At 40.9% G+C, this 57,671-nt stretch carries 37 protein-coding genes and 1 tRNA gene (2 of these 38 running past the window's edge); 20 read left to right on the top strand and 18 right to left on the bottom strand.

Going from position 1 to position 57,671, the window contains the following annotated elements:
* Together ACWICE_RS17660 and ACWICE_RS17655 are read left to right on the top strand one after the other, a co-directional pair.
* On the top strand, positions 1–1,093 hold the 3' portion of the coding sequence (locus tag ACWICE_RS17660) for a 3-keto-disaccharide hydrolase (protein WP_454298905.1). The gene continues 296 nt to the left of window position 1, outside the view; 1,093 of the gene's 1,389 nt are visible here — the last part of the coding sequence; the start codon falls outside the window, past its left edge; the stop codon is at positions 1,091–1,093.
* A gap of 19 nt (positions 1,094–1,112) precedes the next feature.
* Positions 1,113–2,528 (top strand): Gfo/Idh/MocA family oxidoreductase, encoded by a 1,416-nt coding sequence (locus ACWICE_RS17655; protein WP_454291262.1) that lies wholly within the window; start codon positions 1,113–1,115, stop codon positions 2,526–2,528.
* A gap of 417 nt (positions 2,529–2,945) precedes the next feature.
* Here ACWICE_RS17655 and ACWICE_RS17650 read toward each other — a convergent pair.
* Together ACWICE_RS17650 and mgtE are read right to left on the bottom strand one after the other, a co-directional pair.
* Positions 2,946–3,019 (bottom strand) — tRNA-Asn (locus ACWICE_RS17650).
* 107 nt (positions 3,020–3,126) lie between these two features.
* Positions 3,127–4,503: a magnesium transporter gene (gene mgtE / locus ACWICE_RS17645; protein ID WP_185214112.1), complete on the bottom strand. Its 1,377-nt coding sequence runs from the start codon at positions 4,501–4,503 to the stop codon at positions 3,127–3,129.
* A gap of 783 nt (positions 4,504–5,286) precedes the next feature.
* Between mgtE and ACWICE_RS17640 the strand changes: the two genes are divergently transcribed.
* Entirely contained in the window at positions 5,287–7,950 is a 2,664-nt protein-coding gene (locus ACWICE_RS17640) for a hypothetical protein (protein WP_454298904.1), read from the top strand.
* Between the two features lie 50 nt (positions 7,951–8,000).
* On the opposite strand, the gene ACWICE_RS17635 is transcribed toward ACWICE_RS17640, so the two are convergent.
* Both ACWICE_RS17635 and sppA read right to left on the bottom strand, forming a co-directional pair.
* A complete protein-coding gene (locus tag ACWICE_RS17635; protein ID WP_454298903.1) occupies positions 8,001–9,191 on the bottom strand; it encodes a phosphoglycerate kinase in 1,191 nt (396 codons plus the stop codon).
* A 216-nt stretch (positions 9,192–9,407) separates the two neighbouring features.
* Positions 9,408–11,177 carry a signal peptide peptidase SppA gene (gene sppA / locus ACWICE_RS17630; RefSeq protein ID WP_454298902.1) on the bottom strand — a complete coding sequence of 590 codons (1,770 nt, stop codon included), beginning with the start codon at positions 11,175–11,177 and terminating at the stop codon, positions 9,408–9,410.
* 75 nt (positions 11,178–11,252) lie between these two features.
* Here sppA and folK point away from each other — a divergent pair, with 75 nt between their 5' ends.
* Both folK and ACWICE_RS17620 read left to right on the top strand, forming a co-directional pair.
* Positions 11,253–11,732, top strand: coding sequence for a 2-amino-4-hydroxy-6-hydroxymethyldihydropteridine diphosphokinase (folK, locus tag ACWICE_RS17625; protein ID WP_185214116.1), 480 nt, complete (start codon positions 11,253–11,255; stop codon positions 11,730–11,732).
* Between the two features lies 1 nt (position 11,733).
* On the top strand, positions 11,734–12,090 hold the full coding sequence (locus tag ACWICE_RS17620) for an Hpt domain-containing protein (protein WP_313261169.1): 357 nt from the start codon (positions 11,734–11,736) through the stop codon (positions 12,088–12,090).
* Here ACWICE_RS17620 and pssA read toward each other — a convergent pair.
* Entirely contained in the window at positions 12,077–12,763 is a 687-nt protein-coding gene (gene pssA / locus ACWICE_RS17615) for a CDP-diacylglycerol--serine O-phosphatidyltransferase (protein WP_237219515.1), read from the bottom strand. The two genes, ACWICE_RS17620 and pssA, sit on opposite strands and share 14 nt — an antisense overlap.
* 56 nt (positions 12,764–12,819) lie before the next feature.
* A complete protein-coding gene (gene rho / locus ACWICE_RS17610) occupies positions 12,820–14,316 on the bottom strand; it encodes a transcription termination factor Rho (protein ID WP_185217615.1) in 1,497 nt (498 codons plus the stop codon).
* A 325-nt stretch (positions 14,317–14,641) separates the two neighbouring features.
* On the opposite strand from rho, the gene ACWICE_RS17605 reads away from it, so the two are divergent.
* Together ACWICE_RS17605 and ACWICE_RS17600 are read left to right on the top strand one after the other, a co-directional pair.
* Positions 14,642–16,357 (top strand): MFS transporter, encoded by a 1,716-nt coding sequence (locus ACWICE_RS17605; RefSeq protein WP_185214120.1) that lies wholly within the window; start codon positions 14,642–14,644, stop codon positions 16,355–16,357.
* Positions 16,358–16,601: 244 nt separating this feature from the next.
* Complete coding sequence (locus ACWICE_RS17600) at positions 16,602–17,462, top strand: N-acetylglucosamine kinase (RefSeq protein ID WP_185214121.1); 861 nt, start codon at positions 16,602–16,604, stop codon at positions 17,460–17,462.
* 68 nt (positions 17,463–17,530) lie between these two features.
* Here the strand turns inward: ACWICE_RS17600 and ACWICE_RS17595 are convergent, their stop codons facing one another.
* Together ACWICE_RS17595 and ACWICE_RS17590 are read right to left on the bottom strand one after the other, a co-directional pair.
* The gene (locus ACWICE_RS17595) at positions 17,531–18,214 is read right to left on the bottom strand and encodes a metal-dependent hydrolase (protein WP_313261168.1); all 684 of its coding nucleotides are present in this window, start codon (positions 18,212–18,214) and stop codon (positions 17,531–17,533) included.
* A gap of 10 nt (positions 18,215–18,224) precedes the next feature.
* On the bottom strand, positions 18,225–18,539 hold the full coding sequence (locus ACWICE_RS17590) for a YbaB/EbfC family nucleoid-associated protein (RefSeq protein ID WP_185214123.1): 315 nt from the start codon (positions 18,537–18,539) through the stop codon (positions 18,225–18,227).
* Between the two features lie 110 nt (positions 18,540–18,649).
* Here ACWICE_RS17590 and ACWICE_RS17585 point away from each other — a divergent pair, with 110 nt between their 5' ends.
* A complete protein-coding gene (locus ACWICE_RS17585) occupies positions 18,650–19,141 on the top strand; it encodes a hypothetical protein (RefSeq protein ID WP_185214124.1) in 492 nt (163 codons plus the stop codon).
* A 69-nt stretch (positions 19,142–19,210) separates the two neighbouring features.
* Here the strand turns inward: ACWICE_RS17585 and ACWICE_RS17580 are convergent, their stop codons facing one another.
* Positions 19,211–20,320: a hypothetical protein gene (locus ACWICE_RS17580; RefSeq protein WP_454298901.1), complete on the bottom strand. Its 1,110-nt coding sequence runs from the start codon at positions 20,318–20,320 to the stop codon at positions 19,211–19,213.
* Between the two features lie 211 nt (positions 20,321–20,531).
* Here ACWICE_RS17580 and ACWICE_RS17575 point away from each other — a divergent pair, with 211 nt between their 5' ends.
* Positions 20,532–21,116: a thymidine kinase gene (locus ACWICE_RS17575; protein ID WP_185214148.1), complete on the top strand. Its 585-nt coding sequence runs from the start codon at positions 20,532–20,534 to the stop codon at positions 21,114–21,116.
* 213 nt (positions 21,117–21,329) lie between these two features.
* Here ACWICE_RS17575 and ACWICE_RS17570 read toward each other — a convergent pair whose 3' ends face one another.
* Together ACWICE_RS17570 and ACWICE_RS17565 are read right to left on the bottom strand one after the other, a co-directional pair.
* The gene (locus tag ACWICE_RS17570; RefSeq protein ID WP_374670585.1) at positions 21,330–21,842 is read right to left on the bottom strand and encodes a glutathione peroxidase; all 513 of its coding nucleotides are present in this window, start codon (positions 21,840–21,842) and stop codon (positions 21,330–21,332) included.
* Between the two features lie 13 nt (positions 21,843–21,855).
* Positions 21,856–22,716, bottom strand: a complete 861-nt coding sequence (locus tag ACWICE_RS17565; RefSeq protein ID WP_185214126.1) for an N-acetylglucosamine kinase — start codon at positions 22,714–22,716, stop codon at positions 21,856–21,858.
* A 243-nt stretch (positions 22,717–22,959) separates the two neighbouring features.
* Here ACWICE_RS17565 and ACWICE_RS17560 point away from each other — a divergent pair, with 243 nt between their 5' ends.
* Entirely contained in the window at positions 22,960–25,623 is a 2,664-nt protein-coding gene (locus ACWICE_RS17560; protein ID WP_454298900.1) for a M14 family metallopeptidase, read from the top strand.
* Between the two features lie 353 nt (positions 25,624–25,976).
* Here the strand turns inward: ACWICE_RS17560 and ACWICE_RS17555 are convergent, their stop codons facing one another.
* The gene (locus ACWICE_RS17555) at positions 25,977–26,984 is read right to left on the bottom strand and encodes a D-alanine--D-alanine ligase (RefSeq protein WP_454298899.1); all 1,008 of its coding nucleotides are present in this window, start codon (positions 26,982–26,984) and stop codon (positions 25,977–25,979) included.
* 141 nt (positions 26,985–27,125) lie between these two features.
* Between ACWICE_RS17555 and ACWICE_RS17550 the strand changes: the two genes are divergently transcribed.
* The 7 genes from ACWICE_RS17550 to ACWICE_RS17520 all read left to right on the top strand — a co-directional run bounded on the left by ACWICE_RS17550 (position 27,126) and on the right by ACWICE_RS17520 (position 35,719).
* Complete coding sequence (locus ACWICE_RS17550) at positions 27,126–27,923, top strand: PASTA domain-containing protein (RefSeq protein ID WP_185214129.1); 798 nt, start codon at positions 27,126–27,128, stop codon at positions 27,921–27,923.
* Between the two features lies 1 nt (position 27,924).
* Positions 27,925–28,968 carry an endolytic transglycosylase MltG gene (gene mltG, locus ACWICE_RS17545; RefSeq protein ID WP_313261164.1) on the top strand — a complete coding sequence of 348 codons (1,044 nt, stop codon included), beginning with the start codon at positions 27,925–27,927 and terminating at the stop codon, positions 28,966–28,968.
* A gap of 1 nt (position 28,969) precedes the next feature.
* On the top strand, positions 28,970–29,380 hold the full coding sequence (locus ACWICE_RS17540) for an acyl-CoA thioesterase (RefSeq protein ID WP_185214131.1): 411 nt from the start codon (positions 28,970–28,972) through the stop codon (positions 29,378–29,380).
* Positions 29,380–30,351 carry a YihY/virulence factor BrkB family protein gene (locus tag ACWICE_RS17535; RefSeq protein ID WP_185214132.1) on the top strand — a complete coding sequence of 324 codons (972 nt, stop codon included), beginning with the start codon at positions 29,380–29,382 and terminating at the stop codon, positions 30,349–30,351. Before ACWICE_RS17540 ends, ACWICE_RS17535 begins: the two co-directional genes overlap by 1 nt.
* Positions 30,352–30,433: 82 nt before the next feature.
* Entirely contained in the window at positions 30,434–32,593 is a 2,160-nt protein-coding gene (locus ACWICE_RS17530) for an ATP-binding response regulator (protein ID WP_454298898.1), read from the top strand.
* A gap of 104 nt (positions 32,594–32,697) precedes the next feature.
* Positions 32,698–34,632, top strand: a complete 1,935-nt coding sequence (gene rpsA / locus ACWICE_RS17525; protein WP_185214134.1) for a 30S ribosomal protein S1 — start codon at positions 32,698–32,700, stop codon at positions 34,630–34,632.
* 256 nt (positions 34,633–34,888) lie between these two features.
* Positions 34,889–35,719, top strand: a complete 831-nt coding sequence (locus ACWICE_RS17520; protein WP_454298897.1) for a sulfurtransferase — start codon at positions 34,889–34,891, stop codon at positions 35,717–35,719.
* Between the two features lie 170 nt (positions 35,720–35,889).
* Here ACWICE_RS17520 and ACWICE_RS17515 read toward each other — a convergent pair whose 3' ends face one another.
* Genes ACWICE_RS17515 through hutH form a run of 5 tightly spaced genes read right to left on the bottom strand, consistent with a single transcriptional unit; the run spans position 35,890 to position 42,631 of the window.
* A complete protein-coding gene (locus ACWICE_RS17515) occupies positions 35,890–36,762 on the bottom strand; it encodes a pirin family protein (protein WP_454298896.1) in 873 nt (290 codons plus the stop codon).
* Positions 36,763–36,798: 36 nt separating this feature from the next.
* A complete protein-coding gene (gene hutG / locus ACWICE_RS17510; RefSeq protein WP_454298895.1) occupies positions 36,799–37,797 on the bottom strand; it encodes a formimidoylglutamase in 999 nt (332 codons plus the stop codon).
* Positions 37,790–39,802, bottom strand: a complete 2,013-nt coding sequence (locus ACWICE_RS17505; protein ID WP_454298894.1) for a urocanate hydratase — start codon at positions 39,800–39,802, stop codon at positions 37,790–37,792. The genes hutG and ACWICE_RS17505 overlap by 8 nt, the downstream gene beginning before the upstream one ends.
* 4 nt (positions 39,803–39,806) lie before the next feature.
* Positions 39,807–41,060 (bottom strand): imidazolonepropionase, encoded by a 1,254-nt coding sequence (gene hutI, locus ACWICE_RS17500; RefSeq protein ID WP_454298893.1) that lies wholly within the window; start codon positions 41,058–41,060, stop codon positions 39,807–39,809.
* Between the two features lie 2 nt (positions 41,061–41,062).
* Entirely contained in the window at positions 41,063–42,631 is a 1,569-nt protein-coding gene (gene hutH / locus ACWICE_RS17495) for a histidine ammonia-lyase (RefSeq protein WP_454298892.1), read from the bottom strand.
* Between the two features lie 78 nt (positions 42,632–42,709).
* Here hutH and ACWICE_RS17490 point away from each other — a divergent pair, with 78 nt between their 5' ends.
* From ACWICE_RS17490 to ACWICE_RS17480, 3 genes are all read left to right on the top strand, one after another.
* Positions 42,710–43,609 carry a LysR family transcriptional regulator gene (locus tag ACWICE_RS17490; protein WP_454298891.1) on the top strand — a complete coding sequence of 300 codons (900 nt, stop codon included), beginning with the start codon at positions 42,710–42,712 and terminating at the stop codon, positions 43,607–43,609.
* Between the two features lie 147 nt (positions 43,610–43,756).
* Positions 43,757–49,552: an alpha-2-macroglobulin family protein gene (locus ACWICE_RS17485; RefSeq protein WP_454298890.1), complete on the top strand. Its 5,796-nt coding sequence runs from the start codon at positions 43,757–43,759 to the stop codon at positions 49,550–49,552.
* Between the two features lie 159 nt (positions 49,553–49,711).
* Positions 49,712–55,420: an alpha-2-macroglobulin family protein gene (locus tag ACWICE_RS17480; protein ID WP_454298889.1), complete on the top strand. Its 5,709-nt coding sequence runs from the start codon at positions 49,712–49,714 to the stop codon at positions 55,418–55,420.
* A 72-nt stretch (positions 55,421–55,492) separates the two neighbouring features.
* On the opposite strand, the gene ACWICE_RS17475 is transcribed toward ACWICE_RS17480, so the two are convergent.
* Positions 55,493–57,671, bottom strand: partial view of a sodium-translocating pyrophosphatase gene (locus ACWICE_RS17475; protein ID WP_454298888.1) — the 3' portion only. Its footprint extends 68 nt past the window's final position; only the last 2,179 of its 2,247 coding nucleotides appear in the window; its start codon lies beyond the right edge, outside the window; the stop codon is at positions 55,493–55,495.

The following is a 57,671-nucleotide window of genomic DNA, read 5'->3' as shown; positions in this document are numbered from 1 at the left end:
AATCCAGACCAGAAGCCATATCGACCCCAATGCCAACAATGGAAAAGGTAGGGTCTATGGCCGTCAGATTGAGATCGACCCTTCCCCACGCTCTTGGGCAGGCGGTGTCTATGATGAAGGAAGAAGAGGATGGATCTATCCATTGGACCTAAATGAACCTTCAAAATCGGCATACAAAAAGGATGAATTCAACCATATCCGTATTGAGGCCATCGGAAATGAACTTCGTTCTTGGGTTAATGGCGTGCCTGCAGCTTATGTTGTGGATACCGTCGATGCATCTGGCTTCATTGGTTTACAGGTCCACAGCATCCCTGCTGAATTGGATGGCAAAAAGGTATATTTCAAAAACATAAAGATCAAGACTGAAAACCTTAATCCTAGCCCATATCCAAAAGGCCAATACATAGTAAACCTTACTCCCAATGCATTAAGTGCGACAGAACAAAAGAACGGCAGCAAATTGCTATTCAACGGCAAGAACTCCGATGGTTGGCGAAGTGTAAAGGGAGAAAGTTTTCCGGAAAAAGGTTGGTCAATCAAGGATGGCATCATCAAAGTACAGAAATCCGATGGCGGCGAATCTACCAATGGTGGCGATATCATTACCAAGGATAAGTTCAGCGTGTTTGACCTGTCCTTTGAATTTAAACTTACACCGGGTGCTAACAGCGGTGTAAAATACTTTGTCACCTTGGCGGAAAAAACATCAGGATCTGCCATTGGATTGGAATATCAGATCTTGGATGACGCGAAACATCCTGATGCAAAATTAGGAAGAGATGGAAACCGCACCATTGCTTCCCTGTATGATCTAATCACTTCCGATAAGGGTAGAGGTGCCACAAGACCTATTGGCGAATGGAACAGAGGCCGTGTATTGGTGGACAAGGACAACAAGGTGACCTACTACCTCAACGGTGTCAAAGTTTTATCCTATGTGCGAGGATCTAAGGAGTTCAAGGACTTGGTGGCAATCAGTAAATACAAAGACTGGGATAAATTTGGAGAAGCTTCGGAAGGACATATCCTGCTTCAGGACCATGGCGACGAAGTATCGTTCCGATCAATAAAAATCAACAAAATAAAATAACCATTAGCTGTCAATAAATATGAATCATTATTTATCACGCAGGAGCTTCATCAGCAAGTCTATAATGGCAGGAGGTGCAGTTTTACTTTCCAACAGTGTACTGGGGAAAGTAAAACTTGCCAGTGCCAATGAAAGAGTTAATCTTGCCTGCGTAGGAATAGGAAATAGAGCGAACGAAATCATCAAGGAACTGTACAAAACCGGACAATGTAACATTGTCGCACTTTGCGATGTGGACATGGGCGCAAAACAAACCCAGGAAATCATCAAGATGTTCCCAAATGCGCCAAGATATCAGGATTTCAGAAAAATGTTTGATGAAATGGGCAATCAGTTTGATGCTGTTGCCATTGGAACGCCTGACTTTGCCCATTTTGCCATTACCATGCAGGCACTGGACCAAGGAAAACACGTCTACGTGGAAAAACCTATGGCAAGAACCTTCAATGAGGTGGAGCTGATGATGCAAAAAGCTAGGAAAAACCCGAAGCTTGCCACTCAAATGGGTAACCAGGGTCACTCTGAAGCCAATTACTTTCAGTTTAAGGCTTGGAAAGATGCCGGGATCATCAAAGATGTTACCCGCATCGATGCCCATATGAATAGCCCAAGAAGATGGCATGGCTGGGATCCAAACATCACAGGATTCCCATACCCAGAAAGAATTCCGGAGACCCTAGATTGGGAAATCTGGCAAATGCAGACTCTTGGCCACCATTACAACAAAGACTTTGTAAATGGTCAATGGCGTTGCTGGTTTGACTTTGGAATGGGTGCTTTAGGAGATTGGGGAGCCCATATCTTAGATACCTCCCATGAATTCCTCGAGCTGGGATTACCGACCGTGGTTGAGGCAAAATCCCTGGAGGGACATAACTCCTATTTCTTTCCCATGTCCTCGACCCTGAACTTCCATTTCCCGAAAAGAAAGAATATGCCTGCAGTGGACATCAACTGGTATGATGGACTTACAAACCTGCCACAGATTCCGGAAGGTTATGGTGTCTCAGGATTGGATCCAAACATTCCACCGCCAAGTACAGGAAAAATTGAACCCGCGAAACTAAATCCTGGAAAAATAATCTATTCCAAAGACTTAATTTTCAAAGGCGGATCACATGCCAGTACCTTGTCCATCATTCCAGAAACCAAAGCCAAGGATATGGCGTCAAAACTTCCTGAAGTTCCCGCTAGTCCTTCAAACCACTTTGCAAATTTCCTGAATGCCTGCAAAGGAACGGAAAAGACCAGGTCATCCTTTGAAATCGCAGGACCGCTCAGCCAAGTCTTCTGTCTTGGAGTCATCACTCAGAAAATGAACAACAGAATTGAGTTCGACCCAAAAACCAAACAGATTACCAACGACAAGTTCGCCAATGAAATGCTTTATGGACCTCCTCCAGCAAGAGGATGGGAAGAGTATTACAAGGTGTAGTATTTACCAAATAGTATTTAGTATAAAGTATTTAGTATTTAGACTTTCCTTTATTGCGGACAAGAGTTTAGAAGAGTTACTTTTTAAGTATTTAGACTTTCCTGTATTGTAGACAAAGGTTTAGAAGAATTACTTTTTGAGTATTTAGACTTTCCTGTATTGTGGACAAAGGTTTAGAAGAATTACTTTTTGAGTATTTAGACTTTCCCGTATTGTGGACAAAGGTCTAGAAGAGTTACTTTTTGAGTATTTAGACTTTCCTTTATTTTGGACAAAAGTCTAGAAGAGTTACTTTTCAAATATTTAGTAATAATATTTAATATTTGGATAGATTAGCCGACCTAGGTCTAAATACTAAATACTTTCTACTAAATACTAAAAAAAAGATCTGCAAAATATTTGCAGATCTTTTTTTAGCTCCTGAAGCTGGGCTCGAACCAGCGACCCTCTGATTAACAGTCAGATGCTCTAACCAACTGAGCTATTCAGGAGTTTAAACCGTCCCTTTCGTTTTCGGTGATGCAATTATCGGAAGTTTCTCCGACAAGTGCAAATATTTTTTGGCGATTTATCGCAAGTTATTCAAAACCAATTAGAATTAATTAAACAGAACATCTCGCAGGATATAGGTCGCGAAGCTAAAGTAGATCACTAAGCCCGTTACATCGACAATAGTCGACACAAAGGGAGCTGATGAACTCGCTGGATCCGCTCCAAACCTACGAAGTATGAATGGCAACATCGCCCCGACCAATGATCCCCAAAGTACCACACCGACCAAAGAACTCCCGATTGCCGCGCCATACAGGTACCATGCATCACCATAGGTATCCTTGAACACTTCCTCGACCCCAATTCTCATGAAACCTAAAACACCTAAGATTATCCCAAGCAGCAAACCCGAAAGGATTTCACGCTTCATAACCATCCACCAATCCCGAAGGGTCACTTCACCCATCGCCATCGCTTGAATGATCAGGGTGGATGCTTGAGAACCGGAGTTCCCCCCGCTAGACATGATTACAGGCATCAACAAGACAAGAACGGTAGTGAACTTGGCCTCGTAGTGCTGAAGGACATTAAAAGTCAACAGCTGGCCTAAAAACAGCACAATAAGCCATCCTGCTCTTTTCTTCACTAGGTGAAAGATCGAAACATCCAAATAAGGTTCATCTAAGGCCTCGGTACCCCCGATACGCTGCATGTCTTCGGTATACTCTTCATTGGCCACCCATAAGATATCATCGATCGTCACAATACCCAACATGATATCCTGTTCATCCACCACCGGAAGGGCCACTCGATTGTTCATACGGAAAATAGTCACGGCCTCTTCTTGCGGGTCATCGGCATGCAAAGAGATCAAGCGGTTGTCGATCAAGTCTGCAATTACCTTATCTGGCTCCGCCAAAAGAATGTCCTTGATCCGAACGTCATCGATCAGCTTCCCATCCGAGTCGATCACATACAAGACATCAATCGTTTCAGAAGCCGAACCGTATCGACGGATGTGATCCAAAACGCGAGGCATGGTCCAATGTTCCTTGACTGTTATGTAGTCCGGAGTCATCAAACGTCCTACCGAATCTTCAGGGTAGCCAAGCAAGGACAGTGCTTCCTTTCTCTCTTCGGGAGTCAACAGAATAATGAGCCTTTTTACAACATCACCTTTCAGTTCCGAAAAGAAGGAAGTACGGTCATCCGGAGGCATCTCGTTTAAGAGCTCTCGGATCTTGGAAGCCGGTAATTTTTTGAGAATTCTTTCTTGGGTGGGGAAGTCTAAAATACGGAACACATTGACCGCTCTTTTAAGACTTAAAGTTTCTAAAAACAGGGGGCCATATTCAGGAAGCTCATCAATCAATTCTTCAACATCCGAAATATTTAGTTCGTTCAAATAATCCGCAAGCTCAGTATGATCTCCACGTTCAATCAATTGCTCAACATGTGCTACAAGCATTGCTAATTCTTCCATACGCCTCCTTTATTTTATTATCCTACATTGGTCCAAAAATCGTTTGTGCAAAAGTCGTTTTTTTTGGCATAATAATATAATTAATTTTTAATCAATAAATCCGACAACCCGGACAACTCAATAAGCATGCAACACCCACACCCGCAACATGCCATAATGTCACTATAAAAATTTACTAGACCAACCCAATAAATCGAGATCAAATCAATGGGTAAATTCCAGTTCATAAAAATTAAGAAAATCCGGGGTTTCAAATTTTTGAAAATAAAACAGGGACGAAAACCAAGTTGGAATCCCAGCACCTGGATCTAGAAATTTTTCAAATCAAAAATCCACCCTCCAGCTAACGTCAATCCTATTTTAAAAAAAGCCTTAAGAAGCGTCAAACATTTGAATTAATTAAAATTTAACCTACATTTACAAAGCAAAAAGTTAACTGAATTATTAATCGCAACTCAGTGATTTAAAGACAAAAATACACGTAAAACAGTGTAAATTATGGAAAAATCAATATGAATATTAAACACTATTATTCAACTACTTATATCTTCTATAAAAACAATAAATTAATATAAACACTTAAATTTTTACTAATATATTTAGTATATGCTAATATCACCATATTCTATCAATTATAAAAAGCTTTTTATCAGTATTTTAACTATTCTTATAATAAGTTTAAATACACATCTTGTAAAATCTCAAATAATTGACAATGAACAAGCCTCTTCTAAGGTTAAGTGGAGACAGATAAATACTGAAAAATTTCAACTCATATTCCCGATGGAGTTCGAAAAATCAGCCTTGCTCCTCTCCCAACAAATCGACAGCATGATTGATTATTCCAGTCGGGATTTAAAGCGCGCTCCAAAGAAAATTTCAATAATTCTTCACGAAAATCATATTGAACAGAACGGCTATGCGCAACTTGCCCCTCGAAAAGTCGAAGCATTTTCAACCCCTGGACCTGCAAGCGACAATACTGAATGGCTTCCAAATCTTATCCAACATGAGTTAAGACATGTAGCACAATTTGACAAGTTGACAGGTAGTATTCAAGGTCCATTTTTCCAACAATTGGCCTTCGCATTGTATGGTCTTCACCTACCGGCTTGGTACTTTGAGGGAGACGCGGTCTCCATAGAAACTCAATTTTCTGCCGGAGGTAGAGGCAGAAGTAGCTTATGGTTCATGCCCCTTCGGACCAATTTGCTCTCCGGAAAAGACTACTCTTTTAGTAAAAATATACTAGGGTCTTTCCGGGATCTGACCCCATCCTACTACCTCACCGGGTACAGCATGAACAGCTACCTGACCAACCATTTTGGCTATGGGGTAAAGGAAGAAATCATGGACAACATGAGAGCCAATTTATGGCGACCTTTTAACTTCAATTTAGCACTGAAAAAGTACAGCAATCTGAACAGCAAAAAACTCTATGACGCCACAATTTCTGAACTCAAAGAGGAATGGGAATCTTCAAAAAATGAAGGAAATTTTAACCTTATTTTTGAGGAAAACAACCGCTACCCCACGCACTATTTCCTTCCTCAAACCAACTCCTCAAAAGCTATTTTTACCCTTGTTCAATCACCCGCTTTCATCCCAGAAATCAGAAAAAGAACTGCAGATAAAGAAGAAACCATAACCAAAATTGGATACCAAATCACTCCATATTTTCATGTGAACGACCAATTTCTGGTATGGGATGAACTCAGAAAGGATGCTAGATTTGGTAAACAGACCTATAATATTATTAGGATTTTGGATCTCAAAACTGGAAAAATTGAGGACCTTTCTAAAAATTCTCGATTTTACAGCCCTATATTGAGCGATAATTCCCAAAAGGTATACACAGTCCAAGTGGACCAAAACAACTTATCTAGCCTCTTCTATATCGACCGAATTTCAAAGAAATCCTCAAAAATCATGGATTTTCCTGCAGGATTTCTTATCCAACAGCCCAGTTTGAATGCAGATGAAACAAAGATTTCAGCGATTGCCATCAGTCCAAAAGGGACAAATATCATTGAGATAGACCTCGAAACCTCCCAATTTAAGGAGCTGTTTCCTTGGTCAAACCAAGAATTCCAACGTCCCATTTACCTGGAAAATGACCTTATTTTTAAAGCTCAATTTCAAAAAATCGACAATCTTTACCGCTATTCCAGCAACGATAAGAAGCTATATATTATCTCAGATTCGCCATTCGGAGCCTTTCATCCAAGCCCCGGAAACAACCATTCCGTACTTTATAACGAGTATCAATTCAACGGATATAAAGCAGCTTTCCTTGACTCCACACAACTGATAGGACAGGAAATCACAGCGAATTTTGAGGTTCCGGCCCAGACAGACCACAGGATAAAAGCTAGTTTTGCAGGACCACAACCCGAGGAAACACAGCCTTATCAAGTAGAAAAATACAATAGCCTTAGTCATTTATTTAACTTTCACAGCCTAAGCATAAGCAGCAATAACTTCGAAAGTTTCGACAATTATAGACCTGGAATCTTCTGGATTGCCAATGATCTACTCAATACTTCTCAGCTAAAATTAGGTTATGAATACGATTTGGACATGGAAAAAAGCGTCTATTCAGCAGAGCTAACCTACCAGAAATACTATCCGAAATTCAGTTTTTCCTATAAAAACAGGGGCCAAATCGGCTATGCTAAGAAGCAAAACACGGAAAATGAGTACACAAGATTTGACTTCAGGGAACATGTTTATAGCTTGGACATGCAGATTCCCTTGAGCATTTACAGAGGAAAAACCACCTATAACTACGGCTTTAACCTAGGTACGTCCTATCAAAAACGATATGATTTAAGCTTAAATACCCTGCGGGGATTTCATGATGAAATTGCCTTCTCTCTCAATTATCAGGCATATTTCAACCGTAATCAAAGAAGAAGTCAAATGGACCTGATCCCTAAATGGGGACAGAATATCAATGTTCTTTACCGTCATGTACCATTCGAAAACACGTTAGAAGGCTCATTATTTGCCATCAGGACCAATTTCTATTTTCCTGGTTTCTTCAGGAACCATGGCTTCCAGGCTAGGCTATCCTACCAGAAAACTGATGGAAGATACAATGATACCTATGATATTCCAATGGTATCTGGCTATGCTCATTTCGATTCGCCGAAAGTAGAAAACACCCTTTTGATGAACTACAGGTTCCCGATCGCTTATCCCGACTGGGCAATTGGGCAATTGGCTTATATCAAACGTTTCCATGGTTATTTCTTTGCCGACTATCAAAATCTCCAGGACAGCAAGGCCGAACCTACCTCATTCGGAATAGGCCTATCAGCAGACTTCAATATGTTCAAATATGTACTTCCAGACTTTGGAGTGGGAGCTAAACTCAGTTATATCAACCAGGCTAGTGCCAAGCAGCGGTTTGTGCCAAGCTTCAGCTTGAGCTACAGCTATTAAACAAGGAAGGGGAACCAAATGGCTCCCCTTCCTTTATTTTATAGATAATATTAGTCTAAAATAGCTTTAACACCAGGAAGTGTCTTACCTTCCATGTATTCTAACAAAGCACCACCACCAGTACTAACATAGCTAACATGTTCTGTCATTCCAAATTTAGATACCGCAGCAGCTGAGTCACCACCACCGATCAATGAGAATGCACCGCGCTCTGTTGCTGCAACAACTGCATTTGCAACCGCACGAGTACCTTTAGCAAAAGTATCCATCTCAAATACACCCATTGGACCATTCCACAACAAGGTATTTGAAGCCATGATCACATCTTTAAAATGCTCAGAGGACTCAGGACCTATATCCAAACCTTGCTTATCAGCAGGAATCTCATCATTAGGACCATCATAAACATTGGCATCATTTGCAAAACGGTCAGCAATCTGAGCATCAGTTGGAAGAACCAAGTTCACCCCTTTTTCATCCGCTTTTTTCACTAATTCATTTGCCAAATCTAATTTATCTAGCTCAACCAAAGATTGACCAATTTCACCACCGCGCGCCTTTACAAAGGTATAAGCCATACCACCACCAATGATCAAATTGTCAACTTTGTCTAATAAGGCCTCGATCAATTCCAATTTATCAGAAACCTTAGCTCCACCCATAATAGCTGTAAATGGACGTTCAGGTTTATTCAATACTTTCTCCGCATTTTCAATTTCCTTCGCCATTAAGTAACCAAAGTACTTGTTGTTAGGGAAAAATTCAGCAATAATAGCCGTAGAAGCATGAGCTCTGTGTGCAGTACCAAATGCATCATTAACATAGACATCACCCAATTCAGCTAATTTCTTAGCAAAACCACGGTCTCCTTTTTCTTCTTCTTTGTAGAATCTTAGGTTCTCTAACAATAAAACCTGACCTGCCTGCAAATTCTTTGCCTTCTCCACAGCATCAGAACCAATACAGTCATCTGCAAATTGTACATCAACACCTAATACCTCAGATAAGTGCTTTACAATATGTTTAAGTGAATATTTGTCGGTAGGTCCTTCTTTTGGTCTTCCTAAGTGGGACATCAAAATAACGGAACCTCCGTCTTTTAAGATCTTTTTAATAGTAGGCAGCGCACCTTGAATACGGTTGTCATCAGTAATGTTGAAGTTCTCATCTAAAGGAACATTGAAATCAACTCTTATTAAAGCTTTCTTCCCGTTGAAATTTAAATCGTCGATAGTTTTCATTTTATTTTTATTTCCGGTTGATTTTAGAGTTTAAAGATATAAAAAACTTTCATTTTTCTTTTCAATCTGTAAATCTCTACAATAATTCTAAATCTATGTAGTAATACCTTATGCATTTCCTATAAAAGCCCATTTCTATTTTTATGAAAAGGCTGAGCGCTGGCAAGAACTGCCATGATTCAAAAAAAGCGCTGATTTCTCAATCAGCGCTTTTTATTAATATATCTCTACCAGATATGGAATCCTAGCCTGCACACCCGATTGCTGACTGATCCTTTTCAGTTCCGTCAAATATTTTACGTAGTCCCCCATCTCATCTTCTAACATCCACATCTTTATTTTATCCCTCGAAGTAGACCATATCGAAGCAAAAGGATCTTTCGCTCTTGGATACTCCGAAACTCTATAATTCTCGATTTTTGCTTTCTTAGCAGCCGCAACAATGGCTTGGTCCAAGGTCGCTAAACGGTCTACCAATTTCAATTTCACAGCTTGTTCACCAGTCCACACTCGGCCTTGACCAATGCTGTCAACATCCGCTACTTGCATTTTCCTTCCATCAGCCACTCGCTTCAGGAATACTTGGTAAATCTTATTAACGCCACCCTGAATGATTCCTTTTTCCTCTTCCGACAATGGTCTGTCCATATCCACATCCATATCAGCAAACTTAGAAGTCTTCACCGCATCGAAATGGATGCCTAATTTATCATTGAATAATTTTTGGAAACTTGGAATCAATCCGAATACACCAATTGAACCTGTTAGGGTTGTTGGATCGGCAAAGATAGAATCCGCAGCAGCCGAGATATAATAACCTCCAGAAGCAGCATAATCACCCATGGATACTACTACAGGTTTCACTTTCTTTGTTAGATCGACCTCTCTCCAGATGGATTCCGAAGCCAAGGCAGAACCTCCCGGAGAATTTACGCGCATCACAATAGCCTTAACCTTATCATCCTGTCTCAATTCCCGTAATTCCCTAGACAATTTATCTCCACCAATCTGTCCTTCTATACCTTCACCATCAATGATCTCTCCATAGGCATATAATACAGCTATACGATCGCCACCTGCTTCGCCAGCACTTGCTTTGTTATTATAATCTAATAAGGAAACTACTGGAATATTTTTTTTCGCATCAATACCCAACTTGTCCTTGATCTTAGAAATCACTTGATCTTTGTACAACAGATCTGTAACAAATCCATATTTCTTGGCATCTTCCGCTTCACGGATTAAATAACCGTTTGCAATGCTTTTTAAGCTATCTGTTGATATCTTTTTAACAACCGAAATATCGTTCAGGAAAGCACCATAAATACTGGTTAGATAAGAATTCACCTGCTCCTTATTCGCCTCGCTCATACTATTGAGGATAAAAGGTTCAACCGCACTTTTATAAGTTCCAACTTTGAGGACTTGCATATCGATTCCTAATTTATCCAATGCCTCTTTATAAAACATGACCGAAGTAGCCAAGCCCCTGAAATCAAGGTTCCCTTGTGGATGCAAATAAACCTCATTAGCCACAGAGTTCAGGTAATAGCCTTTTTGGCTCATCACGTCACTATAGGCTACAATAAACTTATCCGAAGTCTTAAAGTCCAAAAGTGCCTCACGAATGGCTTTCATCGTTGCGAAGCCAGTCCCTACACTTGTCACATTAAGATAGATTCCCTTGATGTTATTGTCTGTTTTTGCTGCTTTTATCTTTGAAACGATATCATTCAATCCAATGGATTTAGACCCCGAATAGCCCGGGATATCCAGACCTTCAAATGGATTTGCTTCTGTTTTTTCTGTGATTGCATGATTTAGGTCGATTAACAGAACAGAGTTGCTAGCTGTTACAGTTTCACTCTTACTGCCCACCGAACTGATCATCATCCCAATGATTCCCATCAGGATAAAAAACATTAATATACTACTGATAATAATACCTGTAATGGTCGCAAGTACGTATTTAAAAAATGATCTCATATAATTTATTTAAGTAGTGTCCGTAAATTTAAGCTATTATTCCGATTATCATAAAACAATTCATATATTAAACTCATGAATAAAGTTTACCTACTTTTAGGGGCAAATATTGGTAATCCCAACAAACAACTAGAAGACGCAAAGGTTGAAATTGAAGACAGAATTGGAAAAATCACACGGCAATCCAAAATTTATGAATCCGAAGCTTGGGGCGTAGAAAACCAACCGGTATTTTTGAACCAGGTGATCTTGTTGGAGACAGATTTCTCCGCAAATAAAGTCTTGAATGAAATCTTGAAGATTGAAATTCTTTTGGGCAGGATCCGTGGACAACGCTGGGGATCAAGGATCATCGATATTGACATTCTATACTATAACGAAGACATTATACATACCGAAGACCTTCAAGTCCCTCATCCATATATTCAAGAAAGAAACTTTACCCTGATACCCCTCGTAGAAATAGCTGCCGACTACTCCCACCCTATTTTTAAGAAATCTAACAAGGAATTGCTGGAAGAATCAACCGATCAACTGAATGTAAAAACAATCTAACATGAACCATTATTCCATTATTAACCCCGCCTCTATCCAAGAGAACATGATGAACAACATCGAGGTCATCAAACAGATGATCCCTTTATATCTTGGTCAGGGAGTAGAAGATTTTAAGGCTTTAGAAGTCGCGATTGAATCTCAGGACCATTCAGACATCAAATCAAAAGCGCATCATATCAAGCCGACCATGCAATACCTAGGTGCTACGGATTTAAGGATGAAGTTCCAGGAGCTTGAGGACAAAGCTGCCGGCGAAGAACCGATGGCAGACATCCTGGATCTATTTGAAAACATCAAAAAGGATTTCCATTTAGCCATGGCTGAATTGGAAGATTATCAAACTAAACTTCACTAATTTCTTTCTCGGAGGCAAAATGTATTTTTGAGAAAACAATATAAAGAACCAAGATAATTGGTAAAGCTAAAAACTTCAAGATTACCAATAACACGACGCTGATAATCAGGAAAAGGTATTTGTATTTATTGACAACCCAACTCAAACTGCTCAGTTTCATAGAGAATAATTTTATTTCCGACACCAATAGCAAACTGGTCAGGATAGCTATGCCCAATAAAAGCCAAGTGTTCTTTAAGGCAGGATAATCTTGGAGGATAAAAGGCAAGGAAACTATAAAAAAGGTATTCATTGGCGTATTCACACCAATGAAATCCGTGCTCTGTCTCGTATCAATATTGAATTTTGCCAATCTTAAAGCCGAAAATACGGTAATGATAAAACCTAGATAAGGAAGGTATTCATTCGAACTGGTATCTTTTAGTAGTGTAAAGATTATGGCTCCCGGTAAAAACCCAAAACTAATCACATCAGCCAAGGAGTCCAATTCCTTTCCAATCAACGATTTGACATGCAATGCTCTAGCTGACATACCATCGAAAAAGTCAAAAATACCCGAAGCTAATACACAGTAAAAAGCCAACATATACTCTTGGTTCAGGACCATGACAGTACCGATGCAACCTGAAAAGAGGTTTAGGGAAGTGATCGTATTTGGAATGTATTTCTTCATAAAAAAAGCCATCTTTTCGCAAAGATGGCTTAAAAATATCAATTTATGATGGCTTTTTAGCCATTCATGCTAATTAAAAATTCTCCGTTGGATTTAGTTCCACGCATTTGGGTCAACAAAAATTCCATTGCTTCTTGCGAGTTCATGTCGGCAAGGTGGTTTCTCAATACCCATAGGCGTTGCAATTCATCACGGTCAACCAATAGGTCATCACGTCTTGTGCTAGATGCAGTAAGATCGATGGCAGGGAAGATACGTTTGTTAGACAATTTACGGTCTAATTGTAGCTCCATATTACCTGTACCCTTGAATTCTTCAAAGATTACCTCATCCATTTTAGAACCTGTTTCAGTCAATGCTGTAGCTAAAATCGTCAATGAACCACCGTTCTCGATATTTCTAGCTGCACCGAAGAAACGTTTTGGTTTATGAAGTGCATTGGCATCCACACCACCGGAAAGGATTTTTCCTGATGCTGGAGCAACAGTGTTATAAGCACGTGCTAACCTGGTAATGGAATCCAATAAGATAACCACATCATGGCCACACTCTACCATACGTTTTGCTTTTTCCAATACGATGTTGGCAATTTTCACGTGACGGTCAGCAGGCTCATCAAAAGTCGATGAAACAACTTCTGCACGTACGCTTCTTGCCATGTCTGTAACCTCCTCTGGACGTTCATCGATCAATAAAATGATCAAGTAAACTTCAGGATGGTTTTTGGCGATCGCATTGGCAACCTCTTTCAATAAATTGGTCTTACCAGTTTTAGGCTGTGCAACGATCAATCCACGTTGTCCTTTACCGATTGGAGTGAAAAGATCCATAATCCTTGTCGAGTAGTTGCTCGGACCTAGATCCAAATTCAATTTCTCATCAGGGAACAATGGTGTCAAATAATCAAAAGGAACACGGTCTCTTACTTCAGCTGGGTCTTGACCATTGATGGCCTCAACTCTCACCAAAGGAAAATATTTCTCGCCTTCTTTCGGAGGACGGATACATCCTCTTACATTATCTCCAGTTTTCAATCCAAATAACTTGATCTGTGATTGAGAAACATAGATATCATCCGGAGATGTCAAATAATTATAGTCTGAAGACCTTAAGAAACCATAACCATCGGCCATAATTTCCAATACACCTTCATTAATAATTACGTTGTCAAAATCTGTTGGAGTGGAAGCTTTAGAAGAAGGTTCAGGAGAAGGAGTAGTTGTGGATTCTGTGGGAGTAGATTCTGCTGCTGGTTTGCTAACAAAATCCATTTTCGTTTCCTCATCATCGGCTGCCACTCTGTTTCTACCTACTGCTACAGGTTCTGCAGCTTTCACTGTACGCACTCTTTTTCTTGTTCGCTCTGCATTGGCTTTATCCGAATCAGCATCAGAAACTTCTACAGTTTGCTCTTGCTGAGACTCTTTGGCTATTTCAGAAATACGATCAATTAACTCTTGTTTTCTAAGCTTTTCAGCATCAACAATGCCTAGAACTTTCGCAATCTCGCGCAATTCAGACACGAGCTTCGTATTCAATTCATTAATATCCATTAATATTAAAATATGATTTTTAAGGATTTTTACTTTTTTTGAAATATATCTCTCAGCTAATACATAAATTTCATATGTCTTATTGGGTAACTAAATCTTTTATAGAGATTTTATACTAGCGTCCCGAAAGATAAATTAAGAACCGCCACAAAGAAAAAAAGAACTATTGTAATTTCAAAAGAAAATCAGCACTTTTTTTTTATTTATAGTTTATTATATAACGTTAAGTAGCAGTAAAATGTTTTAGCAGCTGCCGAAAAACTTTAGAAATCAAAAAAAAGTTCTTTATTTGTACGATTAAATCATAAAGTTAGACATTTTTTTTATGAATAACCAACAAACAAACACCAATTACCCAGCTCTTTACACCTTAATCGTGGTGTTTTTTTTCTGGGGATTTATCGCAGCTGGAAACAGTGTATTTATTCCGTTCTGTAAAAATTACTTTCACTTAGATCAATTTCAATCTCAACTTATTGATTTTGCTTTTTACTCGGCCTACTACATTGGCGCTCTTCTTCTCTTTATTTTCGGAACCATTTCTGGAAAAGACCTCGTAGGAAAATGGGGCTACAAGCGAAGTATAGTCTATGGCCTTTTGTTCTCGGCATTAGGTGCCGCAGCAATGATCGTCGCTGTAGAAGTCAATGTGTACACGGGAATGTTAATAGGTCTATTTATTGTTGCATTAGGTTTCTCCTTGCAGCAAACCGCAGCAAACCCATTTGCAGTGCTATTGGGCGACCCTAAAACTGGGGCATCTCGGGTGAACCTGGGGGGCGGTATCAACTCTTTCGGTACCACTATCGGACCATTGATCGTTGGATTTGCACTATTTGGTACCTTCGAAACCATTTCCGATGCTGAAATCGCTAACCTTCCCCTAAACAAAGTCGTATACCTTTATATAGGTGTGGGTCTTCTTTTCGTATTGGCAGCTGGTTTATTCCATTTCTCTAAGAAAGTTCCGGCAGGTTTCAACCTGGAACAGATGGAACCCGCTAACAAGGCTAGGACAACATTGATCATTATGACCATTTTGTTGCTATGTGCTTTTATCCCTGTATTTACCAGTTACAAATCTGACACTGCCCTTCATATCCTAGACCTAAAGGAACAAGCGGCTAACAACAATAACCAAGAGCTTTTAGCACAGATTAAAGACCTTTCACATGGTTTGGAAATCAAACGTATGCTATGGTTACTGGGTGCTTTGGCCGTAATTGTTTTCGGTCTTCTGTTCTCTTATAATAGTGCCAAGAAAAATCCTGAAGGTTGGGGAGCCATGAAATATCCACAATTGGTTTTGGGTATGTTGGCCTTATTTATCTATGTAGGGATTGAAGTTGCTATCGGTAGTAACCTAGGTGAACTTTTGACTTTGGAAGAATTCGGCAACCTGCAATCTTCGCAGATTACTCCATACGTTTCCATGTACTGGGGCGGTATGATGATCGGCCGATGGGCAGGCGCGATTACAGCGTTCAACTTGACAAAATCTAAGAAAAAATTACTGACTATCATCGTTCCTGTCATAGCTTTCACCATTATTATCGGGGTGAATTCACTTGCTGGATTCGACATGTCCGTTCTATACTATTTCATTATCTGTGTGGCATTACAGATCGCTGCATTCTTCTTGAGTAAAGAAAAACCTGTCCGTACCTTGATCATTTTCGGAACTTTCGGGCTATTGGCCATGATCGTTGGTTTGATGACATCAGGCACGGTAGCAATCTACTCCTTCCTAGCTGGAGGTTTAGCTTGTTCTATCATGTGGGGTTCCATCTTTAGTCTTTCGATCGTAGGATTAGGAAAATACACCGAACAAGGTTCGGCATTCTTGGTGATGATGATTTTAGGTGGTGGTATCATCCCTCCTATCCAAGGAAAGCTTTCGGATATCATTGGTATTCACAACTCTTACATTGTTCCAGCGGTTGGTTTTATCTACATCATCGTCTTTGCGGTACTAGTTCGCAAATTCTTGTCTAAACAAGGAATTGCAATTGACGAAATTGAGGCCGAAGGAGCTCACTAATGCTAAACTAATTGTAAAAAATACACTAAGTATTTTTCGTGTTAAAATAATTTTAAAAACCTTATAACCAAGCAGTTATAAGGTTTTTATTTTTAATCAAGGCCCTAACCTTCCTAAATTATTTCAATATATCAAATAAAAATTCTTATTTTTATTAATAAATACCGTATTTTGGGATTTAAACTTAGAACAATACCATTGTAAAACGAAAAAACAAGTTACTTTAAAACTAAATTTATAAATAATGATAATAATTGCAGATGGAGGGTCTACAAAAACAAACTGGTGTTTGCTAGATGATAACAACAAGAAGATTTACTTCAACACCGAGGGTTATAACCCATATTTTGTAGATAGCGAATACATTATTGCATCCCTTAAAAAAGGACTACCTCAAGATATTCCATTTGAAAAAATCAGCGAGGTAAATTATTATGGTGCTGGTGTACACAATGAAGAGAAGGCAAAAATTGTCGAAGATGCGATCCAGGCAGTGTTCCCAAATTCTAAAGTTGAAGTTGGTCACGACCTATTAGCTGCTGCACGCGCGTTATTAGGTACTAACCCTGGTTTTGCTGCTATCCTTGGAACGGGTACTAACACTTGTATATACGACGGAAAAGACATAACTCACAATATTGATTCAGCTGCCTACATCCTAGGTGACGAAGGATCTGGTAGTTTCATCGGTAAGAAGCTTTTGGTAGATTTTATCAGAGGTCTAATGCCTAAGGATGTTGCTGAGGCATTCTTTAATGCTTACAAACTTACTCCTGATGAAATCATGGACAACGTATACACAAAACCTTTAGCTAACCGTTTCTGCGCTAGCTTCAGTAAATTTGTATACGACAATAACGTAAATATCGAATACACTCGCAAAATCGTTGACGATGCATTCGAAGCTTTCTTCAACAACCTTGTGAGCAAATACCCTGATTACCAATCTTACACTTTCAACTGTATCGGTTCTGTAGGTTACAACTTCAGAAACGTACTGGAAGAAAAAGCTACTCAATATGGAATGAAAGTTGGAAAAATCTTGCGTTCTCCTATTGACGATTTGGTACAGTTCCACATCAACAGATCAAAAAGCGTTGCTTAACCTATAGCAGCCTGAACATAAAAAAGCCCAATTGCTAGCAATTGGGCTTTTCTTTTGATATATCTCTTTTAGAGCTCTACCGACTCACCGATCTTTGGCAAGGCCAAGTACACCTCTGACTCGTTAAACTTCTTCTTTGCTTCCTCATGATTAATCGTAATTGGAGGAAAAGAATCATAATGTATTCCGATCACATTATTGCAGTTCACAAATTCAGCTGCAATCACGGCATCATCCACATCCATGGTATAATGGCCACCAATAGGCAACAAGGCCCAATCAATCTTATGGCGTTCCAATAACTTCATTTCCATGGTCAACGCGGTATCTCCAGCAAAATAAATGGTTTTGTCTTTCAAAAAGAACACATAACCTACCGGAAAACCTGCATAAGCACCATCTGGAGTGCTATTGCTATGTGCGGCATAAACCATCTTCACCTTCCCAAAAGGAAGGTTCAACGTTCCACCCAGATTATATTCGATTACTTTATCATCGGGTACCCCTTGTTTTCTCACCCATGCAGCTGTTTCTACAATGGTTGCAACAGTGGCCCCACTTTGTTGTTGGATACTGAACATGTCGGCCACATGGTCTTGATGGCCATGGCTCAGGAAAATGTAATCAGGATTGATCTTACTGATATCCACAGCCTTCGCCAAAGGATTATAACTGATGAATGGATCCATCAAAACCTTGGTCCCATCAAAATCAAACTCCACACATGACTGTCCGTAATATGTTGCTTTCATTTCTCTTTTATTATTTACCAAATAAGTTGCCTAAACCTCCTAATCCACCTAATAGGTCCTGCGAGGCTGCTTGCATTTCAGTTTGACTGATACTTTCAGCCTGAACCAAAGCCTTATTCAAGGCAACAACCAATAGCTCTTCAATTTCCTCTTTATCTGCATCCTTAAAGAATTCAGGGTCGATCTGAATTTCTTTGATCTCCTTATTCGCCGTGGATATTACACGTACCTTGCCGCCCTCTGCTTCTCCCGATACGGAAATATGATCCAATCTTGCCTTGATCTCCTGTGCCTTTTGCTGTGCTTCAAATAACTTATCAAACATAAATACTCCTTAAATTTTAAACCCCAAATTACAAATTATTTATGAATCTCGACAATTGCTTGGCTCTTTTGAGCAGCTTGTTTACCTTTGTAGGATAATTGTCTATCATAATGATTCAACTAAAACACTATACCGCAATAGCAAACGAATTACAAGAGTCTGAGCCCGAAAAATTCGAGCAACTTGAGGAAGAAATCAATATCATTATCCATAAATTAAAGTTCATCCATATTGAAAACCGACCGATGGTCGAAATTGTGGACCTTTCAAAACCTACCACAGACCCAACTTATATCGAAGAACTGAGCGAAATCGCTGGAGCTCAGAACAACCCCTTGGTAAAAGAGCCTGAAAACACCGAAATCCTGATCTTTATCAACGACAATCCTGCTTTCCTAGGAACACTGCCAGATTTATTGAACGAGCAATACAGCGACTATAAAGCCGTTAAAAACAACAATGTCTTTATTATTCAAAAGCCTGATTTTGGAAAACGCAAGGGAGACTTTTTATTGGATACAGAAATATTCGCTGAAATTATCCAATCAAAATATTTTGTATATGGACATGAAGGAAACCACTGGATCAAATTTGATCTTTAATCCTGAAAAAACTCCATAAAAAAGGTCGCTTCTTGAATTAGAAGCGACCTTTTTTTATTCGAACTGAAATTATATATATTTCTTTCTTAAGATAGCATATAGCTTATCTACAGTCTGTGGTTTTGAAGCCCAGTTATTCTTCAGCGAATAGTTAGACTGCAAAAAGGCATCTGCTTCTGCAAAATTGTCAAATCTGTTCAGGAGTTCAATCGCTTCAGAATAAGCTAAGCTATAGCCATTGAACAGGTCTTTAATAAACAGGAGTTTATCATTTAGACTCACTGCAACCTTAAGGTCTGCAATGCGGTCACTACTTTTATCTTGGGAAGTATTGAACTGATTTGCATTGGTCAATCCAGCCTTTTTTTGTTGCTGGATCAATTCGTTCAATGTCAATGGACGGCTAGGTTTAACTTCCGCCTGTTTTGCCAAATCATTCAAGGAAACGACCTCTTCCGGTTTATCTTCCTCAATCTCGATTTCCTTCTCTTCGATTACGACCTCGTTAACGGTAGGTTCAGCATCAGCTTTCACTTCCTCCCTGTTTTGCTCCTCGACATTCTTTTTATCTTCTTCAGCTTCATCTGCAGATGCTACTGAAGTATAACCTGAAGAGGCGGTATGGACAGGATTGGATGATATATTGAAATTTTTGAAATCAGATACTTCTTCAACGGGTTCAGCTTCTTCCTTCTCTTCTTCCCTAGCCTCAGCCTCTTTTGGATCTTCTACCAATTCCTCTTCCTCATCTTCTATTATTTCCTGGTTTTCCTCGTTCGATTCCTCTGCATAAGTGGTCGATTCCGGTTGCTCTTCATCATATTCCTCGACAAAAGGTTTCCTTTCAGTTTCAGGTTCTACGGCTTCAACTTCTTGGATCTCTTCTTCCACTGGTTGCTCATCAGCCTCATGCTCCTCGTGTTCGATCGCTGGCGTAAAGGTTTTTTCCTCTTCCTGCACTACCCCTGCACTCGCAGAAGCCAATAAATGAGTCGGTTGAGTCTGTAGCGATGCTAAGGCTTCGATATGCGCTGCCAAGTATTTCGCCTGAGCAGCCAACAACAATATATCTGCTTTTTTGCCTGCTAGATTCTTCTTGTCTAGCCCTGCATAATGCTCATTGATTTCTACCAAAAGATCCCCAATTTTCCCTAAAATATCCTGATCTGAATAAGCCATGTTTTATGTGTATAGATTGAAATTAATTCTATTATTAAATGTGATATAAAAAAATAAACAAACTGATTGACACCTCGTTTACGCTTTTATCCTATCTCCTTAAACCAAAAATAAGATTAAATTTCGATATTCGTAAGCTATATTAGCTAAGAATTTCATATTATATGAAACTTCTGAAATCAGGTTTTTAGTATAAAGTTTTATCAAAATGATGTTGTTTTCTGAACATAATTTCCCCAACAGAAGAGGTCCCATTGGTAGTATCGAAGTGATCTGTGGGTCTATGTTTTCTGGCAAAACGGAGGAACTGATCCGTCGGATGAAAAGGGCTCAATTTGCTAAACTTCCAGTAGAAATTTTCAAACCTGAAATCGATGTGCGTTATGGCATAAATGAAGTCGTTTCCCATGATAGCAACTCCATTCCATCCACGCCAGTATCGCATTCTTCAGCCATCCTGCTCTTAAGTGCCGATACCAAGGTAGTAGGAATCGATGAAGCCCAATTCTTTGATGAGGAACTCCCTAACGTCTGTGTAGAATTAGCAAACCGTGGTATCCGAGTGATCGTTGCAGGGCTGGACATGGATTATCTAGGAAAACCCTTCGGACCCATCCCTAGCCTGATGGCCATTGCCGAAGATGTAACCAAAGTCCATGCTGTCTGTGTTAAATGCGGCGCTCCGGCTAACTACTCCTACCGTCTCCAACAAAATGAATCCCGTGTCCTTCTCGGTGAAAAAGAAAGCTATGAACCTAGATGTAGGTCTTGCTATTTTGGATTAGATAGGAATTAGACATAAGACAAAAGACATAAGACAATTGTCCATTGTCCATCCCTAAATAGGGTTGACCGTTTTTATACTTTTCTCATTTTCATCAATTATTCTCCATCTCTGCCATAGGTTGAGCCAAGATAACCCGTCAGAAAGTTCTTTTGTCTGATGTCTAATGTCTTGTGTCTAAATCTTATAAAAACAAAAAAGACGCCTTGGAGCGTCTTTTTGTTTTTATAAGATTTGTGATGTTATCACCTTATCAAGTGGTGTAACTTTCGAACGGTATCGGTGTGCTAGTTTGCCATCTTTTCCGATCAGGAATTTCTCGAAGTTCCAATTGATATCACCTTTGAAGTCTGGATTTTCGGTTTCTGTTAGGTATTTGAACAAGGCAGTTTGCTTATCACCTTTTACATCTACCTTTTCAGAAAGGATGAAGTTCACCCCAAAATTCTTTTCACAGAACTCAGCGATCTTTTTATTGTCTCCGTATTCCTGGTTTCCAAAATTATCAGAAGGGAACCCAATAACCACCAGTTTATCTCCATATTGTTCATGTAGCTCCTGAAGCTCTTTATACTGCTTGGTGAACCCACATTTAGAAGCGGTGTTGACTATCAAAAGTTGTTTTCCTTTGAAATCAGCGAGATCTACTTTCTTTCCATCAATGGATGTGAAAGAAAAGTCATATACGGTAGGCTGTTGGAACAGCATAGTATAAAACATTATCATGGCCATGATCATAATCTATATATTTTTAAAGTTGAACATTCAGCTCTCTGTCCACTACATAATGGAACAGCTCTTCAATTGGGCTACTCAATATCTTGCCCACACGAACACCATGCAAAGAACATACCTCTCTTAAGTGAATATCAAAATAATAGGCAATTCTCCCAACAAAATGACATTCAAATTCCCAAAAGTTCGGGTATGTCATGATATTGGTCCTTACAAATTCGTCAAAACCATTTCTCAGGAGATTATCGATATAGGGATGTTGTCTATTCTGTCCCATAAATTCGGCAAAAGATGCCAAATAGGCATTGGGTCTATCCCTTTGATACACATTCTTGATGATGATATCTTTTGTGATGTGATGCGTCTCCTTAAAGATCCTTGCCAAATCCCTTGGCATGGTCTCATAGAGATAGGCAGTAATCAACTGTTTTCCAAACCAGGCACCAGAACCCTCATCCCCAAGCACATAGCCATTACCATGCAAACTTGCCGACAGTTTCTCCCCATCATAGAAACTGATATCAGAACCAGTTCCAAGATTGGAAATCAATCCTTTTCCAGCTCCAAAGGTTGCATAGGCAGACCCTAACAGGTCGCTTTCAACAGAAATAAAGGAGGATGGAAAAATTTGGGTCAGGGCATTGGATACTAATTCACGGCGGTCAGGAGTAGAACAACCTGCTCCGAAAAAATAGACCTCATGAACTTCTTTTATATATGGGATAATTTCGGGAACCTCAGTCAAAATTGCCGCAATCTCCTTCTCGCTTACGAAGAAAGGATTTAAACCTTTGGTACTGAAACGTAATGGTTTGCTATCTGGAAGATGGAGCATCCAATCTGATCGTGAGGATCCGCTATCTGCAACTAAAATCATATGCTACTAAATGTCATCATCTCAAATATACAAATTCCAAGAGAATAAAAATCGTTTTCTCGATTTAAACAAAAACGAGTATTCGACATTAAAATCCACCTCTTTGACAGGACCAACCGGATAAGATTGCAAAAGCTCTAGACTGTAATATTATTGTGAAGGTCCTGCATTAGATCGATCTTTCTCCAATGAATCTGCAAGCGATTCTTATCTTTAACCTATAAATTATTACCTAATAAAATTATGAAGAACTCAATGAACCTCATCCGGTTACTGATGTTTTCCTTTGCTTTTATTCAGATGGTATTTGCCCAACAAATAACCAGTCCGAAAGAGCACTTTGGATTCCAGATTGGTGATGACTACCAATTGGCAACATTTACTGAAACTGAACAGTATTTCAAAAAATTGGACCAACAATCTGATCGATTGTTATACACGGTCATCGGCAAGACCGAAGAAGGCCGTGACCAATGTATGTTGATCATCAGTTCTCCGGAAAACTTAAAAAATCTGGAAGAATTCAAAAACATCTCGACAAAACTTGCCCATGCTGAACTGTCTGAAGAGGAAGCTCGTGCACTGGCCCAAAAAGGCAAGAGCATCGTTTGGATCGATGGTGGCCTTCACTCCAATGAAGTGGTAGGAACGCACCAGCTTATCCAAACTGCCTACCTGCTGGCTTCATCCAACGACCTTGAAACGAAGAACATCCTGGAGAACAGCATTGTCCTCATGGTGCATGCCAATCCAGATGGGCAAGAGTTGATCTCTAACTGGTACATGCGTGAAAAAACTCCTGAAAAAAGATCGGGCAACTATGTCCCTGTCCTTTACCAGAAATATGCAGGACATGATAATAACCGCGACTTTTTTATGCTGAACCTCAAGGAATCCCAAAACATGGCTAGACAGCTGTTTGTTGAATGGATCCCTCAGATTATGTACAACCACCACCAAACTGCACCAGCAGGTGCCGTGGTAGCAGGCGCACCCTATAGAGATCCGTTCAATTATGTATTTGACCCAATCTTAATGTCTGGAATCGATGCCTTGGGAGCCGCAATGTCTTCTAGGTTGAATGCCGAAGGCAAACCCGGATATACGGCAAAAGACGGTTCGGTATTCTCGACCTGGTATAATGGTGGCCTGAGAACGACCACCTATTTCCACAACATGATGGGACTGTTGACCGAAATGATCGGCAACCCAACTCCATTCGAGATCCCACTTGTTCCAAACCGCTTGATTCCGAATAATGACACCCAAAACCCAGTGATTCCGCAGGTATGGCATTTCCAACAATCAATTGATTATTCCGTATCCTTGAACTACGCAGTCTTGAACTATGCCAGCCGCTATAAGGATGAAGTCCTGTACAACATGTTCAGGATGGGCAAGAACTCCATAGAGCGAGGTTCTAAAGACTTCTGGCCACTTTCACCTAGCAAGGTAGCTGTAATCGATACAGCCTTTCAACAAGCCAAGAGAAAGGACCCTAAAATCGAGAACAACCGCGAAGCAGAAAGAAAATTATTGAGCAGCCTCTTCGAGAACAAATCCCTTCGTGACCCTCGCGGATTTATTATCCCTGCGGATCAGGCTGATTTTGTAAAAGCTACTGATTTCGTGAATGCATTGATCCAAAATGGTATCGATATCCAACAGGCAACAGCGGACTTCACTGTAAACGGCAAGAAATATGCAAAGGATTCCTATATCATCAAGACTGACCAAGCTTTCCGTCCACATATCTTAGATATGTTCGAGCCGCAAGATCACCCTGATGATTTTCAATATCCAGGAGGCCCTCCAATTCCGCCTTATGATGCTGCAGGCTGGACATTGGCTTACCTGATGGATGTAAAATTCGACCGTATCCTTGAGGACTTCAATGGTCCATTCCAAAATTTGACGAACGGAAAGGTCATCCAATTGGCAGAACTTGCAAAACCTAAAGGTAAATACCTAAGACTTCCCGCAACAATCAACGAATCCTTCCGCGTAAGCAATGACTTGCTTAAACAAGGAAAGAATGTGTGGCGAGATGAATCAAATGGGGATATCTATGTTGAAAACAATGCGAACGTGAAATTGATCTTCCCTGCGGTGGCCAGCAATAGCTTACCAAAACAAAACAAGAAGATCAAACCTCTACGAATAGCGCTATGGGATACTTATGGCGGGAGCATGCCTTCCGGATGGTTGAGGTTCCTGATGGAAAAATATCACTATAATTTTGAGGTCATCTATGCACCAGATATCGACAAGGGTAACCTGAATGCAAAATATGATGTCATTATCTTCCCTGGAAATTCTATTCCTAGGTTCAATAGCAATCCAAATGCATCTTCCTACTATGGACGTATGCCAGCAGAGGCTCCAGAAAATATCCCTTCTCCATTTAAAGAAAGATGGGGTCGCTTGACCGAACAGAAATCAATACCTGTATTGAAATCATTCCTGGAAAACGGAGGTAAAATCGTAACGATCGGAAGCAGTTCTGATTTGGCCGAACATTTGGAATTAGGTGTAGAAAACCATTTGGTAGATGCCCAACACAAGGCTTTAAAGAGAACTGAGTTTTATACCCCTGGATCTGTTTTGACAGCAAAAGTTGCAAAAGGATCTGCCAGCACTTGGGGCTATAATGATGAAATAGATATATATTACAGCAACGACAACTTGTATAAGATCAAAAATACCAATATCAAACCATTAATGTGGTTTGATTCGGAGAAGGTCCTAAAGAGTGGGTGGTCATGGGGACAGAAATATTTGAAGGATGGAGTTATTGCATTTGAAGCGCCAGTAGGCAAAGGTAAACTGGTATCTTTTGGAAATGACATTAATTTCCGCGCGCAAACCCATGGAACTTTCAAGCTATTGTTCAACCAGCTGCAGTAAATTAAATAAACATAAATTTTAAGGTCATATCTCCACAGATATGGCCTTTTCTTTTTATTTGTAACATAGGCTGCTGTTCAAAATCCATTTTTTTGCGGGTTTGCAATTGACCTTATTCGAGACATATTCGGAATTTTCGCAAAATGTCTAAACCAGTATACCTTATTTACTCGAATCATTCCCGAATCATTCTCGAATGAGACCCGAATGAGACCAAGAGAAAGTGACAAGAAGAAAAAGAGGAAACGGAAGTAAGCAGGAGGGATTTTTTTAGGCCAGGAATAATATTGGTGGTAAACCATAAAGAAAGGCAAGGAATATTAGTTCATTGCCTTTCTTATGTTAATTATCTTTTAAATATCGTTTTTCGCTGCCTCGATCAATTCGGAATAGAAAGCGGTTTCTGTACGGCCATCTGCGCGGACCTGTTGCGGAATAAAGCTTTGTGCAGTTTGACCAGGAATGGTATTGATCTCAATAAAATAGAATTTATCGGTGTCATTTTGGATAAAGAAATCCACACGGACCATACCTTTACAATTCAATCGGACATAAACTTCACGGATAATGGCATCCGCCCTATCCTTTTGTTCTTGGTTAAGGTCGGCAGGTGTGATCTCTTGGGTCAACCCTGGTGTGTATTTGGCTTCAAAGTCAAAGAATTCCCTGGTCGTGATCACCTCTGTTGCCGGAAGCACCTGAAGCTCTCCTTTGGAGTCCCTAAAGATCCCTTGGGAGAATTCTCTACCTTTAACAAACTCTTCGACCAAAACTTGCATACCGGTTCCTTCTGCATCGTATGCTTCATCTAAGGCCTTAGGAAGTTCTTCCCAGGTATTGACCTTGTTCATTCCGATACTGCTACCTCCAGCATTTGGTTTTACAAATAAGGGAAGAGTTAATTTTTCTTTGACCAGGTCGAATGCCTTTGGTCTGTCGATATCAAATAAAAGAACCGATTTTGCGACGTTCAATTCTGCAATGTCCTGGATAATAGCCTTGGTATAACCCTTGTTCATTGTCAAGGATGAGGTCAAAGCGCCACAAGAAGTATATGGCAATCCAACCATATCTAAATAACCTTGTAACCTTCCATCCTCGCCCGGGCTACCGTGCAAAATGATAAAGGCCACGTCAAAACGTAGCTTTTCGTTATTTATGTTCAAAGTGAAATCTTGACGATCAATTTCGTGTTTTTGGCCGTTCTCATCCGTATAGGCCCAGCTATGCAATGTAATATCAATAAGATACACATCGTATTTTTCTTTATCGATTTGGGAATAAACAAACGCTGAACTTTTATAGGAAATTTCAGCCTCTCCAGTATAACCACCCGTAATTAATGCTACTTTAGTTTTCATATGTAATAATCGAGAAGCAAATATAATTTGAGATACGAGGAAAAACGAATATTTTTGCCTTTATATTAGCAGTATTTGCGGGAATTTGTAAAATTGGAATTAATATTGTTAATAGGATATTCAAAAAAAACACATTAATAGATGTCGAAGTTCTTTTTATACTTGAGAACGAGTGCTTTCAGGAAAAACTTAATTGCAGGGCTCATTTTCATTGTCATTCTTTTTATTTTAGTTTATTTCGGATTAAAGATCTACACTAAGCATGGTGATTCTCAAGAGGTTCCTCTATTGAAAGGCTTGAACATCAGTGAAGCTTTGAACGTATTGGACAAGGCAGGATTAGAGGTGGAAATCGATTCCATCTACCAAATGGATGCGAAACCAGGATTGGTGATCGACCAGGATCCTGACCCTAAGACGCATGTAAAAGGTGGTCGTACGATTTATTTGACCATCATTACCCAGTCTGCACCTGAAATTGCCTTCCCAGAAGTTATTGATAAAACATTTATCGAGGCATCTGCTATCTTAAAGAACCATTCTTTAAAGATTGCGGATACCGTCTATAGGAATGACATCGCTAGAGATGTGGTATTGGATGTAAAATTTGCCGGCCAACCGATCCGACCGGGACGTATGGTTCCTAAAGGATCCAAAATCAGCTTGATCTTAGGTAATGGTCGCGGAGACGATGAGGTTGAAATCCCTGTATTGATTGGATTGAACCTGACTGAGGCCAAATTTGCACTGGCAGGAAAAGGCTTGACCTTGGGTTCTGTTTCTTTTGATGGGAACTCAAATGATACTTTAGGATCAGTGGTCGTAAAACAAAACCCAGATACGAGTGCGAAGATTATTTCCATTGGCAATGCCATCCATGTTACCTTAGGTAAACCGGCAGAACCAACTCCAACACCTACTATTCCACAAAACCCATAACATGGCTGAGAACAGAAATAAAAGAAAAGGATTAGGGATTGTACTTATCATTATCTTATTGATAGTATTGGTCGCTGGATGGGTAGGATATCAGGCGTTTATGGCACCAAGTATTGCCAGCGATAAGGATTACTTCTACGTAAAAACCGATGAACCTTATGCGAGTGTGATCTCCAGGATCGAGTCGGAAGGTATTGTAAAAAACCCAACCTATTTCAAGTATGTGGCGAAAGCTATGGATCTGGAAAGCACCGGCATTAAGGCGGGCCGCTACAAAATATCGAAAGATATGAGCAATCGCCGATTGATCGGGAACTTGCGTGGCGGTTATCAGGATGCTGTAAAGTTCAGGTTTCAGAATATACGATTGAGACAGGATTTTGCTGGATTGCTGGGTAGAGATTTTGAAGCGGATTCCCTGACTTTCATCAACCTGCTGAATGATGAGAAGTTAGCAGAGAGATATGGTTTCAATAAAGAGAATTTCTTCAGCATGTTCATTCCAAATACCTATGAAATCTATTGGAACACCAAGCCTGAGGAGATCATCGATCGTTTTTCGAAGGAATATGAGAAGTTCTGGAATGCTGAGCGGAAAGCAAAGGCAGATTCTTTGGGAATGACCATACAAGAGGTGAGCACCTTAGCTTCTATTGTAAAAGGTGAAGCCCTGCATGTGGATGAAATGCCAAAAATTGCAGGTCTTTATATCAATAGATTGAAGAAAGGGATGCTATTGCAGGCGGATCCTACGGTGATCTTTGCCAATAATGACTTTACTATCCGTAGGGTATTGAACAGGCACCTGACCATTGACAATCCATATAACACTTATCGTTTCAAAGGCCTTCCTCCGGGACCGATCATGATGCCAAGTATCGCCTCTATCGATGCGGTATTGAATTATGACCATCACCCCTATATCTATATGTGTGCGAAGGATGATTTTTCAGGATACCATTTATATGCGGAAACAGTTGCTGAACATTTGATCAATGCGCGTAAATTCCAAAAAGCTTTAGACGCCAGAAATATCAAGAAATAGTATGTTTCATTATCAGCATCAGATCAGGGTTCGTTACGCAGAGACAGACAATATGGGTTATGTCTATTATGGAAACTATGCGACCTATTATGAAGTTGCCCGTACCGAAATGTTAAGGAGCACGGGGATTTCCTATAAACAGCTCGAGGAAATGGGCGTGATGTTGCCTGTGATCGAATTGAGCTGCAAATTCAACAAAGCAGCGAAATATGATGATTTAGTAACCATAAATATTTATATTAGAGAAAAACCAGGAATAAGGATTAAATTTGAATATGAGCTGTTTAATGAATCTGGAGAGCTGTTGAATACAGGTTCTACCCAACTGGTATTTGTTGATATGGAACGAAACAGGCCTTGCAAACCTCCACAGATTTTCATGGATAAGATGGCTCCATTTTTTGGAGAATAATGAAAAAAATTCACCAACATCTTCTGTACGTTAAGCCGTATGACAGATTTATCGAGTGGACCAAATCAGCCACCTTACCGGGATTTGGAAAATTACCGCTCTATACTGTCATGGTATTTTTCTTTCAGGAGATCGCTCGGGAATCCATCATCAATAAAGCCTCTTCCCTAGCCTACAACTTTATGTTGGCGGTATTTCCTGGAATTATTTTCCTTTTTACGCTGATCCCTTACATTCCTGTAGACAATTTTCAGGAACAATTGATGGAACTGATCCAGTTGGCTCTGCCAAACAATGCATATGAAATCCTGGAAACTACCTTAGAAGATATCATCAAGAGACAGAACAGTGGCTTGTTATCTGCCGGTTTTGTACTCTGTACATTTTTTGCGACCAATGGTATGACGACCCTGATGATGAGCTTTAATAAAGCATCCTTATCCAAAGAGTCCAGAACTTGGTTTCAAAGACGAATTGTAGCTCTAGCCCTATCCCTTGCCATCGTATTGGCCCTTGCCGTAGGAATTGCACTTTATGCCGGTTCAAACTACTTGATCAATTACCTGAAAACCCATATCGATTATGACCTGAAATGGTTTTGGGCATTTGCCATTAAAGTTGCTCAATGGATTATTTTATTTGGTATCTATTTTTTTACAGTGAGCCTTATTTATAAGTTTGGACCAAGTTCGACAAAAAAATGGAAGCTATTTACGCCCGGTGCAACCTTGGCTACGATATTGGCCATGTTGTCTTTTTCATTTTTTACCTTCTATATCAATAACTTCGGTGCGTACAACAAATTATACGGTTCTATCGGAACATTGATCGTCGTGATGATCTGGATGTACATCAACGCCCTGATCTTGATCATAGGTTTCGAATTAAATGCCAGTATTGCGCTTTCAAAGCAAAGCATTAAAATTGTTAAGCCGCGAGTATACAACTCATTTAAACCAAACAAAATTTAATTTATTATAAATTTATTATTATTGTAATCGTATTGAGTATTTTGTTAGCTCAGATCAACGATTAGACCGGAAAAACTTACCGATGGAAGACAAGGATTTACAAAAGCGGAACAAGCGGAACCAGAACGTCAGAAATATCCTGTTGAGTTCAATAATTGTATTGTTCATCACTTTTGTTGTCTTTTTTATCTTCTCCTATATACAGTACAAGAGCATACAGAACAAAATCCAGAACATTTACACTTCTGTAAACAGTGACCAAAATAACTTTACAGAATTACTGACCATATTCAGCGAGGCAGAAGACCATTTCAGGTTATTCTCCATTACCTATAATATCAATGACTATAATTCCTACCGTTCTAAACTGATAACCTTAATGTCGGCGGTCGATTCATTGATCAAAGTACGAAGTGAGGAGTCCAAAACATTTAGTGATAAAAATTACCATGGTCGCAAGCTGGAAGACCTCCTGCCTAAATACAGTCAGTTGAACAGCAAATTGGATTCTATCTTGGTCGCTTCAGAGACCCTGAAGACCTTTAATATCCAAGCGAACAATGAAACGAACATCAGCATCCCACGTCCTAAGGAACCTGCACCGATCGTTGCCAATGAGCCGAAGAAAGTCGTAGTCAAGAAGAAATCATTGTTAAAGCGGATCTTCCAAAAAGGAGATGATACCATTACGGTGGAAACAGGTACGCCTACGCATACCCAACAGGTAACTGAGCAGAACGCGAACCTGAAGAACATCATCAAGCAAGGCAATACGCAAGCTGAGAACAGGCTGAAAGAACTGAAACAAACCCTGACCGATATCCGGAAAAACGAAAGGTCACTTTTGGCAGATAACTTTACCCTATTGCACTCTGCCAATCAGCTGATCAGGATCATCCATGAAGAGCGCATACAGATCCAAAGAGACAAGACCGACCATGAGTTGAGCATCTTGATCGCTAGGACCGATACCTTCAAATGGCAGATCATTATATCCCTGACCTTTGTCTTTATCGTGATCTGTATCTTGGTTTATTACCAATTCTTTACCAACTACTATGAGCGTAAATTATTGGATGAACGCGTTTACGCCTCCAAATTGGCAGAACAGAAAACAGATATCCTGGCGGAGATTACCCATGAAATCCGGACCCCTATCAATTCGCTGATCGGCATCGTGGACCTATTGAAGAGCCGCAAGGACCTTTATCAGGCCAACGACATCCACTTGTTGGAATCGGCCTATACGAATATTACGGCGACCTCCAAAACCATCAATGATATCCTGAACCTGAGCAAAATAGACCAACAGAACAGCATTGAGGCCATTCACTTTGATTTCGTTGACCTGCTGATCGATGTGGTAGAAACCCATCGCAACCATGCCGAAATGAAAGGGATAGAATTGGCGTATGAGCTGGACAAAAATCAGCCAACGGTGATTTTCTCAGATGAATTTAAGGTCCGCCAGATCATGAGCAACCTGGTGAGCAACGCGATCAAATACTCGAATGGCGGAAAGGTTGTGGCTAGCGCGATCGTAGATGACCAGAGCAACCTGATCTTTAAGGTATCGGATCAAGGACAGGGAATCCCTGATGCCCTGAAGAAGAACATCTTCAAGAAATACTATACGGTCAATAAGTCCAATAAGGTAGAAGGTGGCGTTGGATTAGGGCTATATATCACCAAAAATATTGTCAGCACATTAAAAGGAAAGATAAACTTTAAAACGAATGCCGGACAAGGTACCACCTTTAAGGTAGAGATCCCTATTCCTAAGCCGAAATTCCGTCGGAAGACCTCGTTGAACATTGAGAAAATCAGCGACTTTTCCAAGGATCTAAGTTGGCTAATCGTGGATGATAACGCCTTGAATTTACTGTATTTAAAGCAGTTCTTCTCGTTACATACCCATGTTAAGACAGCGACCAACGGAAAAGAGGCCTTAGAGATATTGAGCAGGTTTCCGATTGACGTTGTTGTTACCGACATCAACATGCCGGTGATGACCGGTGACGAATTATTGGCTACCGTAAGGGCGAACCCTGCCTACAACTCGGTTAAAATAATAGCCACATCTTCTGATAATGAGCAGGTTAAGAAGCTGGAGAAAGAGCGACAGGTCTTATTTGACGGAATTTTGATCAAGCCATTTAACGAGCGGAAACTGACCGAAGTGATTGTAAAAACGATCTATCCTATCTTTGAGGACAGCGACGAGTTACGTCAAGAATCCTAAACTTTTCAATCTTTTTAAACTTTTTTACATCTAAACTCTTGTAAATAAAAGTTTTTCGTATCTTTGCAATCCCTACATTGTAGGGAAAAGGAGATTATTAATTAATGGCAAAAAAACAAGAAGCAGAAAAAGAGTTAGCGGCAAAAAATGCAGAGCTACAAGGTGCTGACACAAAAGTTGTGAAGGACACTGAAAAGATTGAGTCTGAGGCAGATTCAAATTTAATCGATGAGATTAAATCAAACACTTGGAGTACTCCATCAGGAGACTTCGACTGGGATCTTGATGAAAAAGCTTTTGGTAACTACAGTGATGCGGAACGTACTAAACTAGAAGAGCAGTACGCTGGCACATTCAACCAAATCAATCAAGGTGAGATTATTGAAGGTATCGTTGTATCTATCAATAACAAAGATGTTGTTTTAAACATCGGTTTCAAATCAGACGGTCTAGTAGCATTATCTGAGTTCCGTGACTTACCTGACTTAAAAATCGGTGATACGGTTGATGTATTTGTTGAATCGCAAGAGGATGCAAATGGTCAATTAGTATTATCACGCAAACGTGCTAAAACACAAAAATCTTGGGAAGAGATCAACGAGGCTTTGGAGAACGACAAAGTTATCGATGGTTTTGTTAAATCACGTACAAAAGGTGGTTTAATTGTAGACATCAAAGGTGTTGAGGCATTCTTACCAGGATCTCAAATTGATATCAAACCTATCCGTGACTATGATGTTTACGTAGGTAAAACTATGGAGTTCAAAGTTGTTAAGATCAACCATGAGTTCAAAAACGTAGTTGTATCACACAAAGTATTGATCGAAGACGATTTGGAAAACCAAAAATCAGAGATCGTTGCGAAATTGGAAAAAGGACAAGTATTGGAAGGTACTGTTAAAAATATCACTGACTTCGGTGTGTTCATCGACTTGGGTGGTGTTGACGGATTACTTCACATTACAGACATCTCTTGGGGCCGTATCGAGCATCCAAAAGAGGTGTTGGCTTTAGACCAAACTATCAACGTTGTAGTTCTTGACTTTGATGACGAGAAAAAACGTATTGCATTAGGTTTGAAACAACTTTCAGAGCACCCTTGGGAATCTTTAGACAAGAACTTAGAAATCGGTTCTAAAGTAAAAGGTAAGATCGTTACTGTAGCTGACTACGGTGCTTTCTTAGAAATCATCCCAGGAGTAGAAGGATTAATCCACGTTTCTGAAATGTCTTGGTCTCAAAACTTACGTTCTCCACAAGAATTCTTGAAAGTAGGTGACGAAATCGAAGCTGAAATCTTGACTTTGGACCGTGAAGAGCGCAAAATGAGCTTAGGTATCAAACAATTGACTCCAGATCCTTGGCAGAACATCACTGAACGTTACCCAGTTGGTTCAAAACAATCAGCAGTTGTTAAGAACATGACTAACTTCGGTGTATTCGTTGAGTTAGAAGACGGAATCGATGGTTTAATTCACATCTCTGACCTTTCATGGTCTAAGAAAGTTAACCACCCTAACGAATTCACTAAAGTTGGTGAAAGATTAGAGGTTGTGGTATTAGAATTAGACGAAGAAAACCGTAAGCTTTCTTTAGGTCACAAACAATTAGAGGAAAACCCTTGGGATACTTTCGAAACAATCTTCACTGAAGGTTCAGTTCACGAAGGTACTGTAATCAAAGTTGGTGACAAAGGTGATATCGTAGCGTTACAATATGGTGTTGAAGGATTCTGCCCTAACAAACACTCTGTAAAAGAAGACGGTTCAGCATTGAAAGTTGACGAAGTTGCTGAATTCAAAATCATTGAATTCAACAAAGAAAACAAACGTCTAGTGATTTCTCACTCTCGTATTTGGGAAGATGCTAAAGCTGAAGCTCGTATCGAAGAGTTCAACGCTCGTAAAAAAGAAGCTAAAACTGCTAACGCAGCAGTGAAAAAAGTTAAAGATTCAGTTGAGAAATCAACTCTAGGTGATCTTGACGTATTAGCTCAATTGAAAGAGCAAATGGAAGACGACGAGAAAAAATCTAAATAATTTTAGATTACTCTAAATACTTCGAAGCCCCGATTTTACAATCGGGGCTTTTTTTGTTTATAGATTTGAGATGGGAGATATGAGATGGGAGATATTGGAAAATATTTATTTCTTGAATGTAGCATAAGGGATTTAGGTTGTGAGATTAGAGAATGTAAAAGATTAGATGTAGATGTTCCAAGTCTTATTACATTTTGCATATCTTTAACTTAAGAAGTTTAATATCTCAATACTCAAATCTCATATTTATATACCCATGAGAACAGCAGCATTAATCAGTACCGATGAGGCCCTCAAATTGATCAATGAGGAGAATGCCATAGTCTTGGATGCCACCATCGATAAGGTCAACCAGAAGATGGACAACGATAATCTGGAACTGTTGCCCAACAGTTTGTTTTTGGATATCGAAGGTGCGTTTTCAGATCATCATAGTCCATTTCCACATACGATGCTTTCGGCACAGCAATTCAGCAAGGAAGTACAGAAGTTAGGCATCAATCAGGATTCGACATTGATCATCTATGATCGCTGGGGAGTCTATTCAAGTCCGCGTGCTTGGTGGATGTTGAGGTATATGGGCTTGGATAAGGTTTATGTGCTGAACGGTGGTCTGCCGGCCTGGAAAGCGGCAGGATTGCCCATCGAACATCAATATACTGAAGCTATGGCCTTAGGCAACTTTAAAGCGAAGCCAAATTATGAATGGTTCATCTCGAAAGATGAACTGGTGGAGCGCCTAGGCGATGATGATATCAGCATTACCGACGCGAGATCTTCTGGAAGGTTCCATGGAACTGCTCCAGAACCGAGACCTGGATTGCGTTCAGGGCATATCCCCGGATCAAAGAACCTACCCTTTGACCTGGTACTCGATGGCATAAAATATCAGGAGAAGGAAGAACTACAGCGACTGTTTGAAGGGAAGATCGATTCCGCTAAGCAAAATATCTTTACCTGCGGCTCAGGCGTATCGGCAGCAATCATTGCTTTGGCTGCCTATGAACTAGGAAATGACTATGTAACTATTTTTGATGGGTCCTGGAGCGAATGGGGCGCTGATGAGAATACTTTGGTTAGTATATAGTATTTAGTATATAGTATTTAGTATATAGTATTTAGTATATAGTATTTAGACTTTCCTGTATTGTCGCCTAGGATTTTGGAGAATTACATTTCAAGAATTTAATAGTAATATTTAGTATTTAGATAGGTTCGGCAAAATAGGTCTAAATACTAAATACTTAATACTAAATACTACCTAACAGGTAGTGGCACATAACCATCATCACCAGGTACTTTAGGGAATTCATGGTTGATCCATTTTTCTTTGGCTTCATCGATGGTGGATTTATCACTGGCTACAAAATTCCAGGAGATAAAGCGTTCTTCAGGGAATGGGTCGCCTCCGAAGATATAGACGGTAGATCCGGCTTTCATTTCAAAGGTACATAGATGTGCATCTAGTGTGATCAGGATCTGTTTAGGTCCATATGTAAAGCCATTGCTATCGACCTCCCCTTCTAGGATATACAGTCCGCTCTCACCATACAGCTCCCCTCTTATATCAATTAAGGAATCTTTCTCAGCCTTGACCTCAATCATATAGAGTTTGCTATAGACAGGAACGGGTGATTTCTTTCCGAATGCTTCACCAGCTATCAGCTTGTAGGAAACATCTGCATCATTCCAAGTAGGAATATCACTAGCTTCGGTATGGTGGAATTCAGGGTCCATAAATTCGAGGTCCTTTGGAAGGGCTACCCAAATCTGAAGACCATGGAGGAACTTGTCCTTTTGTCGTAGGTATTCGGGAGTCCTTTCTGAGTGGACTACCCCTTTTCCGGCGGTCATCCAATTAACAGCCCCTGGTTTGATCTCCATGGCTGTACCAAGGCTGTCCCGATGGAAAATAGAACCATCAAACAAATAAGTCAAAGTGGATAAACCAATATGCGGGTGTGGACCGACATCTAGGTTCTCATGGTCTGCCAAACAGGCTGGCCCCATATGGTCAATAAAAACAAAGGGTCCTATAGAACGTTTTTGACGGAAAGGCAGTAACCTACCTACCATAAAGTTGCCGATGTTCGCTGCTGTCTCTTCTCTAATGAAATCTATATTCGACATATGTTTCCTTTTTTTATGTTTCTTTAAAGTTACATATTATCGTTTATTATTCACTAGGCGAAAAATCAGATCAGCAGCCAATTTTGTCGTCCTATTGTCAATATCATAAAGGGGATTTATTTCAGCAAAGTCAATGGACTTTAGATTTGGGAGCTGCAAAAGGGATTGGAATATTTTGTGGAAGTTATGGTCTGGAACAATGCCATGGAAAGCTGGTGCGCTTACCCCTGGGGCATATGCAGCAGCGAATACATCCATATCCACCGTAAGGTAGATGTCATCGGAGTCATTCGCAAACCTTTGGATTTGGGAAATCAACCTATCGATATTTTCAGGAAAGATTTCTTCTCCTTTGATGACCTGTACACCCTTATCCTTTGCAAAATTGAACAGGGCCTGGGTATTACTGATATCTTGGATCCCAAGAGCTAAATAACGAGCTTCAAAGCCTTCCTGTTCGGCATCCTTAAAAATCTGATAGAATCCAGTCCCTGAGTTTCCTTGATCATTTACTAAAGGTCGGATATCGAAATGCGCATCCAGATTGATTACACCAATCTTTTTGGTTTTACTATGGCTTTTCAGTCCATTAAAATGTCCATAGGTCACTTCATGTCCTCCGCCCAGTACCACAGGGAAACCTCCCTTATCTAAAATCTGCGCTACTCTTATTGCAAGTTCATTTTGCGCTGCTTCTAAATCTTCAGCTGTACAGAATACATCACCTGCATCAGCTATTTTAAAGGCGGCCTGCATATGGCTAGGAAGTCCAGCAAGAACCTTTCTTAAGGCCTCAGGAGCATCCTTTGCTCCTATTCTTCCTTGGTTCCTTCTTACACCTTCATCACAGCAGAAACCTAAGAAAACAATATGTTTGTCAAGTGATAGGGTCACTGCATTCAGATCGACACAAGTGATCAACTGGTGCCAACGAAGGTTTTCCGCTGTAACACCATCGATTCTTCCTGACCAATTTTGTTGTTCAGCGGGTTTATAGCATACATTCCCAAATGCTTCCATAATTGGTTTACTCAAAAAGGTTATCAATTAATTGGTCATCCACGAGTTCGGCCTTGGTGACTTTCAAGGTAGATGTCCTTTCTAATTCTGTTTCAATGGCACTAATCGCTTCCTTGTTTCTTGCCCAGGCTCTCCTTGCAATACCATTATTGACATCAAAGAACAGCATTTGTTTCAATTTGCGATCACTGGCTTCCGAACCGTCCAAGACCATTCCAAAACCACCATTGATTACTTCTCCCCAGCCAACACCGCCACCGTTGTGGATGGAAACCCATGTGGCACCACGGAAACTATCTCCAATTACGTTATGGATGGCCATATCTGCAGTAAATTTACTACCGTCATAGATATTACTGGTTTCACGATAAGGCGAATCAGTTCCGCTTACATCATGATGGTCGCGACCTAAAACAACAGGAGCCGACAATCGACCATCTGCAACCGCCTGATTGAAGGCTTCAGCAATCTTCATTCTTCCCAAGGCATCAGCATAGAGGATACGAGCTTGGGAGCCCACAACCAATTTATTGTTTTCAGCTTCAGAGATCCATTTTATGTTATCTTCCATCTGTTGATAAATCTCAGATGAGGCCTCTTTTTGAAGTTCTTTCATCACTTCCAAAGCTAACTGATCGGTCAATCGGAGATCTTCCGGTTTACCTGATGTACAAACCCATCTGAATGGTCCAAACCCATAGTCAAAACACATTGGACCAAGGATATCCTGAACATAGGAGGGATATCTAAAATCAATTCCGTTTGAAGCCATTACCTCTGCACCGGCACGACTTGCCTCCAAAAGGAAAGCATTTCCATAATCAAAGAAATAGGTTCCTTTTGCCGCATGTCTATTGATTGCGTCTGCGTGCCGAACTAAAGTCCGTTGGACTTCCTTTTTAAATTGTTCAGGGTTATTTGCGATGAGATCATTTGATTCTTCGAAACTCAGATCAACAGGATAGTATCCTCCCGACCAAGGATTGTGCAAAGAGGTTTGGTCAGAGCCAACGGTAACTGGGATATTCTGCTTATCAAATTGTTCCCATACATCAACGATGTTTCCGATATAGGCGATTGATACCACTTCCTTTTGGGCCATTGCAGCTTTTACCGCCAGGATAAGACCGTCCATATCTTCTACCAATAAATCCACCCAACCTTGTGCATGCCTCTTCCTTGCTGCTGCAGGGTTGACCTCAGCACATACGGTGATACAGCCTGCAATGTTTCCTGCTTTGGGTTGAGCACCACTCATTCCGCCCAATCCAGATGTGACAAAAACTTTCCCTTGTATCGTTTCTCCTTCAGGAAGATGCTTTCTGAAGGCATTCATCACTGTAATTGTGGTTCCATGAACTATCCCCTGTGGTCCGATATACATATATGAACCTGCAGTCATTTGTCCATATTGGGTTACCCCTAGCGCATTGAATCTTTCCCAATCATCAGGTTTCGAATAGTTCGGGATCATCATACCGTTCGTCACGACCACCCGTGGGGCATTTTCAGACGATGGAAAAAGTCCCATAGGATGTCCTGAATACATGTGCAGGGTTTGCTGTTCAGTCATCTGGGACAGATATTTCATGGTCAACAGGTATTGAGCCCAGTTTTGGAAAACCGCACCATTACCACCATAAGTAATCAGTTCGTGGGGATGCTGCGCTACAGCAGGATCCAAATTGTTCTGGATCATCAGCATAATCGCTGCAGCTTGTTGAGTTTTTGCTGGATAAGCAGAAATTGGCCTTGCATACATTTCATAATGAGGCCTGAAACGGTACATATAGATACGACCGTATGTTCTCAGTTCCTCTAAAAACTCAGCGGCCAATTCATTATGCCACACTTTAGGAAAATAACGCAATGCATTTCGGATGGCTAACTTTTCTTCTTCATGGCTTAGTATAGCCTTGCGTTTTGGAGCATGGCTTACTTTATTATCGAGATAAGCTTTTGCAGGTAATTCTGAAGGAATCCCTTGCATAATTGCTTCCTTAAAATCTTTTTCAATCATGTTATTAATCATTTCTAACAAACACTTCGATTCCATTTTTCCAGACTGCCTTTGGCTGTAATCCGCCTTGCAGGTAGGTAATGTTTTGGTAGTTATCCGTATCATAGATGACTAAGTCTGCCAACATCCCTTCCATCAAACGACCTCTATCATCCAAGTTCAAGGCTTTGGCAGCCCTGTAGGTAATCCCGGCCAAGAGCTCAGCATTGCTAAGTTTCTCCATGGTTGCCAAAATACTTGCGCTTTCGATCAGTTTTCCCATTGGAGCAGAACCAGGGTTCCAGTCTGTGGCAATAGCTAAACTGGCACCAGCATCCAACAGCCTCCGTGCAGGAGTAAATCCACAGCCAATACCTAATGATGCAGCCGGCAAGGCCACTGGAATCACGTCAGAACCTGCCAACAAACTGATCTCATTTTCAGTTGAAGCTTCTAGGTGATCTGCCGAAACTGCCGCCAATTCAACTGCCAATTTTGAACCGGAAGTGCTGAACTGATCCGCATGTACCGTCAGGTCAAAGCCCATTTCTTTGGCTTTTAGATAATATGGTAAGATTTGTTCAGCAGAGAATGCACTCTTCTCGACAAAGGCATCTACACGGCTGGTCAAATTCTCTGCTTTCAGAATCGGAAACAGCTTTTCCCCCATTTCAAACAGGTAATCTTCTGCATTCCCTTCATAGTCCTTAGGATGCATATGGGCAGCAAGACAGGTCGAAACCAAGTCTACATAAGTGGATTGGTTTGCTTCTTTGATGGCGCGAAGGGTTTTCAATTCCTCCTCCACTTGAAGACCATAACCACTTTTGACCTCTACGGTTGTTATACCTTGTCTCAACAGGGCATCAGCACGTTTCAGGGTCAAAGCTTTTAATTCTTCTTGGCTACAAGCACGGGTATGTTTTACAGTACTCCAGATACCGCCACCAGCTTCCGCAATTTCTAGGTATGAACTCCCGGCATTACGCATGGCAAAGTCATTCGCTCGGTTTCCACCGAAGGCGATATGGGTATGGCAATCAATATATCCTGGTAGAGCAACGAAATCACCTTTCAGTTTAACGATCTCAATATCATCGGGCAAAGCCTCTTTCAACCCCTCAAAATCGCCTACCACGCTTATTTTGCCGCCAACAACATAAATACCCGCTTGTTCTATGATTTCCAATTGCTCGTCCTTTAAAGCACCCTTCAGAGGCAAATGCTGCATAGTCAGCACCTGTTTGAATGGCCCTATTAATTTTCCTTTCTCATTCATGATCAATAGTTTTCAAAATATTCGACATCCTTACCAAAATACGGCTTTTCACTATCTTTGGCAGCTTTTCTTGCTACCTCGATCAACTCTCCAGATTTAATGATAGCCAAAGCATTATCCAAGATATCCTGCATAGGCTGATCCTCTTCGATATGCGGAATCCTTGTCCTGATATGTTTATGGATGGCCTCAATTACTGCTGTTGACTGTTTAGGATTATGAAAATCCTTAGCTTGAGCCGCACAAAGCATCTCAATGCTCAATATTTTATCAACGTTATCCAGTACCTGCAGCAGTTTTCTGCCAGAGATAGACCCCATGCTCACATGGTCTTCCTGACCAAGAGAAGTCGGAATGCTATCCGCACTTGCTGGGAAGCAAAGTCCTTTGTTTTCACTAGCGATGGCAGCGGTACTATATTGAAGGATCATAAATCCAGAGTTTAAACCTGTTGCTTTCATCAACAATTTAGGAACCCCATTAGTTTCCCCTTCAAGGGATAAATAAACCCTTCTGTCGGAAATATTTCCCAATTCAGAAACTGCAAGTGTAGCATAGTCCAAAGGCAAAGCAATCGGCTGCCCATGGAAAGATCCGCCGCTGATGGTCAGTTCACTATTGATGATGATCGGGTTATCGGTTACCGAATTGATTTCCGTTTCGATGATTTCCTTAAAGTGCAACCAAGCATTTCTTGACGCCCCGTGCACTTGTGGGATACAGCGTAAAGAATAAGGATCCTGTACCCGTGAGCAATTTTTATGCGACTCCAAAATTTCCGAATCTTTCAAAAGATTAAAAATAGTCGAGGCCACAAAAGTATTTCCTTTGTAAAGCCTCAGTTGATGCAATTCAGCAAAGAATGGTTTGATAGAGCCATTCAACCCTTCAATCATCAGTGTGGCGATCAGGTCGGCATTATTCATCAATCTATTCATTTCCACTACAGCTTTTACACCATGGGCAGCCATGAATTGCGTTCCATTGATCAGGGCCAAACCCTCCTTGGCGCCAAGTTGAATGGGTTCCATTCCAAATTCCTGAAGCACAGAAGCCGAATCAACTGACTTTCCATCCTTCCAAACCTTACCTAACCCAATCAGCGGTAAAAACAGATGGGATAAAGGAGCCAAATCACCAGATGCACCAACCGAACCTTGCTTAGGTACAACTGGAATCACATCATTCTGAATATGCCAGATAATACGTTCTACCGTGCTCAATTGAACCCCCGAAAACCCCTTTGCCAGGGCATGCACCTTTAAGATAAGCATGAGCTTGCTCAATTCCTTATCAATAGGCTCGCCTACCCCAACGGCATGGCTCTTTAATATATTTTCCTGTAATTTCTTGGTATCTTGAGGGCTGATCAAAGTAGTACACAGTGGCCCGAAACCAGTGTTGATTCCATACACCACTTTTCCAGCATCTACAATCTCTTGGACATACTGGGCACTTTGGTTTATTTTACTGATCGTTTCCTCAGTCAATAGCCCTTGGCAATCAGATTTCGCAATAGCTATGGCTATTGAACTATTCAAATAATCTTCTCCGTATTTAAATGTTTTCATAATATTTCCCTGTGTAACCCAAATTTACCTGCTATATTTGATAATTGGCAATATCAATTTTAGCAACAACTGATAACCATGAATTATCAAATAGAACTCCGACATCTCTTATATTTCAAGGTAGTAGCTGAGGAATTACACTTCAGAAGGGCCGCTGAAAGACTATTTATTGCTCAGCCAGGACTGTCTAGGCAGATCAAGCAATTGGAGGAGCATTATGGCACTCAACTTTTCCGCCGTGACAAGAGAAATGTGGAATTGACAGAGTCAGGCATTTACCTTAAAAAAGAGGTGGATTTGATTTTCAATCAATTGGACAATATCAAAGACCATATTGAAAAAATATCAGAAGGAAAGATTACTTCGCTGAAGCTTGGGTTTATCGGTTCTGCCGTTCAAGCTATGTTGCCCCAATTACTGGTGGAACTGAAGCAGAAACAACCATTGATCGATATTACGCTCAATGAACTCGCCAATGAGATTCAGATCGACATGATCAACAAACAAGAACTCGACTTTGGTTTTGTTCGCGTCAAGGACACTCCTATAGGCTTAAAATCAATTCCCATCTTAACGGAACATTTCTCCTTGGTGGTTCCTAAAAACTCCACGGCTAGGCCAAAGGGAAAGGTCAATCTCCTTGATTTTAAGGACGAATCCTATATTCTCTTTTCCAAGGAATACAGCAAATCATATTATGAACTGGTGATGAGTATTTTTGAAGACCATGATTTTGACCCGCACGTAGCGCTGCGTACAGTCAATGCACTAAGTATTTTTAACCTGGTGAGTCAAGGCTTAGGTGTAGCCATTGTGCCTACTTCCTTAAAAAAAGGTTATCATACCCATGTGGATTTCTTAGAGTTGAACCATCTGCCACAACGCACTACTCTATCTCTTATCTGGAGCAAAAAGAACAGAAACCCAGGTATTCCTCTGCTATTGGATATTGTTTCGGGGTTAAAAAGAAAACAATAGTTTTTTCCTAAATTTAGTACCAATCAAGAGAATTCTGGTAAGGAAGAAATTCAGTCCATTAACAATATTTTCAGGAGCATTATGGAATCAGCTCCATTTCTGCATCCATTGCAAAAACAAGGTTATGAACATTAAGGTTTATGTTATATGAAACAATTATTCATCCTATTATTCGCACTTTCACCCATCCTGCTATTCAGTCAAGAATCTAAAACGACAAACATGATAGAAGAAAAATGGAAAGAGGTAGACAGACTAATTTCCATTGGGAATTATGAACAGACAGCCCCTCTTCTGAATGAAATAAAAACTTACGCCAAAAAATCTAAAAATGGCCCAATGGAGCTTCGAGCGATTATTGCAGAGAGCCAATTGCTTCAAGTCAATACGACACAAGAAGATCTTTTCGATAAAGTAGACAAACACTTCCAAAACAACATCAACCAAGCAGAGGGGGTTCAAAGAAGTCTACTCTATAGTTTTTATGCCCAGTATTTAGGAAGCAATACCGATTACTACAGCGAAAGCAAGAATAAATTTTTAGAGGCAGATGAAGAAACCAAGTATAAAATCTTGGACTCCCTGTTTAATAAATCCTTGGAGAACAAAGACATTCTCTTGAAACAACCTATTGAAGATTGGAAATCTCTCTTTTCCAGCAGCAAAAATTTTAGCCTCAGTCCTACCCTTTACCACTTCAATAGTAATGCATACCTCGCTTTCTTGCGAGGGAACAGGGTAAAAAATGCAGTAAAAATCAAAAATATATCAGAAGATTTGTTCAGCATCAATAAAAAAGTAGGATACGCTGATGCGACCTCCTATCTAATGGTGAACAATATTTCCCCTAGCTATCAAAAAAAAGACGGCTATGATGATGCTTTGAAAAACGTAATTGCCCAAAACAAGAGCGATTATAACGCGTTCATCTATGCCATCATTGCAGAAACATTGCACAACAATAATGACACAAAAAAGGCAGTTGAATATCTAGCCAAAGCAAAACAAGAGTATCCAAAATCACCTTGGATCAAGGATGTTGAGCTCATGGATCAACGATTTAAAAGTGTGGAAATACAGTTTTATAATAAGCAGATTAATCCTTCCAATGTCAACAGTCCGGTCCAGCTCTCCTTTAAAAATGCGGAAAAACTCTACTTGAAAGTTTTCAATGTGACCAATACCCCAACAAACTATAAGAAATTTGAAGTAAAATTAGATAGCATAACGAAAAAAGTAGAGGTAAATGCGACGGAGGTGTATGCAGAGGAAATTCCAATAAAATCATTTGATGATTATAAACGACATTCTACCATTTACAAGATAAATGCTCTTCCTTTTGGCAATTATGTAGCCCTTATTTCAAACAATCCTGAATTCAAAGCTGATGGTCTATTCAATACCGTGTCCTCATCAAGTTTTATTGTTTCGGATTTATTTAACTACACAGAACTGGAGAAAGGGAAGAATACAGAATATCTTTTCAAAGGTTTGCTGATCAATCGAAAGACGGGTTTGCCTTATGCTGATAAATCGTTGGAGATCTATGATGTAAATTCAGGAAAAACACCAAAGCTGGTCCATAAGATGAAAACTAATCAGAATGGAGAGTTTTCAGTAGATATCAATAAGGATTCATATTATCGCTATCAATCTGGGGCGATGCTTTACCTTGCCGAGGAAAAGCAGATCATCGACATGGCTGCTCCTTTAAATTATAGCTTTTCGCAGATCGAGAAAGAAGAGGATAGGGTTAGGTTCAATACCAAGATCCTAACCGATAGAAGGATTTATAGACCCGGTCAAAAGCTTTACTTCAAAGGAATTGTTTATAACAACAGCTCATTAAGTGGAAAAGTAATAGAAGGTAAAAAACTAGATGTGATACTTCAGGATGCCAACGGTCAGAAGGTAGACTCCTTGTCATTGACCAGCAATGCATTTGGTTCTGTAAATGGAGAACTTCAAATCCCAGCCAATACCTTGGCGGGTGGGTTCAATATCCTGATTATGGATAAAGGAAACCAAATTGGCTATCACTACCTAAATGTGGAAGAGTATAAGCGTCCTACCTTTAGTGTTAAATTTGAACCCAATAAGGAAACCTATAAACGCTCAGATATAGCCGAATTCATAGGAAAAGTAGAATCCTATTCCGGTGTGCCACTTGTAGGTGCTTCGGTGAATTACAAAGTTCGAATAAACTCCTATGGTCGTAATTATACCAATTTCACATTAGCCGACAGTTCAATAATCGCTGATGAGCAAGGTAAATTTACCATCAAGGTTCCACTGGAAGATACCGCATTAAATAAATTGGAAGATTTCAACATCAGTGTAACTGCTGAGGTCGTGAATCAGACCGGAGAAATGCAGCAAGCATCTGTTTTTTACACCTATTCGGATAAGCCTTGGGTAATCAATATTCAAGGTCCAAGAATAGAAGAAGCAGGTAAATGGAATAAATTATTCATCAGTACCGTGAATAAAAACAACCAGCCCTTGCCCTTGACAGGTGAGATAAAAATCTATAAGTATCCTGAGCCTAATATTGCTTTACCGGATCAATATGACAATATATTTAAAAATGTAGATTACCATATTTTCAGTAATGCAGAGTACAAAAAACTTTTCCCAACCTCATTTGATGAGTCTTTAATCATCAAGAAACCAACAGAATTGGTAAAAACCTATTCCTTTGACACAAGGGATACGAGCCTTGTGAAAATAGATTCCAACCTGTTTCCAAAAGGAAAGTATTACGTTGAGGTCATTTCAATCCAAGGAAAAGATACCATAAGAAGTCAAGCAGATGTGAGCATTTTCGACCCTGTAACCAAAAAGAGCAGCGATCATGACTTTCTCACATACAGTTTTGATAAACCAAATTATGGTCTGGATGAACAGGTCAAATTAAATTTCTATACAGATGTCCCTAATGCAAAGGAGATTTTTCTTTTTCCAAGTAACTCCTTTGGTAAACAAGAGACCTTTACCATTCCTGTAAAGAATGGCCGAGCAACCTATGAATTCAAATTTGATAAGGAAAAGTTTGCACGAGGTTATCAATTAGACGCTATATTAATTGTAGACAACCAGATTGAAAATAAATTCATCAGCGCTCCTAAGCGAACTGATGATCAAGATTTAAAAATTAAAATCAGCAGCTTTAGAGACAAAATTACGCCGGGAACAAAAGAGAAATGGAGCTTTAGCATCTTGCAAAAGGACAAGGTCATTCCATCCGAGGTATTGGCTACCATGTATGACATGTCATTAGACGTTTTTGGAGCTAATTATTTCCCAACCTTTTTTGACAGGTATAGCCCATCCTATTACAGGCGATATAATTTTACCAATTTATTCTATGCTTCATCAGCCTCAAGTCCCTTTGGATTCAATGAAAAAATTATCAATGCAGTTGGCAATGAATTACCTATAGTAAACAATTATGGCCTGTGGGATGCCTATTGGTTAAATCGCGGCATCAATAGTCTGCATAATTATTATGATGATCAAGTTCAATATGCAGCTGGATCAGCCCCTGCAGCAAATGGTATGCAAAGAGTTCTTCGAGGCAAAGTATCTGCTGTCAATATTGAAGCAGTAGCCGATGTACGTGAAGTAACGGAAGAAACTGTATCCTTATATGATGAACTAAAAGACCCTAATCTTAGGGCACAAGTTGAAGAATTAAAGAATAAGGGCCAAGGAGTAGACCTCTCCCAGGTCCAAGCGCGCAAGAACCTTCAGGAAACGGCATTCTTCTACCCGAACCTGTACACCGACAAGGAGGGCAACATCAGTTTCGAGTTCGACAGTCCCGAGGCCCTGACCAAGTGGAAGCTCATGCTCTTCGCCCATGGCAAGAACCTCGAGGTGGGCTCCGAACAGTTCTATACACAGACCCAGAAGCAGCTGATGGTACGTCCCAACCTGCCTAGGTACTTCCGCGAATCCGACCAGATCGAGATCATCGCCCAGGTACAGAACCTCAGCGGCAAGCCGCAGCAGGGCAAGGCCAAGATCGAGATCATCAACCCGGTCGACAATGCCGACCTCAGCGAACGGTTCGTGCTGGGCGACATCACGACCGACTTCAGCGTAGAAAAGGACAACAACCAAACGGTATCCTGGAAGCTCAAGGTACCTGAAGGGTACCCAAGCGTGCAGGTCAAGATCGTTGCGGCAAGCGGGGAACATTCCGATGGCGAGATCGTGGAGCTGCCGGTACTGTCCAACAAGGTGCTGGTTTCCCAGACCGAGAAGATCGCCCTGAAGGCCGGCCAAAAACAGGACTTCAGCATCGCTTCTGCCGGCAAGGACAACCTACAGGCCAAGGTACAGGTACAGAGCAACCCGATCCTGGAGATTATCTCTGCCCTAGACTACCTCAAGAACTACCCTTACGAATGTACCGAACAGTCCAGCAGTAAATGGTTCGGTCTCAAGATGGTTCAGTACATAGGCAAGCATTACCCTGCCATTTCCGATTATTTCAGGTCCATCAAGGTAAAGGATACCAAGAGCAGACTGGAGGAGAATGCCCAGCTCAACGAGCTGAAGCTGCAGGAAATGCCTTGGCTACGCGACATACAGCATGACAGCAAGCGCCTGGAGGCTTTGGCCGAACTGTTCAATTCCAATATCGAGACCGAGCTCAAGGGCATCGAGCAGAAACTGCTCCGTGGACAATTGGACAATGGATCCTTCCCTTGGTTCGAAGGCGGGAAGTCCGATACCCATATCTCCATGCGGATACTGGAGGTCGTTGGCAAGGTGTTCTACCTGGACCACAGCCTAGTGAACCCGCAGATGAACGGCAGCATGAGACGCCTGGCTACCTATTTGGACCAGGACAGCAGCATAACCAGGGAAAAGGCATCCGCCAATATCGCACTGGACTATCTATATGCACGCCACTTCTGGAACTCGGAAGTCAAGGTACCTGAAAAGAACGGCAAGGTCCTTCGGGCCAAGATCGCCAAGGCACCGATCATCACCGCCAAGGGTCCTGCCGGCTATGCCGCCAAGGCATGGATCGTCAACCAATTGTTCGGTGAGTCCAAGGAGTCCAACGAGATCCGCAACAGGATCCAACAGGAGGTCATCCTGGATCCCGACAAGGGCATGTACTGGGAGAGCAACGGCAAGCAGTACAACGATATCAGCCTACACAGCTATATGCTGGAGGCATACAAGCTCCATGACCCGAGCAAGCTCAATCCGATCAGCCAATGGATATTCTTCCGCAAGGAAGCCAACTATTGGCGAAACACCTGGATGACCGTGGATGCCATCTATAGCCTGTTGCTGGCCAACAATCCAAAGGACTTCAACCTGGACAATGCCGTAACCGTACTGGTCGACGGACAGAACGCCAAGATGGACTCGGTGGTACTGGGACAGGTCTCCAAGACCTTCAGCAAGCAGGATCTTGACCGAAACAGGTCCGTACAGATCGAGAACCACAACGACCGCACGGTATTCGGAGGGGTATTCCATCAGTACTTCCTGCCAGTGTCCGAAGTGAAGGCATCGACCAACGACATCAAGGTCAGCAAACAGTACATGGTAGAGCGGAACGGTAAATGGGTGGAGAGCAATCAGGCAAAACTGGGCGAAAAGATCAAGGTGGTCATCACCGTCATCAACGACCAGGACCTGGAATATGTGCACCTGAAGGACAGCCGACCTGCAGGCGTGGAACCTGTATTCGTACCTTCGGGCTACAGCTGGAGGAACAACTACTATTTCACCCTGAAGGACGCATCGACCAACTACTTCTTCAACGCCCTGCAAAAAGGGAAAAGGACTTTCGAGTACGAGGTCAAGGCCAATAACCTAGGTGAATTCAACTCCGGAATTACCAGCATCGAAAGCATGTACGACCCGACCGTGAATGCAAGATCTGATAACAAAGTCATCACGATTGTCAAATAGAAGAATTAAATAAAAAGGGAAAGGGCAATTTGATATCAAATTGCCCTTTCCCTTTTTATAGGACATATTCCCTTCCTAGTCCTCATAAAGTTTATTAAAAATAATTTGTGAAAAAATTAATTTCTCGCATCATTAATTAAGAAAGCCAATTATTAATTCATGAAGAGAATCCTACAAATATCAATGTTTATCCTTCCGTTTTTAGCTTTTGGACAGATCAACGAAAGAGAAATCGAACAAAAATGGAAAGAAATCAACCGTTTAGAAGTCATTGGAAATTATAATGAAGCCATCCCAATAATAAATGAATTAAAGAAATCTGCACAAGGAAAAAAAGATGATGCCTTGGAAGTAAAGATAGTTCTTGCGGAAACCATGGGGCTAAGGAAGAATGAAACTTCTGTTGACCTATTCGAAAAAATTGAACAACATTTTATAAGAAATCTAAAAGGGAAAAACAATGTTCAAAGAGCAGTCCTATATCAAGCTTATGCCTTGTTTCTTCTTAATAATGTAGAAGACAACCCATCCAGTACTAATAATGAGTTCCTAGGTTCAACCAAGATGAGGAAATTTGAAATCATTGATAGTCTCCTCAAAAAATCCATTGCTGATAAGGAATCTCTCCTAAAACAACCCATGGAAAAATGGCAATCCCTATGGGAAGATTCCAAACAGCTTTCTATTCACCCGACACTATACCATTTCAATCTTGATACATATTTAAGGTTTTTACTTAACGACAGAAAGAAAAATCTGGATCTTTACAATAAACTTCTAACGGATGTTCTAGCCTATAATAAGAGGAAGGGCCTAGAGGATGCAACTGCCTATATCCTGGCGAAGAACCTCTATATTGAAAACCGAGATACGTCGAGTATTATTGAAGGTTACGAAGGTATCATTCAAAAAACCAACAGTCAATTCAATGCCCAGATCTATACTTTATTGGCAGCAAAATTAGGATCTCAAAATCCTAAATTACAAGTACGATATTTACAGAAGGCTAAAAGACTGTACCCAAATTCCCCTTGGACAACGGATTTAGATTCATTGATTAACCTCTTCAATGGCTTGAAATTGAACCTTAAGCACAGCTCCTCCATACCAACCAATGAATATGTACCCATAGTTCTTTCCATTAGGAATATTGACAAGATATATCTGAAAGTATTCAAATTCCAAAATGATCTGGATTATTATTCAAGTCCAGAAGTTGGATTAAGCGATATAAATAACAAAGCAAAAGAAATCTATACGGAACAAGTAGCATTGAAACCTTTTGATGACTTCGAAATCCACACCACTTACTATAAAATAAACCCACTAAGCGCCGGAAAATATCGAATCTTGATTTCAAACAATCCTGAATTTGAAAATAATGACGACAATAAATTAGTAACAGCGTCCAAATTTGAAGTAACAGATTATTTCTTTAAAACCGCAATCGAAAAAGACCCTTTTGGGGCCGATATCTTTTCAACTTACCTCGTGAATCGCAAAAATGGCGAGTCTTATAAAAAGAAAGATCTTCAAATCCTTAAGTTGAAGGATGGAAAGACTAGCCTAATAACAGCGAGTACAAATCATGCTGGAGAAATTTCACTCCCTATCCCAGCAGATTCAGTTAAATTCTATAGTGACGATATAGGCATTTTCCTTCCTGAAGAAAATCAACACCTCGTTTACCATAAAACCAAAAACTTTTCGGAGGAAGACAGCTCTCCTAATGAATTAGATTTCGAGGCAAAAACGCTTCTTGACCGAAGTATTTATAGACCAGGACAAAAAGTTCTATATAAGGTGATCAGTTACCAAAATGACATGTATGCAGCAAAAATCCTAGCCGGAAAAAGATTGACTGTACTATTAAAAACATCAAATGAGCAAATAATAGACTCCCTGGTCCAAACAACAGATAGTTTCGGCTCCATAAATGGAGAATTTGTTCTTCCTGAAAAATCCCCACTTGGCTTCTATCAGATCATGATCAAAGAAGGAAATCAGTCAATTTCCTCTTCATCTTTCCGAGTAGAAGAGTACAAAAGGCCTACATTTAAGATCTACCTCAATAAAATTAAAGATACCTATACGTCAAAAGATACGGCGGAGTTCACAGGATTGGTAGAATCATTTTCTGGAGTAGTCTTAGGTGCTACTACAGTTTCGTATACCATTACTGTAATTACACATGACCCAAGTACAAAATATATAAATCTTCCTGCAGGTACTTTGCAAACCGAAAACGATGGAACTTTTAAAATTAGGGTTCCTTTGAATGACACCCTTTTCGCAAATTTCAAAGGCTATAGTATTTTATTGAACACCTATGCAACAAGCCCTACCGGCGAATCCCAAAAAGCATATACGCATTATATATATTCGGATATTCTCGGCACCGCGGAAATAAATTTGGATGAAGAAAAATTATTTGCCAGCAAATTTGATGAGATAGAAATAATTGGTAAAAATGAAAACCAAGAAAAGGTGAATCTTTCCGGTGAAATTCAAATCTTCAAAAAACCGGATTTCACTACCATTGGGAACACCTATTCAAACAGTTTGTATTCCACTAAATTCCTGGATGAAATAGAATTTCATGTGTTTTCGCCTGAGGAGTACATCAAGTATTTCCCAACAAGGGTAACCAAAAAAGATTTTGAAACTCAAAACGACACCCTTGTAGCTACCTATCCCTTTGACAGCAGCCTTTCTCCTACCATAAAGGTTGATCCAACATTGTTTTCTTCGGGAAGATATTACATTAAAGTGGTTAATGTCCCTGATTCTGCCTTATTAGGATATCGCAGCTTTGAGCTAGCAGATTCCAAAACTAGGAAGAAGGGCAATAAAAACTTTTTAGTCTACAATTTTGATAAAGAAAACTATCAAATCAACGATCAGGTAAAAGTTGACTTTTATACTGATTTAAAAAATGCAAAGGAGGTTCTTTTAGTGCCTTTTACTAACCAGCATAAACTTGAATCCATTATCCTTTCTATTGAGAATGGTCATGCATCCTATTCTTTTTTATTGGATAGTCTAAAAATCAAGAAATACTATCAGTTTCAAGCTACATTGATCAATGAAAATAAAATTGAAAACCTTAGCATACAAATACCATTACATAAGGAAAACAACATCCTAAAAATTAGTGCAAATACCTTTAGAAATAAAATCCTTCCTGGAAGTAAGGAAAAATGGAGCTTTAATATATCACTGAATGATAAAGCTATCCCAGCTTCCGTATTTGCATGCATGTATGATTTTTCCCTGAATGAATTTTTTACAAAAAGTTACACTAACAAATGGAATTTGACGAGCTATCCATATAGATATGAGGTAAGGCATAATGCCTTTTTTACACTGATTAATGCTCGAGATGAAGAAGACTATATCCATATTTACATTCCTATGAATGATTTAAAATTCCATCAACTAAATAGTTTCAGTTTGTGGAATACCTTGACATTAGATCAAGGTGATATTTCTCTCTTGGAAAATAATAATCGGGTGTATGAATTTGAGGCGATTTGGACCCCAGCATATTTAAATAAAGTTGATAATATTCCAAGAGGAGAATTCGCTCCGAAAAATGTGAATCCTGGCATGAATGAGTTAATACCTATTTACCAAGGAGTAGACCTCTCCCAGGTCCAAGCGCGCAAGAACCTTCAGGAAACGGCCTTCTTCTACCCGAACCTGTACACCGACAAGGAGGGCAACATCAGTTTCGAGTTCGACAGTCCCGAGGCCCTGACCAAGTGGAAGCTCATGCTCTTCGCCCATGGCAAGAACCTCGAGGTGGGCTCCGAACAGTTCTATACACAGACCCAGAAGCAGCTGATGGTACGTCCCAACCTGCCTAGGTACTTCCGCGAATCCGACCAGATCGAGATCATCGCCCAGGTACAGAACCTCAGCGGCAAGCCGCAGCAGGGCAAGGCCAAGATCGAGATCATCAACCCGGTCGACAATGCCGACCTCAGCGAACGGTTCGTGCTGGGCGACATCACGACCGACTTCAGCGTAGAAAAGGACAACAACCAAACGGTGTCCTGGAAGCTCAAGGTACCTGAAGGGTACCCAAGCGTGCAGGTCAAGATCGTTGCGGCAAGCGGGGAACATTCCGATGGTGAGATCGTGGAGCTGCCGGTACTGTCCAACAAGGTGCTGGTTTCCCAGACAGAGAAGATCGCCCTGAAGGCCGGCCAAAAACAGGACTTCAGCATCGCTTCTGCCGGCAAGGACAACCTACAGGCCAAGGTACAGGTACAGAGCAACCCGATCCTGGAGATTATCTCTGCCCTAGACTACCTCAAGAACTACCCTTACGAATGTACCGAACAGTCCAGCAGTAAATGGTTCGGTCTCAAGATGGTTCAGTACATAGGCAAGCATTACCCTGCCATTTCCGATTATTTCAGGTCCATCAAGGTAAAGGATACCAAGAGCAGACTGGAGGAGAATGCCCAGCTCAACGAGCTGAAGCTGCAGGAAATGCCTTGGCTACGCGACATACAGCATGACAGCAAGCGCCTGGAGGCTTTGGCCGAACTGTTCAATTCCAATATCGAGACCGAGCTCAAGGGCATCGAGCAGAAACTGCTCCGTGGACAATTGGACAATGGGTCCTTCCCTTGGTTCGAAGGCGGGAAGTCCGATACCCATATCTCCATGCGGATACTGGAGGTCGTTGGCAAGGTATTTTACCTGGACCACAACCTAGTGAACCCGCAGATAAACGGCAGCATGAGACGCCTGGCTACCTATTTGGACCAGGACAGCAGCATAACCAGGGAAAAGGCATCCGCCAATATCGCACTGGACTATCTATATGCACGCCACTTCTGGAACTCGGAAGTCAAGGTGCCTGAAAATAACGGCAAGGTCCTTCGGGCCAAGATCGCCAAGGCTCCGATCATCACCGCCAAGGGTCCTGCCGGCTATGCCGCAAAGGCATGGATCGTCAACCAATTGTTCGGTGAGTCCAAGGAGTCCAACGAGATCCGCAACAGGATCCAACAGGAGGTCATCCTGGATCCCGACAAGGGCATGTACTGGGAGAGCAACGGAAAGCAGTACAACGATATCAGCCTGCATAGCTATATGCTGGAGGCATACAAGCTCCATGATCCGAGCAAGCTCAATCCGATCAGCCAATGGATCTTCTTCCGCAAGGAAGCCAACTATTGGCGAAACACCTGGATGACCGTGGATGCCATCTATAGCCTGTTGCTGGCCAACAATCCAAAGGACTTCAACCTGGACAATGCCGTAACCGTACTGGTCGACGGACAGAACGCCAAGATGGACTCGGTGGTACTGGGACAGTTCTCCAAGACCTTCAATAAGCAGGATCTTGATCGCAACAGGTCCGTACAGATCGAGAACCACAACGACCGCACGGTCTTCGGTGGAGTTTTCCATCAGTACTTCCTTCCTGTGTCCGAAGTGAAGGCATCGACCAACGACATCAAGGTCAGCAAACAGTACATGGTAGAGCGGAACGGTAAATGGGTGGAGAGCAATCAGGCAAAACTGGGCGAAAAGATCAAGGTGATCATCACCGTCATCAACGACCAGGACCTGGAATATGTGCACCTGAAGGACAGCCGACCTGCAGGCGTGGAACCTGTATTCGTACCTTCGGGCTACAGCTGGAGGAACAACTACTATTTCACCCTGAAGGACGCATCGACCAACTACTTCTTCAACGCCCTGCAAAAAGGGAAAAGGACTTTCGAGTACGAGGTCAAGGCCAATAACCTAGGTGAATTCAGCTCCGGTATAACCAACATCGAAAGCATGTACGACCCGACCGTGAATGCAAGATCTGATAACAAGGTCATCACGATTGTAAAGTAAGCACATAAAAAAAGAAAGCCCTCTGTCGCAATTTGCATGACAGAGGGCTTTTATTTTAGAAAGGTTTAATGCTTATTTGTTTTTCGTGATTACCGGTTTATGATCAACCATAACCACTTTTTCTTTATTATCTACCTTATCCTTCTTTGCATTTTCTGCAAGGTGATGTCCGCCCAAGATTGGAGCAATCACCAACCCTACCAGACAAGTCAATTTGATCAAGATATTCATGGAAGGACCGGAAGTATCTTTGAATGGATCACCAACGGTATCACCGGTTACAGCTGCTTTATGGGCATCTGAACCTTTAAAGGTCATCTCACCATTGATCATAACACCAGCTTCAAAGGATTTTTTGGCATTATCCCAAGCACCACCGGCATTATTTTGGAAGATTGCCCACATGACTCCGGAAACCGCAACTCCCGCCATATACGCTCCTAATGCCTCTGCTCCCATCACAAACCCAACAATGATCGGCGTGATAATGGTGATGGCACCCGGCAACATCATTTCGCGCAGGGCGGCTTTGGTGGAAATATCCACACATCTTCCATAATCAGGTTGACCTGTTCCTTCCAAGATGCCTGGAATTTCACGGAATTGCCTTCTCACTTCGTTCACCATATCCATGGCTGCTTTACCTACCGATTGCATCGCCAAAGCGGAGAATACAACCGGAATCATACCACCAATAAACAAGGCAGCCAATACATCGGCCTTAAAAATATTGATACCATCAATTCCTGTAAAAGTCACATAAGCTGCAAATAAAGCGAGTGCGGTCAATGCTGCTGAAGCAATGGCAAAACCCTTTCCTACCGCAGCTGTAGTATTACCCACCGAATCCAAAACATCCGTACGCTGACGCACCTCTTTTGGCAATTCGCTCATTTCCGCAATACCGCCGGCATTATCAGCAATTGGTCCAAAAGCATCGATGGCTAATTGCATCGCTGTGGTCGCCATCATCGCTGAAGCCGCAATTGCCACGCCATAGAAACCCGCCAGTTCGTATGAACCCCAAATTGCCAATGCAAATAGGATAACTGAAGAAGCCGTCGATTTCATACCGGTTGCTAATCCCGCAATAATATTGGTCGCTGCACCGGTAGAAGAATTCTGTACAATATTCAAAACTGGTTTCTTACCCAAACCGGTATAGTATTCCGTGAAAGATGAAATCAAACCTCCAACGGCTAAGCCTACAATGGTTGAATAGAATATGTTCATTCGAGGGACATCCTGATAGCCTTCACCAAAAAACTTCATCTGGATAACCTCTGGCAACATATACTGGATCAAAAAGAAACAAGCAACCACCGTCAATAGGATCGATGTCCAGTTCCCCATATTTAAGGCCTTCTGTACTTGATTTTCGCGGGCATCATTCGATGAAACCTTAACCAGGAATGTACCGATAATAGAGGCTAAAATACCTACTCCTGCAATCACGATAGGAAGCAAGATCGGTCCCATGCCATTAAATGCATCCGTAAACTGCGATCCATTTACTTCCGACATGTCCTTGATGATATAGTTTCCCAGCACCATAGATGCCAATACGGTTGCTACATAAGACCCAAATAGATCGGCCCCCATCCCTGCTACGTCACCCACATTATCACCAACGTTATCGGCAATGGTTGCCGGATTACGAGGATCATCCTCTGGAATCCCAGCTTCCACCTTACCCACTAAATCCGCTCCAACGTCTGCTGCTTTGGTATAGATACCACCACCAACACGTGCAAATAGGGCAATTGACTCAGCACCTAGGGAAAAGCCTGCCAGAGCCTCCAAAACAACGGTCATCTCCAGGTAGAAATTACCACCCTCGGACAAAAACATCTTAAGGAACAACAGAAAGAAAATACTCAATCCCAATACCGCCAATCCGGCTACGCCTAATCCCATAACGGTACCTCCAGAAAAGGAAACCTTTAGGGCTTGTGGTAGACTGGTTCTGGCTGCTTGGGTTGTTCTGACATTGGCACGAGTCGCTATCCGCATCCCGATATTCCCTGCCAAAGCCGAGAAAAAGGCACCACAGACAAAAGCAACGACAATGATCCAATGGGAAGTCTCTACCAAGGTAGAAACGATAAAAAGTGCAATCGAGGCGATCACAACAAAAATTAACAGGATTCGGTACTCCGCTTTTAGGAAAGCCATCGCCCCCTCTTGGATACTCTTGGAAATGGATTGCATCTTGCCGTCGCCAGCATCTTGCTTACCAACCCATCCTGCT

The sequence above is a fragment of the Sphingobacterium sp. NPDC055346 genome, assembly GCF_053645235.1.
This window is presented reverse-complemented; position numbering and strand designations above follow the sequence as displayed.

Excerpts from the sequence above, each read along its gene's own strand:
- ACWICE_RS17550 (WP_185214129.1), top strand. The coding sequence starts at position 27,126 with ATGTCGAAGTTCTTTTTATACTTGAGAACGAGTGCTTTCAGGAAAAAC.
- ACWICE_RS17555 (WP_454298899.1), bottom strand. The coding sequence starts at position 26,984 with ATGAAAACTAAAGTAGCATTAATTACGGGTGGTTATACTGGAGAGGCT.
- ACWICE_RS17580 (WP_454298901.1), bottom strand. The coding sequence starts at position 20,320 with ATGGCTTATTCAGATCAGGATATTTTAGGGAAAATTGGGGATCTTTTG.
- ACWICE_RS17620 (WP_313261169.1), top strand. The coding sequence starts at position 11,734 with ATGAACCATTATTCCATTATTAACCCCGCCTCTATCCAAGAGAACATG.
- ACWICE_RS17520 (WP_454298897.1), top strand. The coding sequence starts at position 34,889 with ATGAGAACAGCAGCATTAATCAGTACCGATGAGGCCCTCAAATTGATC.
- ACWICE_RS17485 (WP_454298890.1), top strand. The coding sequence starts at position 43,757 with ATGAAACAATTATTCATCCTATTATTCGCACTTTCACCCATCCTGCTA.
- ACWICE_RS17635 (WP_454298903.1), bottom strand. The coding sequence starts at position 9,191 with ATGAAAACTATCGACGATTTAAATTTCAACGGGAAGAAAGCTTTAATA.
- ACWICE_RS17655 (WP_454291262.1), top strand. The coding sequence starts at position 1,113 with ATGAATCATTATTTATCACGCAGGAGCTTCATCAGCAAGTCTATAATG.
- folK (WP_185214116.1), top strand. The coding sequence starts at position 11,253 with ATGAATAAAGTTTACCTACTTTTAGGGGCAAATATTGGTAATCCCAAC.
- ACWICE_RS17605 (WP_185214120.1), top strand. The coding sequence starts at position 14,642 with ATGAATAACCAACAAACAAACACCAATTACCCAGCTCTTTACACCTTA.
- ACWICE_RS17530 (WP_454298898.1), top strand. The coding sequence starts at position 30,434 with ATGGAAGACAAGGATTTACAAAAGCGGAACAAGCGGAACCAGAACGTC.
- ACWICE_RS17535 (WP_185214132.1), top strand. The coding sequence starts at position 29,380 with ATGAAAAAAATTCACCAACATCTTCTGTACGTTAAGCCGTATGACAGA.
- ACWICE_RS17590 (WP_185214123.1), bottom strand. The coding sequence starts at position 18,539 with ATGTTTGATAAGTTATTTGAAGCACAGCAAAAGGCACAGGAGATCAAG.
- pssA (WP_237219515.1), bottom strand. The coding sequence starts at position 12,763 with ATGAAGAAATACATTCCAAATACGATCACTTCCCTAAACCTCTTTTCA.
- ACWICE_RS17505 (WP_454298894.1), bottom strand. The coding sequence starts at position 39,802 with ATGATTGAAAAAGATTTTAAGGAAGCAATTATGCAAGGGATTCCTTCA.
- ACWICE_RS17640 (WP_454298904.1), top strand. The coding sequence starts at position 5,287 with ATGGAGTTCGAAAAATCAGCCTTGCTCCTCTCCCAACAAATCGACAGC.
- rho (WP_185217615.1), bottom strand. The coding sequence starts at position 14,316 with ATGGATATTAATGAATTGAATACGAAGCTCGTGTCTGAATTGCGCGAG.
- ACWICE_RS17515 (WP_454298896.1), bottom strand. The coding sequence starts at position 36,762 with ATGTCGAATATAGATTTCATTAGAGAAGAGACAGCAGCGAACATCGGC.
- ACWICE_RS17570 (WP_374670585.1), bottom strand. The coding sequence starts at position 21,842 with ATGATCATGGCCATGATAATGTTTTATACTATGCTGTTCCAACAGCCT.
- ACWICE_RS17565 (WP_185214126.1), bottom strand. The coding sequence starts at position 22,716 with ATGATTTTAGTTGCAGATAGCGGATCCTCACGATCAGATTGGATGCTC.
- ACWICE_RS17595 (WP_313261168.1), bottom strand. The coding sequence starts at position 18,214 with ATGAAAGCAACATATTACGGACAGTCATGTGTGGAGTTTGATTTTGAT.
- ACWICE_RS17490 (WP_454298891.1), top strand. The coding sequence starts at position 42,710 with ATGAATTATCAAATAGAACTCCGACATCTCTTATATTTCAAGGTAGTA.
- ACWICE_RS17540 (WP_185214131.1), top strand. The coding sequence starts at position 28,970 with ATGTTTCATTATCAGCATCAGATCAGGGTTCGTTACGCAGAGACAGAC.
- ACWICE_RS17585 (WP_185214124.1), top strand. The coding sequence starts at position 18,650 with ATGATTCAACTAAAACACTATACCGCAATAGCAAACGAATTACAAGAG.
- rpsA (WP_185214134.1), top strand. The coding sequence starts at position 32,698 with ATGGCAAAAAAACAAGAAGCAGAAAAAGAGTTAGCGGCAAAAAATGCA.
- mgtE (WP_185214112.1), bottom strand. The coding sequence starts at position 4,503 with ATGGAAGAATTAGCAATGCTTGTAGCACATGTTGAGCAATTGATTGAA.
- ACWICE_RS17600 (WP_185214121.1), top strand. The coding sequence starts at position 16,602 with ATGATAATAATTGCAGATGGAGGGTCTACAAAAACAAACTGGTGTTTG.
- mltG (WP_313261164.1), top strand. The coding sequence starts at position 27,925 with ATGGCTGAGAACAGAAATAAAAGAAAAGGATTAGGGATTGTACTTATC.
- hutH (WP_454298892.1), bottom strand. The coding sequence starts at position 42,631 with ATGAAAACATTTAAATACGGAGAAGATTATTTGAATAGTTCAATAGCC.
- ACWICE_RS17560 (WP_454298900.1), top strand. The coding sequence starts at position 22,960 with ATGAAGAACTCAATGAACCTCATCCGGTTACTGATGTTTTCCTTTGCT.
- ACWICE_RS17480 (WP_454298889.1), top strand. The coding sequence starts at position 49,712 with ATGAAGAGAATCCTACAAATATCAATGTTTATCCTTCCGTTTTTAGCT.
- hutI (WP_454298893.1), bottom strand. The coding sequence starts at position 41,060 with ATGAATGAGAAAGGAAAATTAATAGGGCCATTCAAACAGGTGCTGACT.
- sppA (WP_454298902.1), bottom strand. The coding sequence starts at position 11,177 with ATGAGATCATTTTTTAAATACGTACTTGCGACCATTACAGGTATTATT.
- ACWICE_RS17575 (WP_185214148.1), top strand. The coding sequence starts at position 20,532 with ATGTTGTTTTCTGAACATAATTTCCCCAACAGAAGAGGTCCCATTGGT.